The organism is Gemmatimonadaceae bacterium, from assembly GCA_037721215.1.
Classification (GTDB): Bacteria; Gemmatimonadota; Gemmatimonadetes; order Gemmatimonadales; family Gemmatimonadaceae; genus UBA4720.
Window position 1 is genome coordinate 1 of the sequence record JBBJNV010000009.1, and the last position, 57,671, is coordinate 57,671.

Here is a 57,671-nt window from a genome sequence, read left to right on the forward strand (position 1 = left end):
CAACCCCAGGTAGCTCCCGGTGCTGCACCCATGCGGCAACCATGCCCGCGGTGATGGCCGCTGCGAAAATGCTGGCAAGCTGCCCGCCGCTTATCGTCGCCGACCCAAGCCCCAGCAGCCAAGGAATATTGATCATTATGGCAAAAACGGCGTTGAGCCCAAGGCTCTGCCGGATCGATGGCCGGAAATAACCGCCATAACAACCGCAATCGGTCACCTTGCCGGATCGGACTCCCCACCAGCTAAGTGCAGACAATCCGAACGGCAGCGCCAGCGAGCTCGGCCAGACAATCGAAGTGACAGCGGCCGCCAGAAGGGCAACTCCCAAGCCGGCCTCGACCGCTGCAGTCACGGTGACGGCCAGAGGCAGAAACCTTTCCGGTAGCAACCCGGGTGACGCAAAGTGGCGGGAAAATCCGTACGGTGCTACCGCTTTGATGGATCCGGCGGCGAGGAAAGTTGCACCGCAATGCGGAGCTGTCGGACTCGCAGCAAAAAGGCTTCCTTGCGGGAAGCCTTTTCCACTCATCACCAGCGTAACGCTAATGTTCGACTTCTAAATTGGGTTTACCCGCACACCCTGCCTTGGCCTGGAGTGCCGCTTAGGCAACGCAACCCATTTGGCAGTCGGCGCCCGTCTGACATGGGCTCCCCCCAGCCCCGGGAGATCCCTGCCCGTAGGCAGAAGTAGCGGAGAGCGTAGCCACGGCAGGAATAAGGAGCGCGGCAGCACCGGTCAACGCAATCTTTCTCACAAGTTCACGTCGGGTAACATCCGGAAGGGCGGGCAGTTTCTGAGTCGTTTCATCGAGCATATCAGCCTTGCGGAGTTCTTCGACGGACAGAGTGTACAGCCCTTCGTCCTTGGCTACGGCAATCGTGCGAGCAAGCTCGCCGGTGATCCCATCCGCTGTGCGGCCTCCCTCTTCCAGCAAGTCAAGGACGCACGCAGTGGTCGTATCGAGAAGGGTGCACCCGATCACCATTCGTATCGTAAATAAGCACCTGGCCACCCAGCTTGTGTTTCAGAAGTCCAGCGCGCACACTTGGAACAACGGACATAAACGGCTTCCCTCGGGGTTTAGAAGACGACTGCATTAGTGGAATGGCAACAAAGATAGTGCTGAAAGAGCGAAACGGAATTTCGGAGATTGCCAGTGTTCGACGCAGCGACCAGCTGCGGCCCAGACAGCGGCGTCATCCGCGCGTCACGATTCGATCGAGCACGACTGGACCAGCCCAGCACTGAGACCACGTTGGAGCCCGCACAGAGGACTATCCGGGGCCAAATGGTTACGTCGGGTCGGTCGTGGCCATCGAAAGGCCATCCAGAAGTCGCACCCCTTCTGCGGCGTCGTACGGCCGCGGTAGTGCTTCCAGGGACAGGATTCACAAATGGAGTGCTGGAAAAGTAAACCCTGGACTCTGTTTGGATGAGCAAGGAGCCTAAGTTCGATGGGGGCTTGCGCCGTTACCGTTAGATTCTCAACCGATGCTTGACTTCCATAACCATCTCATGCCTGCCGTCGACGATGGCGCCGGCGACATTTCCGAGTCCCGCACGGGCTTGCAAACATTGCAAAGTCAGGGAGTTCGGGAGATCATCACGACTCCACACCTTCGCGGGTCTCTTACGCTTCGCCCGGGGGACCTTGCAGGGTTTCTTGGCATTCTCGACGAAGCGTGGGAATCACTCACCACTCTCGCGGCTGAAGAGTTTCCCGATCTGCGCGTTGAGCGGGGCGTCGAGCTCATGCTCGACGTGCCGAACCCCAAACTCGATGACGCTCGACTTCGGCTTGCCGGAACTTCCTATGTACTTGTGGAGTTTCCTGCTTTTAACGTGCCCCCTCACAGCACGCTCGCACTACGGGAGCTGCGGCAGAGCGGCTGCACGCCGATCATCGCTCATCCCGAGCGGTACTCCAATATGCCGGACAGCTACGACCTAGTGGCGGACTGGCGCGATGCGGGTGCGTTTATCCAGGTGAACTCGGGCTCGATCCTGGGCTATTATGGCCCGACGGCGAAGCGGCTCGCGTGGACACTGCTCGAAGCCGGTTATGTGGATTACCTCTCGAGCGACTACCACTCCCGGGGCAAGTGCGCGGTGGCGGAATGTGCCATGGTGATGAAGAGCAAGGGCGGCGTCGCACTCCACCGTTCACTGACCGATACCAATCCGCGGCGACTGCTCCGCGATGAAGGGCCGCTGCCAGTGCCCTCGTTCGAGTCCGGTGCTTCCCCATTCTGGAGCCGGGTGCTGCCGTGGCGCTGATCGGCAGGTAGACGATCGATGCTTTTCAATTCTTTCACGTTCCTGATCTTCTTCCCGATTGTGGCGACGATCTATTTTGTCATCCCGCATCGCCTCCGGTGGGCCTGGCTGCTTGCCGCCAGCTGCTATTTCTACATGGCGTTCATTCCCGTCTACATCCTTATTCTTTTCTTCACGATCGCGATCGATTATGTAGCCGGAATCCTGATCGAAAACGCTGAAGGAAGGCGAAGAAAATCACTGCTGGTAATGAGCATCGTCGCCAACGTCGGGGTGCTTGCCGTATTCAAGTACTTCAATTTCCTCAGTGGCAATGCGCGCGCTGTAGCGGACGTGTTCAATCTGCCGTACGACTTCGCGCTGCTCGACTTCATCCTCCCAATCGGCCTGTCGTTTCACACTTTTCAGGCGATGAGCTACACGGTGGAGGTGTATCGTGGACGGCAGCGTGCGGAGCGCCACCTGGGGATCTATTCTCTGTATGTAATGTTTTTTCCACAGCTCGTTGCGGGCCCTATCGAGCGGCCGCAGAACCTGCTCCATCAATTCTACGAAAGACACGCTTTCGATTACGATCGAGTCACCAACGGGCTCCGCCGGATGGCCTACGGCCTTTTTCTGAAAGTCGTAATCGCCGATCGCCTCGCCGGCTACGTCAATCCCGTGTACAACGACGCTGGAAGCTACAAGGGTCTGACGTTCGTGGTGGCAACGATATTTTTTGCATTCCAAATATATTGCGATTTCGCCGGCTATTCCTACATGGCGATCGGATCCGCAGAGGTGATGGGATTCCGGCTGATGCGAAACTTCAACCGGCCGTATCTTGCGCGCTCGGTCAGCGAGTTCTGGGGACGGTGGCACATCTCGCTGTCAACCTGGTTCCGCGATTACGTCTACATCCCCTTTGGCGGCAATCGCGTCTCGCGCCGGCGATGGTATCTCAACCTGCTCATCACGTTCTTTTTGAGCGGTCTGTGGCATGGCGCCAACTGGACGTTCGTGATCTGGGGCTCGCTGAATGGTGTCTATCTGGTCGCGTCACTGATTGCGATGCAGTTTCGCGAAAGCATCGCACGCGCCGCACGTGTCGCCGCGCATCCTCGCGTAAGAGCAGTGTGGGGTGTCCTGTTCACCTTCGCATTGACCTGCCTTGCCTGGGTCTTCTTTAGAGCCCCGAGTCTCGACGATGCGCTCTATATCATTCGGGCCACGATGACTTGGCCAATACCGCATGACGTGCTGCCCGATGCTTTGCGCGCCGAAGGTCTGACAAAGCCGGAGGTTCTTTACAGCGCGTTGCTCGTAGTCGGCCTGATGACGTTCGAATACATCTCTGAGCGCGTTAATTTCCCCCGGCTGTTCGCGGCGCAGCCAGGCTGGCTCAGATGGTCGGTTTATTATTGCGGGTGCATGGCGATCTGGCTTCTGGGAATCAGTTCCGAAACGGCGTTCATCTACTTCCAGTTCTGATGCGCCGGTTCCTGTCGCGCGTGATTGCGCTTGCTGCGGCCATTGTCATTTCCGGCATCCTCATCAGCCGGTACGACGCCCACGCGGCGGACGACAACTATCTCGCCGCGGTGCTGGAGAAAGACCGCCTCATCCGATCCACCCCTTCGCCGAAACTGATCCTGGTGGGCGGATCCAACCTCGCGTTCGGCATCGACAGCCGAATGCTGCAGGACTCGCTCGGGCTTCGTGTCGTCAACATGGGTCTATACGCGAAACTCGGCCTTCGATACATGCTGGCTCAGGCGCGGCCGTATATCGGGAAGGGCGACCTGGTCATTGTCGTACCGGAGTATGAACAGTTCTTTGGTGAGTTCGGCAATGGAGATTTCACGTTGAACACCGCGTTGCTTTACGCGCCGCTCGACCGGATTGGCGACTTCTCGCAATCATATTCTGTAATTGACGTCGTCCTCCGGCCGCGGGTTGAGAACACGCGACGGTCGTTTCTGAAGGGCCTCGCTCAGCTCACTGGACAGGGACAGGCGTACCAGCCGCAAGACACGAATTCATACTACAGCCGACAGGCATTCGACTCGCTCGGCGACATGGTTGCCCACCTCGGACGCTCAGGGCTGCATCCGGATTCGATCTACGTGAAAGAAATACCGCCCATGCGCGAGTTCAACGCCGAGATGGTTGACGAGCTGAACGTGGTGGCGGGCGTTGCCAGGAAGCGTGGAGCGCGCGCCTACTTCCTTTTTCCTGCGTACATCGACAGGTCGTACGAAGTCAGCCGGCCCCGCATCGACTCACTCCGCGCGCGTCTGGAAAGCGACATGCACCTTCCAATTGTCGGCAAGGCATCTGATTTCGTTTTGCCAGCGCCCTTGTTCTTCGATACGCGGTACCATCTGAACCAGGAAGGACGGCGGCTTCGCACGTTGCGCATGATCCAGCTGCTGCGCCCCTACGCTCTCCGGGAAGTCTCCGCCGTGCGTACTTCGTCTTCATGCGCCGTTGCCGCGTGCGGATGAAAATCGGGCACCAGAGTCTGGAGAAGCTTCCTTACTTCGTCGTCGGGCCGCCCCGCTTCGGTCGTACGCATCAGCGCGTCGATGCGACGGATTGTTCCCTCTGCGAGCAGCCCGTTGCGAGCGCGAAGCACCTTCGGGTGATCTGTAGGCAAGACATTCTCGGCGGTGAAGAACATTTCTTCGTAAAGCTTCTCACCAGGACGCACGCCGGTGAACTTGATCTCGATATCGGCACCCACTTCGAGTCCTGACAATCTGATGAGATCGGTGGCGATGTCGACCACCCGGATCTGTTCGCCCATGTCGAGTACGAACACCTCGCCGCCCCGCCCGAGCGCTCCGGCCTGAAGAACGAGCTGCACCGCTTCCGGGATCGTCATGAAATAACGGCGCATCTCCGAGTGCGTAACGGTCACTGGCCCGCCGGCACGGATTTGTCGCAGAAACGTCGGCACAACGGAACCGCGACTGCCGAGTACGTTGCCGAATCGCACTGAAACGAAGTTGCGGTGGTGCTTTGTGGCGGCGTGTTGTACAAGCTGTTCGGCGATTCGCTTGGTAGCGCCCATCACGCTCGTCGGCCGTACCGCCTTGTCTGTTGAGATGAGAACGAAATGCTGCACGTTGGCCTCGACGGCCGCGTCGACGACATTTCGGGTGCCAGCGACGTTGTTGGTCACGGCCTCGAGGACATTGTCCTCCATCAGCGGGACGTGTTTGTGAGCTGCTGCGTGGAATACCGCGTGTGGCTGATACTGCTGGAAGATGTAGCTGATCCGCTGACGGTCGCGTACGTCGGCTATCACCGGAATGACCTGAACGTCCGGGAAGCTGAGTGTCAGCTCCTGAAAGATGTCGAAAATCGAGTTCTCGCCATGCCCGAGCAAAATCAGCCGTGTCGGTGCAAGGCGAGCCAGCTGGCGGCAGAGCTCGCTGCCGATCGAGCCGCCGGCACCGGTGATGAGAACCGTCTCGCTGGTGGCAAGCTCCGCGACTGCGGCGAGGTCTGTTTCGACGGCATCTCTACGCAGGAGATCCTGGATCTCCACTTCTCGCAGTCCGGTGGCATTCCCCTGCCGGGAGATGATCTCCGGGAGGCTTGGCACGGTTCGCGTCGGAATACCGCACGACAGCGCGGCACGCACTACCTGCCGGATTACCGTTCCAGGAGCCGACGGCATGGCGATGATGATCTCCGCCACGCCAAAGCGCTCGACGATCTCGGGAATGTGCGCGAGCGGTCCGAAAACTGGGAGACCGGCCAGTGTATGGCCGTGCTTTGTAACATCACTGTCGACGAATCCAATCGGCTCGAGCCCAAGCTGCCGCGTCGCGAACAATTCCTTGACGACCAGCTTGCCTGCGTCGCCCGCGCCGGCGATCAAAACCCGCTTCCCGATGTCGGTCTTACGGCGACGCAGAAACCCGTGTCGCTGTATGCGCACCATCAGCCGAGGCAGCGCCACCAGCGCACCGGTGAGGAACGCATCGATGAAGACGACGGAAAATGGAACCCGCGTCGCCGTGAGATTGAAGAGCGGAAGAGCTATGAGTCCGATCAATCCGCAGGCGACTCCGGCGCCCGCTGCCGCTCCGAGGATCGGCTTCAACTCCCCTACGCTCGCGTGCCTCCAGAGCCTGCGGTACATGCCGGCGGCGAAAAAGATCGCCAGGCGCACCGGCACCGACAGGAGCAGATAGAACGTGACGAGCCGTAGGTTGTCGCTGATCCACTGCGGCTCTTCAAATCGCACCAGGAATGCGAGCAGCGTTGCGGCGATTACCGAGAACGCATCGGCGATGAAGAGGTGCCTGTTACGAAATGGCTTAAGCGTCAAAACGTTCGGTGGCCTGAGGTGGTTCAGCAAAAGTGGTCAAAACACGTTCGCCGGGTCGTGACGACTGAGCACCCGGTCCATGCGGCATCGACGTCTCAATCTACGCGCAAAAGACCCCTGCACAATACGGATGTCAAACGATGGCGCGGACTTACGTTATTCGGGCTGCTGATAATCCAATTGACTGACGGGAGCCCTGATGTGACATTTCCCATGCCTCAATCTCCCATTCAATATCTGTTCCGGCGAGCCGCAGCGGATGCCTATACCCGCGCGGAGCCTTGCCGTATCTTCAGGAATTTTCTGCATGAAAACTGCGCTGATTACAGGCGTCACTGGTCAGGACGGGGCGTATCTGGCCCGGCTGCTGCTTGCCAAGGGGTATCTGGTCCACGGGCTCAAACGGCGCGCGTCCTCGTTCAATACGCAGCGTGTAGACGGCATATACTCGGAGCCGCAGGACGTTCATTCCCGGTTTGTCATGCACTATGGCGATATGACGGACGCTACAAACCTCATCCGGATCATACAGGAGTGTCAGCCGGACGAGATCTACAATCTCGCCGCGCAGAGCCACGTTCAGGTGTCGTTCGAGACGCCGGAGTACACCGGTAATGCCGACGGGCTGGGCACACTCCGCATCCTCGAGGCAATGCGAATTCTCGGCATGCTTGGCAGCGTCCGGTTCTATCAGGCATCGACCTCCGAGCTCTATGGCAAGGTGCAGGCTGTCCCTCAGAACGAGACAACCCCGTTTTATCCCCGATCGCCTTATGCGGTCGCCAAGCTCTATGCCCACTGGATCACGGTGAACTACCGCGAGGCGTACGGCGTGCACGCATCGTCGGGAATTCTTTTCAACCACGAGTCTCCTATCCGCGGCGAGACGTTCGTCACGCGCAAGATCACGATGGCGGCCGCGCGCATCCGCGAGGGTCAGCAGGACAAGCTGTTTCTTGGAAATCTCGAAGCGCGGCGGGACTGGGGTTTCGCCGGCGATTATGTCGAAGGGATGTGGCGGATCGTGCAACACGAGACTCCCAGCGATTACGTTCTCGCGACTGGCGAAGCCCACACCGTCAGGGAATTCTGCGAGTTCGCGTTTGCACGTGCGGGCATCAATCTCGAGTTCCGCGGCGAAGGAGTGGATGAAGCAGGATTCGATGCGGCCACGGGAAAGGAGCTGGTGTCGATCGACCCGCGATATTTCCGTCCCACAGAGGTTGACCTTCTTCTCGGAGACTCTGGCAAAGCTCGCCGGGAGCTGGGCTGGGTCCCGCGCACCGGGTTTACCGAGCTCGTCGAGATGATGGTCGACGCGGATCTCGCTTCTGCCCAGTCAGGTGAGCCGTTCTCCGTCGAGTCGTCGTATGCGGCGCTTCACTCACTGTTGAAGTGATGGCGAACGCCACCCGAAACTGTTTCGTTGCCGGACATCGCGGACTTGTGGGCTCCTCCATCGTGCGTGCGCTCGTAGCTTCGGGCTATGACGCCCCGACCGTGCGCGGCAGGGAAGAGCTCGATCTCCTCGACCAGGTTGCGGTCCGCGAGTTTTTCAATGCCGAGCGTCCGGATGTCGTTTTTTTCGCCGCCGCGAAAGTAGGAGGAATCAACGCCAACAACACACAGCGTTGGGATTTCCTTTTTGAGAACCTGGTCATCGAGACCAACGTGCTCGGCGCCGCGCTGGCGACTGGTGTGGACCGGTTGGTATTTTTTGGTTCGTCCTGCATTTACCCACGGCTGGCGCCCCAGCCGATCAGTGAAGATCATCTGCTCACCGGCCCGCTGGAAGAAACGAATGAGCCATATGCGATCGCGAAGATCGCGGGGCTCAAGCTGGTCGAAGCGGCCAATGCCCAGCAGGGCAGGCGGTGGGTGTCGGTTATGCCAACCAACCTCTACGGCACCAATGACAATTTTGACCTTGACGGTTCGCATGTCCTGCCCGCTTTGATCCGGAAGTTCCACGAGGCGAAGGAAGCTGGCGATGCGGGCGAGGATGCGCGCGTGAGCTTATGGGGGCATGGCACCGCCCGGAGGGAGTTCCTGCATGTCGACGACGCAGCCGGTGCGGCCGTGGCGCTCATGGAATCCGGAGCGACAGGGTTGTTCAATGTCGGATCAGGAGATGACCTCACAATCCGGGAGCTTGCCGAGCTCGTAGGCCGCGTCGTTGGGTATGATGGCCCGGTCGATTGGGATACGACAAAGCCTGACGGAACCCCGAGAAAGCTCCTCGACTCGTCAAAAATTCGGGCTACGGGATGGGCGCCGCGGATTTCACTCGAGGACGGCCTGCGCGCCACATATGACTGGTACCGGGCCAGCCATCAAACAGCAACGCCGGGACTGGCACGTTGACCCGACCTCGCGTGACTGAATCGCTGGCGGTGGCAGGCCCTGTTGATGTGACGGGAATGCCATGGCCGCCGCCAAGCGAGATCTCGGTGATGAGCTTGTTCAACACGATCCTGCGCTACCGTTTCATGATCGCCTTGCTCACGCTCGCCTGTGGATTCTATGCGGGCTGGAAGAGCTACCGATCGCCGCGCTCATTCACCGCCGAAGCGCAGTTCATGCCCAAGGGAGGCGGCGGCCAAAGCCAGTTCTCCGGAATCGCTGCGCAGCTCGGAATCAACGTGACCGGCGGTGGCGGAGCGCAGAGCGCAGAGTTCTATATCGACCTCCTCGAGTCCCGGCCGCTGCTGGCCCTTGTCGCCGAGAAGACCTACACGATCCGCACCGACAGCGGCATCAGCACGGGAAATCTCGTCCGGATTTTCAGGATCAACGACCCTCGCCCTGCAGTGAGGCGCGCTCGCGTCATCAACGGATTGAAGGCAGCGGTAAGCGCGACAGCGTCGGTCAAGACGGGGGTCATCACCATGCGGGTTACTTCCGGCAGCCCTCAACTCGCGCTGCAGATCGCGCAGAATCTGCTCGACCAGGTAAACGTCTACAATCTCGCGCGCCGCCAGGAGCAGGCTGCGCTGGAGCGCGGGTTCGTGGAACGGAGAGTGTTGGAAGCGCAGGTGCAATTGCGGCAGGCCGAATCGGAGCTTGGCTATTTTCTCAATACAAACCGCCAGTACCACACGTCGCCGCAACTGACGCTCGAATACGGCCGCCTTCAGCGCACGATGGACATGCGGCAGTCGATTTACACGTCGCTGCTTCAGGCTTTTGAAACGGTAAGGATCGAGGAGATGCGCGATCTCCCTGTCATCACGATCGTCGAGCCGCCTGAACAGCCACTCGAGCCGAACAGGCGCGGCGGTGCGCAGAAGGCACTGCTCGGCATCTTCATCGGACTCGCTCTTGGCATTGCGCTGGCATTTCTGCGCGCGAAATTTGCCGCCAACCGCGCTGCCCAGACCGACGACTTCATGGAGTTCACAGCGCTCCGAAATGAAGCCCTTGGGGACATTACTCATCCCTGGCGCCCCGTAGCGCGCCTGTTTCGACCCAAGCTCTGAGATGACCGCCCCCGCAACGGTTGCAACGCACGACGCCCACCTCGCGTCGGGACGCCGCCCAACGGTGGTCATCGAGCCCGCCAGCGGCTGGTCAGCGCTGAACCTTCGCGAACTGTGGACCTACCGGGACCTGCTGTTCATTCTCGCTGGCCGCGATATAAAGCTGCGATACAAGCAGACTGCTCTTGGCATTACCTGGGTCATCCTGCAGCCACTTGTCGCCGCCCTCATCTTCACGATCATGTTCGGCCGGTTTGCAAAACTCCCCAGCGACGGGCATCCCTACATCGTGTTCGTGTTCTCGGGTATCGTAGCGTGGAATTATTTCGCGGCCGTGCTGCAGCGTGCTGGTAACAGTCTCATTACAGACTCGAAGCTGATAACGAAGGTCTATTTCCCGAGACTCGCGATCCCGCTCGGCAGTACTTTTTCAGCGATGATCGATCTTGCGGTATCGCTCGGTGTTCTCGGCGTGATCATGCTCGTGTATCAGGTAACTCCGACGTGGCGGCTCGTTGTACTGCCGCTCTTCATCCTTCTGGCGGCAGTGACGGCGACCGGGGTGAGTCTCTGGCTGTCAGCGCTGAACGTCCGCTACCGCGACTTCGCACATGCGATGCCGTTCATCATCCAGGTCTGGATGTTTTCCAGTCCGGTTGCCTATGCAACCACGATTGTCCCGGAGAAATGGCGGCTGTTGTACGGCCTGAATCCGGCGGTTGCGTTCGTCGAGGGCTTTCGATGGTCGGTACTCGGTTCGAGCTCGATAACGTTGCCGCTGGTGCTGGTGGCGTCTGCGCTCTCACTGCTGATCTTCACTGCCGGCGCGTTCTTCTTCCGCCGCGTTGAGCGCGGATTTGCGGACGCCGTATGAGCGACATTGCGATAAGGGTCGAGGGGCTCGCCAAATCGTACAGAATCGCACGAGCGCTCGGACGCCAGCCGTATCGGACCCTCCAGGAAGAAGTCATCGCTCTGCCGAAGAACCTCTGGAAGCGGGCGCTTGGCAGAGCAGAGACCATGGAGACGTTCTGGGCGCTCGACGACGTGTCGTTCGACGTCAATCAGGGTGAAGTAGTCGGAATCATCGGCCGCAATGGAGCAGGGAAGAGCACGTTGCTCAAGGTCCTGTCCCGTATCACGCAGCCAACGCGCGGACGCGCCGAGATCTACGGCCGGATCGGTGCGCTCCTCGAAGTCGGGACCGGATTTCATCCCGAGCTGACAGGGCGCGAGAATATCTTCCTGAGTGGCGCAATACTCGGGATGCGGAAGACGGAGATTGCCCGGCAGTTCGACGCGATCGTGGGGTTTGCAGAGGTGGATCAGTTCATCGACACTCCCATAAAGCGTTACAGCAGCGGCATGTACACCAGGCTTGCTTTCGCGGTGGCCGCGCATCTGGAGCCGGAGATACTTCTGGTGGACGAAGTGCTTGCGGTAGGGGACGCGTCATTCCAGAAAAAATGTCTTGGGAAGATGGAAGACGTCGCTGGCGAGGGCCGGACGGTGTTTTTTGTAAGCCACAACACGCAGGCCGTCCGACAGCTTTGCACGCGGGGAATTCTTATGGAACATGGACGGGTCGTGGCCGATGGTCCAACCGACGCGACGATGGCTGTCTACAACCAGCGGCTCCGTGACATGCGCGTGGATGCCGAAACGGGAGTCAACAATCCCGAGAACCGTCGCGGGTCCGGCGCGGTCAGATTCACCGGCGTATCAGTAGAGGACCTGGACGGAAACGAGCGTTACTCGTTCGAGATGGGCGACAGCATTCGGTTCAGGCTTTCCATGGCGGTCAACACGCCGATGCGCGGCCTCGCTGTCGTGGTCGCCCTGAGGTCCGGATTGTCCCGCGAACTGGTGACGTCCGCGCGTCATGTTGTGACAACGGACGCGGTACCCGCAGGCGTTGTCTCGACCGTCGTGGTCGATCTCCCGAACATCTACATCCGGCCCGGGGAGTACCCGCTCTATCTCCAGGCTACGGAGGCCATCCAGTCGGCGACGAACTATGACGTTCTTGATGACCTCACGCCGCCGCTGGTCGTTACCGGCGGCGCGAGGATGCCTTATGAAAATTTCGACCCAGCGCAGCCGTATGGCGTATTCTCCCTGCCGAGCGAGATGAGAGTCGAGCATGCTCCGTCGCCCAAGATTGCTGACGAGGTGCCGGCGAAACGTATGCGGCCCCATATAATGAGATGAAGACACCTTCCGGCTCGCATGTGCCTACCGTATCCCGTCGTCGCGGTTCGCAATCAGGAACGTTTCATCGGCCGTTGCGTGCGTTCCATTCTGAATCAGACGTATGCGCGGTCCGACTTCGAAGTGATCGTGGTGAACGATGCCAGTGCAGACCGTACGCGGTACGCGCTGGAGCTGTTCGAGGGGGGATCATTAACTCCCACGTTCGCGCAAAGGCCGTGACGGAGGGATGAGCGATTCCGCCGGATGAATTCTGGTTGCGGCGCACACGACGGTGAACCGTTTTGCGCTCGGTACGGTGCAGCTGGGCATGGCATACGGGCGCAATCGCGAGTTGCCGATGATGACCGAACAAGCGGCATTCAGAATCCTCGACGCCGCGTGGGACATCGGGTTGCGTGTGTTCGACACCGCTGAAGCGTACGGTGCGTCGGCGCCGCGTCTTCGTCGATGGATAGATCTCCGCGGTTACGCCGACCGTGCAACTGTCGTGACAAAATGCACGCTCGGCGGCGCGTCACACGGCGCGGTTGGAACGTCCGAAAGCGCCGCTGCGGCACTCGCGCGCTTCAGTGGAGTCCATGCGCTGGTTCTGCTCACACACGGTGCCGCTGGCGCCGATGACTGGACGGCTGTGAGCACAATCGCGGCCCGCCATGTCACGGGCGCCGGGCAGAGTGTTTACACGCCCGAGGAAGTCATCTCGGCGTGTCGCATGCCTGGGACCGCTCGCGTACAGGCACCGGCCAACGTTCTGGACGAACGTGCCCTCGCCGCTCGCACCGATTCGCCGACCGCGCTCGACGTACGCTCTGTCTATCTCCAGGGTGTTCTCCTCGAATCACCGGAGTCAGCCGAGCGGCGCGTGCCGGGTTCGGGTCGGATTGTAAGCGCGCTTCGATCGACAGCCGATTCGCAGAATGTCGACCTTGCGCCGCTGCTGGTCGCGAGCATGCTGCAGAAGCTCCGGCGCGGCGACAGGGTGGTGCTGGGCGTCGATGACGCATCCCAGCTCGAGGTGATTCCCGCCGCGATCGAGATAGATCATGACACGGTCAGAGATTTTGATACTGCCACCAGCCCCCTCAGGAAAGAAGCAATAGCGGAGTCGATACGCGACCCACGCGCCTGGACAGTCGGCAACGGCCGATGAAGGTCGTTGCGATTGTGCAGGCGAGAACGTTGTCGTCGCGGCTGCCGGGAAAAGTGCTGGCCTCGATCGGGCCGAAGGTGATGATCGAGCGGATGCTCGCTCAGTTGCGGGGCGCTGCCAGTATTGACGAGATCGTGATTGCAACGTCGCGTGATTCGAGTGACGATGCGCTTGCCGCGCGCGTTTCGAAGGGCGGCATCCGCGTTTTCAGGGGGGACTTGAACGATGTGCTCGGGCGGTACGTTGCAGCCAGTCAATGGGCCCAGGCTGACGTGATAGTTCGGTTGACGGGCGATTGCCCCCTTCATACTCCCGACACAGTCGATGAGGTGGTCGCCGCCTTCCTTGCCGCTGGAGTCGATTATGCGTCGAATAACGAACCCTACAGCAGGCCGGACGGTCTCGATGTCGAGGTATTCACAAATGACGTTCTCCTTCGAGCTGCACGGGAATCAATTGCCGGCCCCGATCGTGAGCACGTAACACCTTTTCTCCGCCGGAACGCTGGAGTCCGGCGTTTACACCACATACATTCCACCGGACCCTACGGAGGCGGCGCGCGCTGGACAGTCGATGACCATGCCGACCTCGAGTTCGCCAGACGGGCCTGGGAAAAGCTGGATCTCGCCGGACCTGGTCCCCACGATTACGAGACGGTTATGACGGCCACAGTCAGCGTGGCGCCGACGAACTCCGGTGCCATCAACAATTTCGGTTACTACAAGTCGCTCCACGAATCTGCTGGAAGCGGCAAGGCTCCGCCGCTGCGGCTCACTGAGAGCGAGGCATTGCTCGAAAGGAGCAGTCAGGTGATTCCGGGCGGAGCACAGACTTACTCCAAGAGCTGGCGACAGCATATCCGTGGCGTATCGCCGATTTTCCTCGAGCGCGGCGCAGGTGCGCGCGTCTGGGACGCTGACGGAAACGAGTACGTGGATCTGGTGCAGGGCCTGTTGCCCAATATTCTGGGCTATGCGCACCCCGCGGTGGACAGGGCGGCGTTCGAGCGGGCCGGGATGGGTCACAGTTTTTCGCTCCCAAACAAACTCGAGGTCGAACTAGCCGAGCGGCTCGTTGCGATCATACCGTGCGCCGAGATGGTTCGGTTTGCGAAGAATGGGTCGGATGCAACGTCGGGTGCCGTCCGCACCGCCAGGGCGTTCACCGGGCGCGATCGCGTAGCAATTTGCGGTTATCACGGGTGGCACGACTGGTATATCGGCACGACGACGAGATCGGCCGGCGTGCCCGCGGCTGTCCAGGGTCTGTCTCACACATTCCCCTACAACGATCTGGGTGCTCTCGAGACGCTGCTTGGCTCACGCCCCGGCGAGTTCGCCGCAGTTATCATGGAGCCGTTCAATTTCTTCTGGCCGGCTGACGGTTATCTGGAGGGAGTGAAGGAACTCGCGAAGAAGCATGGAGCCTTACTCATCTTTGACGAGATCTGCACCGGTTTTCATCTCGGTCTGGGCGGAGCTCAGCGGCTTTTCGGCGTGACGCCCGACCTGGCGACGTTTGGGAAGGCCATGGGGAACGGCTATGCGATAAGCTGCGTTGCCGGAAGGCGGGACATCATGGAAACGTTCAACGAAGTTTTCATGAGCTTCACCTTCGCCGGTGACGTTTCGGCGATGGCTGCCTCCAGCGCCGTGCTCGACGTTCTGGAAAGCGGCGACGCCTACCATCGCATGGATGCCGCGGCAACCGCTCTGGCCGACGGCGCGCGGGCGCTCGCCGATCTCGGTGGGGTCGGTGAGAGATTCGTTACGCAAGGTCATAACAACTGGCTGCTGCTTCGGTTCATTGACGAGTCCGGCGCCGACGACCCGGTGTTGCGCGCCCTCTGGCTGCAGGAAGTGACCCGTCGTGGCGTGCTTGTAATCTCCACGCACAACATTTCGGCCGCACTGGGCCGTGCCGAGGTCGACCACGTCCTATCGGCGTACGCGGCAGCGTTCTCTTACATCGGTAGCTTGATCGCAGCCGGGGAAAATCTCGAATCAAGTCTGGACGGTCCCGTTCCAACCCCTGCCTTCCGGGTTCGCGGGTGACGGAACTTTCGGGATCCATTGGCGCTGTCGGACGCCAGCTGCCGGTTATCGATCTCGTACGATGTGCGCGGTGTGGATTGCCGGAAACGTACGAGACCATCGAGTTCGATCCGGCTGGGGTGTGCAACATCTGCCGCCAGAAGGAATTCCGCGACGATCAGATAGACTGGGAGGCGCGCGGATCGCAGTTCGCTGCACTTGTAGAGGAATACCGCGGCAAATATGAATACGACTGCATCATTCCGTTTTCCGGCGGCAAGGATTCGACCTACACGCTTTATCACATGGTCAAGCGGTTCGGGATAAAGCCGCTGGTTGTGCAGTTCAATCACGGCTTCATGCGTCCAACGCTGCTCAAGAACAACGAGCGCACATTCCGGCAGCTGGGCGTCGAGGTGCTGACTTTCACGCCGAACTGGAAAGTCGTAAAGCGCCTGATGCTCGAAGCACTGATTCGCAAGGGTGACTTCTGCTGGCACTGTCACACGGGGATTTATTCGTACCCGATGCACGTCGCATTGAAGTACAACACTCCCCTCATCGTCTGGGGCGAACCGTCGTCGGAGTACACCGCGTATTACGACTATCGGGACGATGCCATTGAAGAGGTGGATGAAACCAGATTCAATCGCTTCATCAATCTTGGCATAACGGCAGAAGACATGGCCGGAATGATCAGCTCCGATTTCGACTTCGATCCCCGCGACCTCGCGCCATTTACCTACCCGCCGGTACGCGATCTGCGCCGGCTCAAGTACAGATCTGTCTGCCTTGGATCCTTCATCCCGTGGGATACCCGCAATCAGGCGCAGACCATCGAGAGCGAGCTGGGCTGGGAAGGGGACGAAGTCGAGAACATGCCGCCCGGGCTATACCGTTACGAAAAAATCGAATGCTATGTTCAGGGCGTTCGCGACTACATCAAGTTTCTCAAGCGCGGATACCATCGCGTCACTCAGATGACTGCGCTCGACCTTCGCAACGGGCGAATCGAGAAAGCCGACGCGGACCGGCTCGTGCGCGAATTCGAGAACCGGCGCCCCCCTTCACTCGACATTTTCCTCGAGTACCTCGGGATAAGCGAGGAAGAGTTCAACAGCATCGTTCTGAAGACCGTCGTCCCGCCGCACCAGCCTGATTTCGACGCGATAACCGCCGGTGACAAGACCTGGGATTTCGACCTCTGGTATCGCGAAAGATGAGTAACGCTTTGATCGGAATCGCGAATCTCGAAATCGGAAATCTGAGATCAGTTGCCAATGCCGTAGATTCTTTCGGCTACGATCACTGCCTCATTGATGCGCCGTCGCAGCTCCATTCGCTGAGCCACCTCGTTCTCCCCGGCGTCGGATCGTTCCACACGGCGATGCGCCAGCTCCACCTGAGTGGTATGTACGAGCCCATTCGCCAATTTGCGGACACGGGGCGGCCTCTCCTCGGTGTCTGTCTGGGCATGCAGCTTCTCGGCTCGCGCGGTATTGAAGGCGAGGAGACTACCGGGCTCGGGCTCATCCCCGGAGACGTTCGGCGGTTCGACGACGCGAGAGTCGGCTCGATTCCCCACGTCGGGTGGAACTCCGTCGACATTTGCGGCGATCACCCGCTCTTTCATGGCGTGCGAACGGGTGTCGATTTTTATTTCGTTCATTCCTATCATTTGCGGCCTGAGAACGGCGACAGCGTGCTCGGCCGGACGGAATGTGGCGAGTCCTTTGTTTCGGCGGCGGCCCGCGGCAACGTTGTCGGATTCCAGTTCCACCCCGAAAAGAGTCAGGCAAACGGCCTCCGTCTGCTCGACAATTTTTGTGGATGGGATGGGCGTTGCTGAAGAAGAGAATCATACCGGTTCAGCTGCTGCTGGATGGCAGATTGGTGAAGACACGGCAGTTTGGTGGCTATCGGGATGTAGGTGACCCCGTCTCGAGCTCGCGGGTCTACAACGCTCAGAACGCAGACGAGCTCGTCTTCCTCAACATCAATCGGCTCGCGCGGGACGTAGAGCCCCTGCTGAGACTGCTCGAGGCAGTATCGGCCGTCTCGTTCATGCCTCTTTCGCTTGGAGGCGGCATTACGGGGTTCGATGCCGCCCGGCGCCTGATTCGCCTTGGTGCGGACAAGGTGGTCCTCAACTCTGCGGCATATGGTGACGGTCATCTGGTTTCGCAGATCGCCGACTCATTCGGGTCGCAGGCCGTCGTGGTGAGTGTGGACGCGCGTTTCGATGAAACGCGAGGGGACTATGTGCTTTATTCCGATTGTGGGCGCTTTGCACAGTCAGCGGAGCTCGATCACCATCTTCAGCGGGTGACAGCTCTGGGTGCGGGCGAAATCCTCATCAATTCCATCGACCGGGATGGGACGATGACGGGATACGACGTCGTGCTGCTCAAGCGGGCTGCCGCCGCCGTACGCGTACCGGTGATCGGGTGCGGAGGGGCGGGGAATTACAACCACCTCAAGGATGCGTTTCTGGCGACCAACGTGAGCGCGCTTGCGTGTGGCAGTCTGTTCAATTTCACCGACAGCAATCCCATACGTGCGAAAGCGTTTCTCTCGAACTACGGTCTCGCCTTCAAGACCGTCTAGATGCACTCCGGACGAACCCACCGGCCAGCGACCGGAGATGATGAAGTCCCCCGGCGGGTAATCGCCGATGGCGAGCGGCTTCCTGGCGACGGCATGTATCTCCGGCTGGTGGAGCTGAGTGATTGCGGAGATGTGTACCTCAGGTGGCTGCAGGACGATGACGTAACCCGTTTTCTGGAGACGCGATGGACGGAGCAGTCCGATCAGGCGATGCGCGAGTTCGTCTGCGCAATGCGGAGCAGCCCCAGTGAGTATTTGTTTGCCATCGTGATGGTCGGCGGAGATCGTCACGTGGGGAACATCAAGGTTGGAGCGATTCACCCGGTTCACCGGCACGCGGACGTGAGCTACTTCATCGGTGAACGGGAAGAATGGGGCAAGGGCATTGCCAGCGAGGCGATACGGATTGCAACTCGTTTTGCGTTCGAGCGGGCCGGGGTGCACCGCGTTCAGGCGGTGGTGCACGACGGCAATGCGGGAAGCGCTGCGGCACTCGAGCGTGCAGGATTTGCACGAGAGGGCGTTTTTCGGCAGAAGCTCTGGATCGGGGACCGCTGGAGCGACCAGATCGCCTATGCGTTTGTGCGACCCGAAAGCATGGCCGGGATCGATTATATTCAGCCGGAGGTTTGACGGCGTGTCATTCCGTCATTGCGCACGAGCCCGAGTTCATTTGCGACCGTCTCATCGATGGCCGCGATTTCAACATGGACGAGTCACTTGTGGCGCAGTCCCGACAAGCTGTTCCAGCCCTGTGACACCGGTCAAGGTGGCGGCGGAGCAGCGGCATCCGGCAGAAAGTGCACGATTCAAGTTTGAAACCAGGGGCAGGGAATGTTGAACGGAAAAACGGTTCTGATCACCGGCGGGACGGGCTCATTCGGGCAGCGTTTCACGGATATGGTACTCAGGGAATTCAGTCCGAAGCGCCTGATCGTCTTCAGCCGCGACGAGCTCAAGCAGTTCGAGATGCACTCGAGATTCGGTGAAGATGAGTATCCCAACATCCGGTATTTTATCGGCGATGTACGCGACCGCGACCGGCTCTACCGTGCTTTCGACGGTGTGGACATCGTGGTTCATGCGGCAGCGCTCAAGCAGGTTCTGGCGGCGGAATACAATCCGATCGAAGCGGTCAAGACAAACGTGCTGGGCGCCGCCAACGTGATCGACGCTGCGATCGACCGTGGCGTGATGAAGGTGATCGCGCTTAGCACCGACAAGGCCGCAAGCCCGGTCAGCCTCTATGGAGCCACCAAGCTCTGTTCAGACAAGCTTTTTGTTGCGGCGAACAGCTATTCCGGACAGCATCGCACGCGGTTCAGCGTTGTGCGCTACGGTAATGTCCTGGGTAGCCGGGGCAGCGTAATACCGGTCTTCCAGCGACAGCAGAAAACCGGCCGGCTGTCGATTACCGATCCTCGCATGACGAGGTTCTGGATCACGCTGGAACAGGGTGTGAGGTTTGTCCTGAATTGCCTGGATCACATGTCGGGCGGTGAGATCTTCGTTCCCAAGATACCCAGCATGAAGCTCATCGACCTGGCGCGCGTCATTGGGCCTGAGTGCGAGGTTGAGGTCGTCGGGAGGCGGCCTGGAGAGAAGCTCCATGAATTGATGGTAGGCGAGGATGATGCGCACAATACAATCGAATACGACGACTTTTACGCGATACTACCGACACTGCCTATCCTGAACAGGAATGAAACTGAGATGATGAACGGCGGGCGGCCGTGTCCCGAGGGGTTTCGGTACAGCAGCGAGACCAATGACAGATGGCTAACGGCGGCCGAGCTCGAGCAGATGATCGATCAGAACGGCCCTGCCGGGCGCTGAGAGGAATGCTCCTCGTGACGGGTGCCAGCGGGTTTCTTGGCAGCAACATCGCCAGAGAAGCTATCGTCGCCGGTGTTCCGGTAAGAGGTACGTATCACCGTAATGCATTCCGCATGGACGGCTTGCAGGTGTTCGGTGTCGACCTGTCTCAGGCAGCCGAGGTCCGAGACCTCCTGACTCGTACGAAGCCAGATTGGGTCGTCAATTGCGCCGCATATACCAACGTCGACGACTGCGAAGTCAATCCCGATCGCGCGCGTTTGTTAAATGTCGGCCTGCCGCAGACGTTGGCAGCCGAATGCGCGAATGCGGGCATCCGCATGATGCATGTTTCGACAGACTCGGTCTTTGATGGCAGACGGGGAGGCTACAGCGAGGAGGATTCCCCGGCACCGCTCAACGTCTACGCGCAAACCAAGCTCGAGGGGGAGCACGCGGTAACTGCAGCGTTGTCCGGTGCCTTGGTGGTGAGGACCAATTTTATTGGCGTCTCGCCGGGAAGTGACGCCGGGCTGGCTGACTGGATCGCGGGAAAATTCGAGCGAAAGGAGCGGGTTTCGGGATTCACCGATGTCGTCTTTGCTCCGCTCCTGGCCAACGAGGTGGCCCGGATTGCACTGGAAATGATGCAGGTTGGCCTGCAGGGTCTCTATCATGTGAGTGCGCGGGATTCTGTGAGCAAGTACGAGTTCGCCTGTCGTCTCGGCGAGGCACTCGGTGCGGGCAGAGAGATGGTGGATCCGACTTCCATCGAGGCTGCCGGCCTGCGGGCGCGGCGCCCGATGAACACGTCCCTGTCACCCCGGAAGACGGAATGCGCGCTTGGCCGCCAAATGCCTGAAGTGGACGCCGCTATCGGCGCCTATGCGGAACTCCGCGCCGCGGAGACGGCGGCGGTGTCAGGCTTGTCGACCAGGGTCTGATCGATGCCGTCCCTGGAGATTGCCGGACGCGGCGTCGGAGATGCTCACCCCACCTATTTCATTGCCGATATCGCCGCCAACCACGACGGAGATCTGGCACGCTCTGTCGACCTCATCCACCTCGCGGCGGAAGCGGGCGCCGATGCTGCAAAATTTCAGCATTTTCGCGCCGAGCACATCGTGAGCCGGCTCGGCTTCGAGTCCGGACCGAAAGTGTCGCATCAGGGTGCCTGGAAAAAAACGGTGTTCGAAGTTTATCGGGCCGCGTCGGTTCCCTGGGAATGGACAGAGCACCTCAGCGCAGCGTGTGCGGACGCGGGCATCCATTTCTTCTCGTCACCTTATGATCTCGCAGCCGTGGACATGCTGGAGCCGTATGTGCCTGCATACAAGATAGGCTCGGGCGACATCACGTGGATTGAAGCCCTCGAACATATCGCAGCAAAGGGAAAACCTGTTCTTCTCGCAACCGGCGCGTCCGATATTGGCGAGGTCGAGCGTGCGGTCGGTGCAATTCTTTCGATCAACCGACGGCTGCTTTTGATGCAGTGCAATACCAATTACACGGGTAGCGCCGAAAATTACAGATTCGTCAATCTTCGGGTGTTGTCGCTGTTCAGGTCGATGTATCCCGCGCTCGTTCTCGGACTCAGCGATCATACACCGGGACACTCGGCAGTGCTGGGTGCGGTGGCGCTCGGTGCGCGTGCAATCGAGAAACATTTCACTGATGATCGCGGGCGTGAGGGTCCCGACCACCCGTTTTCGCTCGACGCCGCGGCCTGGCGTGAGATGGTCGACCGAACCCGCGAGCTTGAACAGTGTCTCGGCGACGGCCAGAAAATCGTCGAGTACAACGAACGGGATACCGTGGTCATTCAACGACGCTGCCTGCGTGCGGCGCAGGATCTTAGAGCCGGCAGCATACTTTCCGATGAAGACCTCGAAGCCCTGCGGCCTGCGCCGCCGGACGCGATATTCCCGTTCGACAGGTCTCGTGTGGTCGGACGTCCGCTGAAGCGTGATCTCGAGCGCGGCGACTACCCCAGATGGACGGATCTCGGCTGAAAGTCCTTTACGCTTCACACGGGTATACGACCCACGATTACCGTTTTCTACATTCGTTTGCTGGCGCCGGCTGGGACACTACCCATGTTCCGATGCTGGACGACCAACTGGAGGCGCGGCCGCGCCCCGATGGTGTTTTGACCGAACGGTGGACCAGACACCAACGGGCACCGGCGAGTAGCGCCGATTGGCGGCATCGACGCGACCGGTTGGCCGAAATAGTAGAGCGGACGCACCCTTCAGTCGTCATTGCCGGCCCCATCCAGTCAGTGGCTTTTATCGCCGCCCTTGCTCGCGTCAGTCCTCTGATGGCCGTTTCGTGGGGATCGGATCTTCTGGTCGACGCTGACCTGACGTCCCGCTCGCAATTCGTTACCCGGCATACGCTGGCGCGGTCTGACGCTGTGTTTGGCGACTGCCTCGCTGTCCGCGAGGCCGTGCGGCGCCATTCCTGCATTGCTGAGGGCCGCATCGTTACGTTTCCGTGGGGAATCGATCTTCGCCGGTTCAGTCCGGGTAAGTCGTCATTCGTGTTTCGGGACGAGCTTGGCTGGGAGTCGAACGAGATTTTCATCTCCACGCGAAGCTGGGAGCCGGTGTACGCGATCGAGGTGCTGGTCCATGCGTTTGCGAAGGTCGTCGGCCAGCGACCCCGGGCGCGACTGCTGCTGCTCGGCGATGGATCTCAGGAAGCATCCATCCGATCGATAGTGAACGACCTTGGGCTCGATGCTGTTGTACACGCGCCCGGAAGGGTGAATCAGGACCATCTGCCAGACTACTTCCGTCTTGCGGATGTTTATGTCAGCTCAGCGCTGAGCGACGGAACTTCGGTGTCGCTGCTCGAGGCAATGGCGTGCGGGCTGCCGGTTGTCGTCACCAATGCTTTTGGAAATCTTGAATGGGTGGAGGAGGGAGTGAACGGAGCATTGGCAACGCCGGGAAGCGTAGACGCGCTCGCGACCGCGATGCTGTCGATACCCGTCCGGCCCGCCGACAAAGCGGGCATGCGCGCTGCCAATGTAGCGAAGGCGCGCAGCCGGGCGGATTGGGACGCGAATTTTCCGGCGCTGGTAACGCTCGTTGAATCGCTGGCAGACTCCCTACGAAACGAATGATCGAAAGCACTGAAACGACGCTGTCAGACGACGAGCACCGTCGGGGGTCGATCGACTGGGCACGATTGTTTCGCCGAGCAGCACCCCTCGTCGTGAGAGAAGCGGCATGGCGTGCAATCGACAAGCTCCCGCTCATTGCTCAACGGCGTTTCAGGCACACCGGTGAGCACAGACGGTGGAAGATGCAGCAGCTCTACGAACGTGAAGCCCGTCCACGGCTGGCCGCTCCGACCGTGCTATTCTGGATTCCAGGCGGCATGCATCTGTTGCTTCATGTCGAAACCGCGATCGCGGCGGCGCTTCGGCTGAGAGGCTACAACGTTCACGCGATCATCTGCGACTCGCCCTATCGCGCCTGTGTGCGACGGGAGGCAACCGACGGAATGGCGATTGAAGACTGGCGGAGCATCTGCCCGCGGTGCATCGCTTCGAATCGGGATGTGCTGGAAGTGATGGGCATTCCATATTCCTCGGTCGGCGATTACGTAACGATGGAGGTTCGCGAGCAACTCCGCGCTCGGGCGGAACAATGCTCGGAATCCAATATTCTCGAACTGTCGCACAGAGGGTTGTTAATCGGTCGAAATGTGCTTTCAGCGGTAACGCGCTACCAGCAGGGCGCGTCTTGCTCCATTGATGAGCAGATCCTTCGCGAATACGCCTACAGTGCGTTAGTCTCGGCAGAAGCTGCGGCGCATGTCATGGACTGTTTCAAGCCGGATCGGGTGTTGATGTCACATGCGGTCTATGTCGATTGGGGGCCGGCGCTTAATGCAGCCATCAGCCGTGGCATTCCCGTCATCGGCTGGAAGGCTTCATATCTGAGTGCCCGTTTTTTTTTCAGGCATGTTACTGATCCCGAGCGCATTGACTTCCATGCGGTGAGCGACAGAAGCTGGCAGGCCAGGGCATCTACGCCCCTGACGGATGAGGAAGACGCCGACCTCCAGACATTTCTTGACCGGCGCTACCGCCAGCGTGTGAGCTTTGACATGCGTAATCTGCAGGAATACACCGGAGAGACCGATCGCTTTCGCGCCAAATACCGGCTGGAAAAAGGGAAGCCTGTCTGGGGGATAATGGCTCACATCAATTGGGACAGTGTCTCCGATTATTCACCCATGGCATATCGTTCATTCGACGAATGGATAGTCGACACTGTAGAGCAGGTAAGCCGGATACCCGAAGTTCAATGGCTGATCAAGGTGCATCCGGCGGAAGTCGATTACGATCCCCGGAACGGTGTGCAGCGTTTCGTAGAGGCGCGCTTCGCGTCCCTGGCCTCAAACGTCAGAATCATCCCGGCAGGCGAGGAGATAAGCCCGCTCGAATTTTTTGACTTGGTCGACGGAGGCGTCACAGTGTACGGGACTTCCGGGCTGGAACTTGCGCTTGCCGGAAAGCCCGTCATTCTTGCTGGCGAAGCACACTACGCGGGAAGAGGGTTTACCGAGGACGGACTGACGGTAGAGAGCTATCGCAGACTTCTTGCACGTGCGGGCACGATTGGTCGGCTTAGCCAGCGCAAGACTGCGCTGGCCCGGCGCTATGCCTACTCGCTATTCATGGAGCGGCAGGTGCCGCTGCCCTTCGTGCAGGATCCGTCGTCGCCCTGGTGGACACTTCAACACGAAAAGCGGGATCTGTTAATCGAGGGTAAAGACCCCTTCATCGATTTCATATGTGACCGTCTGATGGATGGCGAAGATTTCATCATGAACCGGCATCTCGTCGAACTCGCGGAAGCGAATACCGCAGCGTGATATCTGAAGCCCGCAGCCCTGCCTGTTATATTCAGATCACTCCGATCGACGCGAGCGCCCTGCATCAATACCAATCCGAAAGTTGAGTCTATCAGCCCCCTCTATCCCGCATGAACGACTGACCGCACGGCCCGAGAACCCGGAACTGATCCGTCTGGTGGGGCTGGACGATGCCGGAGAGCCTTTCCTGAGCGGTGATCGCGTATTGCGAGGCATTTATGCTGGCCACGCCTCCGGTGTGCGCGAAGTACTCGCTGTGTGCGAGGAAAACGACCTTTTTCGCCACGGGCTGGTAAGGACTCGCGAACTAGCCAGCGATCCGCATCCCGGCATTGGGTATGAGACAGTCCTGGAGCACGAGCGGGTTGAGTTCGTTACGTATCCTCACGAATGGCCGGCATCGATGTTTAAGGAGGCGGCCCGATTTCACGTCGACCTTTTCGAACGTCTCCAGCAGCACGGGCTCACGCTCAAGGACTGGCACCCCTGGAATGTTCTTTTCGTCGCGACGACACCGGTATTCGTCGATTTCACGTCGGTCGTTCCGATTGAAGCCCTTTCTCAGCAGACGCATCTCGCCGGCGCACGATCCCCGAGAGGATTCGCCTCGCGATGGGATTCAGCGTCGATCGCGATTTACGAGATGTACCGAGTGATGTTCGAGCCGTACTTTGGTCTCCCTCTCGTGATGATGGATCGGGGGCGCCACGGCCAGGCGAGAAAGCGGCTTTTCGAGACGACTCTGAATGCGGCGGACTCGGTAATCAGCAGGCGCGAAGCATTTGCCGACGATCGCACAGCGCGACTGGGATATGAGCTGGAGGATCGGCTGCTTCGCGCTTCGCTGATCGAGAAAGGACCAGTGAAGAAGCGCTTCTTCTCCCGCGTACGGAAAGCTATCGACAGTCGGAATGTGGCAATCACGTCGAGTCACTACAGTTCATACTATGAGGAGAAACGGGAGGCTTTCGCCGCCGAGCCAGTGCCTGAGTGGACCAATAAGCAGCGCGTGGTGCACGATGCCATCGCGCGTTTTACGCCGCGCACCTTGCTTGACCTCGGAAGCAACACGGGCTGGTTTTCGATGCTCGCCGCAAAGATGGGGTGCTCGGTGGTTGCGGTGGACCTGGATGAGGCCTGCATAGACCGGCTGTTCCATGCCGCGAAGCTCGAGGGCCTGTCGATCCTGCCGCTTGTCGCCAATCTCACTGCGCCTCTTCCGGAACTCAGGGCCAGGACCTACGCCGATGAGCCCGCGCGTTCGCTGATCGGTTCAGACGCACCACTGATTCAGTCGCCCGTGCGCAGGCTCCGCTGCGAAATGGTGCTGGCACTTGCCGTTGTCCACCACTTGGCGCTCGGCCAGGCACACAGCTTCACCAGCATCGCGTCCATTCTGGGCGATCTCGCGACACGCTACCTTTGCGTGGAGTTCGTTTCGCTCGATGACCGTATGATAACCAGCGATCCGTCGTTTTTCCCCGCGTATGCCGCGGCGCGTGAGGACTTCAGCTGGTATAAGCAGGACAACTTTATTGCTGCCCTGAAGAAGCACTTCTCGACCGTCGAAGCGCTTCCATCCTATCCCGACTCGAGAACGCTTCTTATCTGTTCCAAGTAGTGGTTGGGCAACCTGAATAAAACCGGGAGGAGATAGCCGAATGAAGGCCAGTTACGATGATGTCGAAAATTTTCTGCGTCAGGAGGTGGCTTCACTTACCGCCGCCGCGCTGGAGACCGTGAATGGCGAAACTGTGCTGGTTGGTGCCAATCGCGTGGTTGATTCGGCGGACCTGGTGATGCTGCTCCTGGCCGCCGAGGAATTTGCACGTGACAAAATGAATGTTGAGTTTGACTGGACCAGTGACAGCGCCATGTCCGAAGCGCGCAGCACCTTGCGGAATATTCGCACGCTGGCCCGCCATCTGGCCGATCTGCAGCCCGCGTAACACGGTGGTGAACGACACCGTCATCGTCACGGGAGCATCGCGTGGACTCGGACGGTTTTGCGCCGAACGCCTGCATGCTGGCGGATACCGCGTCATAGGTATCGGCCGTACGCCTGGTGTCAGCGCATCATTCGAGATGCGCCCCGCGGACGTTACGGATCCCGCTTCAGTTGCCACCGCGCTCTCAGACGTCCGCCGCGACGCGAGCGTTTATGCCCTGATAAACGCCGCCGGTATCGCGTCCATGAACCTCGTGGTCACAACTCCGGCGGCGACCGTGCGCCGCATCGTGGAGACCAATCTTCTGGGCACCATCTTTCTTTGTCAGCAGGTGGCCCCGGCCCTGATCAAGCGGGGTGGTGGGCGCATCATCAACTTCTCGACACTGGGCGTGCAGCTGGCGATCAAGGGTGAAGCGATCTATGTCGCTTCGAAAGCGGGCATCGAGGGGTTCTCGAGGGTTTTTGCCCGTGAGATGTCACCACACGGCGTTACGGTCAACGCGATTGCTCCCGGGCCGATCGACACGGCACTGATCGAGAAGGTGCCACACACCAAGATCGCTGCCGTCGTCGGGCAGCAGATCATCCAGCGCCAGGGGCAGCCGGAGGATGTATGGAACATCGTCTCGCTGTTGCTATCACCGGCCAGCTCGATGATCAGTGGCGAGACAATCCACGTCGGCGGGGCCTGATTGCAGATCATTCAAGAGCTTCGTACTCGGAATGCAGGCCGGCTCGAGCCGTTCCTCATCGGACCCACCGGCACTCTGACGTTCGACGACATCGCTGCGGCAGCCAGCTCTTCGACCATGGATACGTCGCGCATTGCCGCCGGTGATGTAGTTGCACTGGTAGGCGACTTCGATGGACCGACGATTGCGACAATGCTGCAGCTTCTCGACAGCGGGGTCATTCTCATGCCGCTCACGCCGGGCACGAGGGCGGACCACGATTATTTTTTCGATAGCGGCGGAGCCAATTGGGTCATCCGTGGGCGAACTCTCGTGCGTCGCCAGCGGTTACCCGGTTTCGATAGCTCGCTGCTCGATGGGCTCCGTGTCGCAGGCCACGCCGGAATTATCTTCTATTCGTCGGGCACCACTGGACGGCCGAAGGCGATACTTCACGACTTCGACAGATTCCTGGAGCGTTACGCCGTGTCGCGAGCGCCGCTAAGGGCGCTGAATTTCCTGCTCTTCGATCATGCGGGGGGCATCAACACCCTGCTGCATACGTTGTTCAACGGCGGTGTTGTCGTCGTTCCCACCGACCGCACACCGGAGACGATTGCTGCGGACATGGCCGCCCACGAAGTGGAGCTGTTGCCGGCCACGCCGACGTTTCTCCGGATGATGCTGCTTGCCGGGGTGTTCGAATCGACCGCGTTCCCTGCGCTTCGTGTCGTTACCTACGGCACTGAGCGAATGGATCAGGGAACTCTTGACCGCCTCTGCGAACTGCTGCCGGCGGTGGACTTTCGCCAGACGTACGGGCTCTCGGAACTCGGGGTATTCAAAGTCAGGTCCAAGGCGCGCGACAGTCTGTGGATGCAGATCGGCGGTGCGGGCATCGCAACGCGGGTAGTCAACGATGTGCTGCATATTCATTCCGACAACCGCATGCTCGGTTATCTCAACGCGCCTTCTCCGTTCGCGGATGGCTGGTATGATACGGGCGACATCGTCGAAATCAACGGTGATTACATCAGGATCGTGGGACGCGAGAATGAGGTCATCAACGTTGGCGGCCTGAAGATTCTTCCGGGTGAAATCGAGCGGGTCGCACTGCTCGATCCTGGTGTACTACGAGCCAAAGCATATGGCGTGTCGAATCCAATTACCGGTCAGCACATCGAAGTAATCTGCCAGCCGAAACCAGGTGCGAGTCTCGACCGTCGACAGTTGACGATGCATTTCCGGGCGCATCTGCAGAAGCAGCTTTGTCCGCACCGGGTGATCGTCGGGGAGGTACCCGTGAGCCACCGGTTCAAGCAGAAATGATCGTGTACTCGCGGGTTTGGAAACCCAGGCCAGGCTTCGCATGAGTGTCGCGGCAACGACGGTGGCGTTGCTGGCAGAGCTGGGCAAAGGCCCGGTGTTCGTGCACTCCGATGCTTTCCGCACTGCAAGGCTGGTTGGGCGAGCGCCCTCCCGGCCGGAGCTTCTCTCGGCGCATGTTGCAATGCTCAGAGAGATGGCTGCCGAGCGTGATCTGTGGTTGCCAACGTTCAATTACGATTTTCCGCGTACGCGGGTCTTCGACCTGTCTGTCGACGAGACGCAACTTGGCCCGATCCCTCAGCATTTTCTCACTACTGCCGCCGACTGGCGCAGTCCAATACCGATCTTTTCTGTAGCGGGCTCCGGGCACCAGCCGAGTGTCCAATGGGGCGATAACACCGATCCGTTCGGCGAGTCGTGCATATTCGCGAAGCTGGTGGAAGCCGATGGGGTGATTCTCTATTACGGCGACACGTTCAACTGCAGCACGATCGTGCATTACGCCGAACGGTCAGCGGGCGGACCTGCGTACCGCTACGACAAGCTGTTTCCCGGACGGGTGGTGATGCGCGATGGTACGAGCAGACGCGGGTCACTCTGCTATCACGTCCGGCCATTTGGCACTGGACTCGATTATGATTGGACAGGAATGCTGAAAGCGGCCCTCTCAGCGGGGGTCTGCAGGCGCGTGGAGGGGCACGACGAGCTCGTTGCCGCATCTGCGCGTGATCTATGCAGTCTCTGGGGCGGGGCCATTAAGGCCGACCCGCTCGCACTGCTGGACGCCGCCAGCCGTGGATGGGTGGCTCCCGCTCTCGATGGCCTCGGCCGCAGATTCCTCATCAGCGATTTTGAGTCACCCGAACCGCTCTGGTCCCCGGAATGACCGGCCCGTCGCTGCGGATTGCGATTCTGGCGAACAATCGCGATAGTTTCGTGCGGCCTACCGCTGAGGGCTTGCAACGCATGCTGTGCGCATCTGGTGCAGACGCGTGGGTGAGGTACGACGGTCTGCACCATCTGGGGTTACCAACCTCCGTCGATTGGTCGTCCGCGCGGTCGATTGCCGGCACCACGCTCCGGCTTTTGCCCCGTCGCCGTCAGCTCTCACGATTCGTCGACAGTATTCGCGGTTGTGACGTCGTGGTTGTCGTGGCTAACGTGCCGCTCAGTTTTTCGCGGGTTGGAATGCCGAACATCGAGTTGCTTCGCCGCCTGTTGCCGTCAATACCGATTGTCAACTACGATCTGCACTATCTGCCAACGATCGTGAAATGGGGCCGCGCCATTCTGAATGGCGAGGATGCCGGGCTCACGGATGCGGACATGCAGGGAATCGAGCGGGGCGTGTTCGGTATGGACCGATACGACTGGTATCTGATGGCTTCGACGGCGAGCGAGTTGGCGATGCCTCCGGGTCGACAGCCCTGTACGGTAATCGGAATCGACCTTGACGACGGCAGTCTTTTTCCGGACCAGGGGGGTGAGCTGAGAGCCCTCGTGGATTTCGCTGAGAACCGGAAGGATTATGCATCGTACCGACCGATGCAGCTCAGCGCGCTCGAGCGTGCCGGAATCCCGTACGAAGTTCTGAAGGGCTCATACACAGCCGCAGATATCCGTGCTATCTATCGACGGACAGGAATTTTCATGCTCGCACATCGGGAGAGCTTTGGACTTTCGATCTGCGAGTTGCAGGCGTGTGGCAGCCTTGTCTTTGCACCCCATGCAAACTGGGCTGGCGCTCACTGGATGAAGGTCGATCCCGCCTCGGCTGGGCCCGGTGTCCATTCACCCAACTTCAGGATATACGACAACGACATTGAGCGGCTGAGCGCGCAGCTCGAAGAAGTGAAGCGCACATTCAATCCCGCCAGGGTGGTGGCCACCTTCAACGAGTATCAGCCACAGCTTTTCCGCGGCGACCGCGCCGCCCTGAACGGGTTTCACGAAATGGTGAAAAGCGGGGCGATCCATGGCGGGCTGCATACCGAGCACGCATCAGTGGGCAAAGAGCAGCTCACCTCCGTGGCGCGGAGAGCGCCGGCCTCCAGGGGATGACCGTCAGCGAGGTGGATGCCGATGGACTGGAACGCGGCCGGCGCATGTACCGGTGGGCAACCGATCTCTTCCCGGTATGCAGAAGTATCACCGGCGACGGAGTGCGACAGACGCTGGCATATCTGAAGGAGATCGTGCCGGCGATGGCGGTGCACGAAGTGCCGTCAGGTACCGAGGCGTTCGACTGGACAGTGCCCGATGAGTGGAACATCAGGGCCGCATATATCGAGGATGAGAGCGGCAGGAGAGTCGTGGATTTCGCGAGAAGCAATCTGCATGTGGTGGGATACTCGGTCCCCGTCGACAACTGGATGACACTCGAAGAGCTGCAACCACACCTGCATTCGCTCCCGGAGCAACCATATGCGATCCCATACATCACCTCATACTATGTGCGCAGGTGGGGATTCTGCATGTCTCACGCAGAGCGGGAGTCGCTTGAAGCGGGGAGATATCGTGTGGTCATCGACAGCACGCTTTCGGCAGGTTCACTCACGTATGGAGAGGTGATTCTCAGGGGCCGGGAGGAAAACGAGATTTTGTTGTCGACCTACATCTGTCACCCATCCATGGCAAACAACGAGCTGTCCGGCCCCGTGGTCTGCACAGCTCTCGCCGAATGGCTTGCCTCGTTCGATGACCGGAGATTCACCTATCGGATAGTGTTCGTTCCGGAGACTATCGGATCCATTGTGTATCTGAGTCGCAACCTGGAGGCGATGCGAAGAAATACTGTCGCCGGGTTTGTAGTGACTTGTGTCGGCGACGAGCGAGCGTACACATTGTTGAGCTCGCGGCATGGCGATACCCTCGCCGACAGGGCGGCGCGGCTGGTGATGAGCGCGCACGCGCCGGACCACGTTCGCTACTCGTTTCTCGAGCGGGGGAGTGATGAACGCCAGTATTGCAGTCCGGGGGTGGATCTCCCTGTTGTATCGATCATGCGATCAGGGTACAACAGCTACAGCGAGTATCATACGTCTCTCGACGATCTCTCGCTGATCACCGCCGCCGGGCTGGCAGGCGGTTTTGACGCGCTGCGAAAGTGCATCGAGCTGCTGGAGAACAATCACACATACCGGGCAACCACTCTGTGCGAGCCCCAGCTCGGAAAACGTGGCCTGTATCCGACTCTCGGCACACGCGGCTCGGGCTTCACGGTGCGTGCGCTCACCAACGTGCTGGCGTATTCGGATGGCACCATGGACCTCGTCGACATCGCCACGCGAACCGGAATAAGCGCGCCGCAGGCGCTTGAAATTGCAGGGCAGCTCAAGAGCGCAGGACTGATCGAAGTATTGAACAAGTGATAATCCGCCTGACGTGGGATGCATGGCGTGCCGCAATAAGTCCGCTATGGGTGACTGGTCTTATCACACTTATCGTCGTTGCGGGCGCGGCATGGCTTCCACCGATCATCCGCTTCTTTGGACGAGGTGGCCAGCGGGAGACGGTGGAGTGGATTGTCTTTCTGGCGCTCGGGACTGCATTTCCCGTCGTTGCTGCAGGGTGGGCGGTATTTGGCCCTCGAATGTCAGGACAGCGCTTTCTCCGGGGAATCGACGGCGCCCTCGGCGTATTCCTGCTGGTTTGTGGCGCCGCCTTCGTCGGGACGTTTGGGCCGGCGGCGATTCTGATAAGTGTCGCGCTCACAGTGGTCACAATGATCGGCGCGGAATGGGTCAAGCCGGAACGTCCGGATCGCAACCCCGCTTCTCTGATTGTTTCGGCAGTCATGCTCGCTGCTGTATGGTCATCGGTGATCACCCTTGCGTCATGGACGCGACCCGGGGACTGGGCTGTCCAGTCTTACCTTACGCCGCTGTTACTACTCGCGCTGATCGGTTGCGCTGTGCCGGTGCTATTTGCCGGAAGCCCGAACCGGGAGGAAGTCCGTGCGGTTGCTGGTGATCGCCGTTTCACGCCATCGGTCGCTGACATCCCGGCGCTGCTGGCATTCATCATTCTCTCGTTCCGCACGGCTCCGATCGTCGAATTTTACCACTGGAGCTTCTGGGTGGGGCCGATTGAAGCATTGAGACAGGGCGGCTGGTTGCTGTGGGACGTGCCGTCTCAATACGGCTTCTTCAGCGTCCTTATTCCCGCGCTATTGCCGCTCAACGATGCGTGGCAGGCGTTGTACCTCCTCCAGGCAATTCTCTACGTTGTCGTCGCCATGGCGATCTACGGCGTTGTGAAAGGCCTTCGGCGCGGCATCGCCGGGCGTGTGCTCGCCATCGCTTTCACCGCGTCAGCACTTTTCTTTCGTCCGCGAACCTCCGCGCTGATTTTACCGGCGCAGATGACCCCCGCGGGTGGCCCGATGCGGTTTTTCTGGTGCTATGCGATACTGGCGGTGCTCGTGTGGAAATACAGGCGAGGCGACAAAGTATCGGCGCGACGATTTGCGATCGTCGGAACGCTGGTGTGGATCGCCAGTGTGGCGTGGTCCGCGGAAAGCGCCATCTATTGCACAGTTGCCTGGGTTGGGGCGTTCGGAGTATTCGCCGTGCAGCGGGCATTTGTCGCGTTGCACCGGTCAGGCGAGGCTGCTTCAGAGATGCGGGCGACGAGTGGGACATCGCGGGTCATGGCGAGATATGCCGCTGTCAGCCTGGGTTTGTTCACCGGGGGCATCCTGTCGGCGGTCGCTCTGACGAGCTTGGTCTACCAGATCTTCGAGGGTCACGCCCCCGATTGGGCGGCCTATTACGAATACGCGCTTTTGTTCAGTGGCGGGTATAGTGCGCTTCCGATAGACGGTTACGGTGCGGTGTGGTATCTGATCGTGGTCTTCGCGGCAGTATCCACCGCCGCCATTCAGTTTCTTATCCTCGACCCGCGCCATCCGCGCGTTTTCGTTGCGGTCGGCTCGCTGGGGATGATCTGGGCCATCTCGAGCTACTTCGTATCCCGCAGTCATCCGGTCAATCTTCTAAGTCTGATTCCGCTGCTGGTGTTTGCGTTCGCGATCGTCCTTCACCTCTGCCGTTCTCTATTGCAGGCGTACTGGGTTCGCCTGGTCAAGCTTGTGGCGGTGCCGCTTATCTGCTTTCCCGCCGCACTCACGTATGCGCACGGTGGATTCCCGGCCCTGCTGGGAGAACCACAGGTGCCGATGACGGCGATCTCCATGCAGGTGCCGGTCATGGAGCCTTCGCTTGCAACGCTCGCTGCTGAGGCGGGAATCGAACGATCGGATCGGGTCTTCTTCACGAGCAATGGGAAGTTTCTGTTGCCACGCTGGCCCGCAACTTTTGGTGGGCAAGCCGCCACGAGTGAGCAGGCCTGGATGCCCAAGCCCTACGAAGTGATCAGCACCCTCCCGCCAATTCGTCGCGATGCCTACGTCGAGCGGTTCTCCACCCGCATGGGAAGTGGAGGATGGCTCATCCAGCAAAAGACGGAGATAAATCCGGGGTACGAAAGCGTTGTCAGACTGATCGAGAAATCACACACGCAGGTGGAGTCATTCGAAAATGACAGCTGGATAATCAAACGGTACAGGCGATCGCTACACTCGCCCGTTGAGAGTGATCCATCTCCCTGAGCCTGCATCGAACGTCATTACCGCCGCACCGCCAAATGCATTCGCGTTCGACGCCCCTGAAAACGTGTAGGCGCCGAGGATAATCGTGCCCTGCCCGTTGTTTTTTATCCCCCGTGCGTACGCCGGGCTTCGAGCATCAGTGGCGCGAACGTCAGTCACTGAACACCGATGACAGCCTTCTCCGACGCGAATCATGTAGGTGTCGTCCAGGCGCGTTGTGGCCGATGCGTGATCGCGTGACGTCACCGCTGAAATACTAATGTCGTCACAGCGATCGAGCCGCACAACGTTGCCAGACGAGTACGATGCTGCCACTCCGGAGACCTGAGATGAGTCACAGCCATCCATCGAAATGCATCCGGTATCGTTTGCGCCACCGAGGTAATTGATAGCGGTTATCTGGGTCTGACGCGCGTTCACAACGCGGATGCCTCCAGCTCGCTTTGGGCCGGTCTGCTGAATGAAACAGCCTACGATGGATGTATACCCAACGTTCCTGTCGCCAGCTGAAACTCCCTCGATCAGAATGTTCTGGCCGACGTTTTCGCCTAGGTAACCTCCTATGACGGAGTTGATGAGATTGCTCGTGGTTCGGCCGGTAATGTGTATTCCGTGAGACCCGTTTGAGTTGATGAGGTTGTCAGTTATGCGATTTCCTCCGGCCGATACGACCAAGCCGATGCCTCCATTAGACCCGATTTCATTGCCCGAGAACCAGCCGTCACTGCTTGCCCGAACGCCCGCTTCACGATTGAACCGCACATACGATTGTCTGAGCTCGCACAGTCCCTGATTGAAGTAGATCCCGTACTTCGTAAAGCGATCAACGAGCAGATTGTAAAGGCGGGCTTTGTTACCGTGTTGCCCGTCCCAGCCGGTGGTTCCGATATTGTTGCCGTCCAGGTGGAGCATCGACAGTTCGATGCCATTGACCCCGCCTCCGGGCTGAAACATCGGCCGCGCGGATGCGGAGATGATGCGCGATGTCGCACCTGAGTCATAACTCCATCCCTGGCCGACGATTCGCAGGGTTCCTCCGTTGACCACAGGGATGCGAATCGTATCGACGAGGTAGTCGCCCGAGGGAATCTCGACCACGCCCCCGCCTGCTGCAGCCACGGCATTCAGGGCCGCCTCGATGGCACGGGTGTCGTTCGCCCGACCGTCACCGCGTGCGAGGAACGGTGTGGCCCGGACGCTGACGGTGTGCGATTGCGCATTCGCGCAACCGGCTGGTGAAAGCGCCGTGGCGGGCGGTGTGACCCCGGGTCCGCCCGCAATCAGTCCGCCGCTTGCCGCGATAAATGCCCGCCGGTCGATGGTCATTTTTTGTTCTTTGGATGAAGATAGAGAAACTTGCGGCACGGTACCGCTACTCTAAGTTTACTGACGCACGGCCGTTGCGTCACGCGCCGCAGGTCGTTGCGGCCCCGCCATTTCTCTGCTCACCGATTCCTTCATTCCTATCCGACTTGCCGATAGCCGAAGACCATCCTGTCATCTCGGTGGTAGTTCCCATCTTCAACGAGGAACTGGTCATCGACGCGCTTCATTCGCGGCTGCTGCCCGTGCTCGAAGGAATGAATGCGTCGTTCGAGGTGATCCTCGTCAACGATGGCAGCCGCGACCGATCGGCGGCAATGCTGGACGCGGTCTGCGATGAAGATCGTCGATTCAAGGCACTGCATTTCTCACGGAACTTTGGTCATCAGGCGGCTGTGACGGCAGGCCTTCACGCGGTCTCGGGCGACTGCGCGATCGTCATCGATGCGGATCTTCAGGATCCTCCCGAGCTGATCGTCGACCTCGTTTCGAAATGGCGCGAAGGATTCGAGGTCGTTTACGCGCAACGTATAGCGAGACGCAGCGAGAGCCTTGCCTTCCGCGCGACAGCTTTCCTGTTTTACCGAGGGTTCGGCGCCCTCAGTGAAGTCAAGGTTCCCCCGGATACCGGCGATTTCTGCCTGATGGACCGCCAGGTGGTCGATCTCCTGAACGCCATGCCGGAGCGCAATCGCTACATCCGCGGGCTCAGAGCGTGGCTTGGGTTTCGGCAGACGGCGGTGCAGTTTGAGCGGCCGGGCCGGTTCGCGGGAGAAACGAAGTATTCGCTGGCGCGACTCTTTGGACTCGCGACGGACGCCATCTTTTCGCTTTCGAAGGCGCCACTTCGCCTTGCCACATATTTTGGGTTCGTCGTCTCCGGAGCGAGTTTCATACTCGGGGTCACGTTCATCATCGAGCGTCTTACGACTTCGGCCGATCTGGCACGCGGCTGGGCCTCGACCATTGTCGTGGTTCTGTTCCTTGGCGGAGTGCAACTCATCTGTCTTGGTCTGATCGGCGAATTCATAGGCCGTATTTATGACGAGGTGAAACAGCGTCCGCTGTATGTCGTCGACCGGTCGACCGGCATCGCGCCACCGGATTCGTCGCCGCGGAAAGCACGATCGATCGAAGGGTGAAGCACGAAAAGGAAATTCAGCTGCCCCTGATCCGGTGACCGCTGACGCAGAGCCGGCTGACCACCCGCTTCAGAACGCCGTGAAACGGGAGAGGCGATTGGCCGATGAATCGTTCGGAACCGTCGTTGTCTGCTCCTCGGTTGCCGCTATTGTCATTGGTGCGGTTTACTGGATGAGCCGGAGCGGCTTTTCAAATCCGGTCGCGCCCGTGCTGAGGACCGTCGGCTTCAGTCTGTTCCTCATCTCGTTTCCGCACTCTGTACGGCATCTCATAGCGTTGCGGACCGGTAAGTATTCCTGGTTATCATCTTACTGCTTCCTATGGCTGGTGGCGCTCGCGTTCACTGCTGCCGCTGGGCGGATCGCTGGTGAAGGGAGTGTTAGTTCGGGTGCAGTGCTGGGTGTCGCGGGGGCGATTGCCTTCGTCCTGACCCTGATCAGCTGGTTGCAGCGTGAGTCTCCGCGAACCAGTGCCGCGATCATAGGCGGCAGCGGCGCGTTTGCGTTGTGGACATCCGGGGTGGTTTGGGGACGTATCTACAAGAATCCTCTCTTCTTCGAAAATCTCGCCGTCAGTGGTGTCGTGCATCATGACTCGCTGCCGCTGATGGCATTTGCCAGCATGCTCCGCACCTACGGCAGCGCGAGCACCGGATTAGATGGGCTCCCATATACTGCCTACCACTGGGGCTCGATGTGGCTCTTTGCTCAATGGTCGAACCTGCTCGGCGTTGACAGTCTGGATTTCTATCAGCTTGCCTTCCCAGTCATTGCAATTCCGCTCTTCTTTGGCGCTATCCTGGCTGTAGCAACCGAAATCGGCCGGCTGTCCGGGACGGCCGCGCGTGGACCATTGAGCGGCGTTCGGCCATGGCTGGTTTTACTCGTTGCAAGCGTGGGAGTGATTCCGGTTTCGGCGATGGATTCGATGGGGGTGTGGACATCGAACGTGGTCATCTCAGAGTCTTATACAGTCGCGGTACCCGTCGCGCTGCTGTTGCTGGCAACCGCGTTCGTGTTCTGGAAGACGCGCGGAAACAAGGTGACGGATTCATTTTTTGTGCTGGCAATTTTCCCGCTGGGAATTGTCGCGCTGGGATATGTCAAGATCTCGCTGATGGTACTCGGGTTTGGCCTTTCACTGTACCTTGGGTTCCGGCTGCGCCTTTACAGGCATCCTCTTTTTGCAGCGGCTGGCGTGGTGCTGGTGTTGCTCGTTTTTCTGACTTACGGTCGCGTATCGCAGCCGGCTCACAATGAAGGGTTTGCGGCGTTCGATTTCCTGAACGCGTTCGTGCCTCGCCCGTGGTGGCCGTTCTTCTTCGTGATACATCTACTGTGGTCGTGGGTTTTCGTCGTGCTCAGGCTTCGGTACGAGGGTGTTCGGACTCTTGGCGATCTTTATGCGGCAATCAGGGAACGCCGGTTGCTCGACGCCGAGTCGGTCGTGGTGATCGCGGCGGCTGGAATCGCTCCGGGACTCGCAGTCCACATCGACGGTGGGTCGGCGTTCTACTTCTCCGATGTGCAGCGCTGGCTGTCGGTAGCGTTGCTCGTTGCCGCAGCCAATGTCCTCATGCTCCCCAACAGGACCGGGACGGGCGAGCCTGGGATTCCGGCCCGGCCCGCGATACCGGCGGCCAGGGCTCAGCATTCACTGAGCCGCACTCCCGCGGTTTTTGCGCTCGTCGCGTTTATCGCCATTCCGCTGCTGATTTCCATGGGCGCGAATGCTCTGCGATGGCCCGCTCAGATGCTCCGGGATAACGCTGCGACCCGTCGCGCAGTTTACCAGTCCGACGGTGGCCCGCCATCTGCCGATGGAATCCGTGCATTGCCCCGGCTGATCGAGCCTGGAGTGTTGCAACCGGGCATCCGCAATTCGCGAAACATTCAGGTTCTCGACCAGCTGCGGGCATTGAGTCGACTGCCGCGTGACGAACGGCGAAGAACTGCCCTTTTTATTCCGCAGTCCGAGACTGCCTACTGGAGCATTCTCGCGCGACCTGGGGCTTGCACCTATGCATCATTCATTGCGCCCGCCCTTTCCGGGATGGCGATGATAGACGGAATGCCGGCATTCGGATGCAAGCTGAGTCGCTACTACGGGCTGGGGGCATATTCACCGAGGAGGCGCGCGCAAACTGCGGAGGATGAATCAGCGCCGGCTCTTTGTGCCCGCGCACGCCGGAGCCAGCTTGACCGGGTACTAATCCTCCGGTTCCAGGGTGCCGGGGTGTTGCGGTCTCAGCGTATCGACTGTCCGGCCGGCGCCGCATTGTCGGCGATCTAGTACCGGTCATCGTTCCATGTCCAGCAGACGCGCGCCGGGGAGGGGTCGTCGGGTGATAAACAGGTCGGCCTGGCGACCCTCTGCCGGCGACACCACAAAAGCGGAAACTCCTGGGCAGTCGTGAAATGATATTTGCCAAGGCCCCGGAAATTGTCCCAACCCTTTCACTGCACAATTTTTTTTTTGCGACCGCTGAAGGCGCGCGGATGCATGCGGGTGAAAACTGCCACGTACATCTCGGAGTGCATAATGGCACAACCGGACACTCGTCATTCCGACTTTGATCATGCTCTCTTTATCTATCTGCCGCGAGCTGGGATACGATATTCGCGAGGTGTCAGTGAACTGGACGCATCAGCCCGGTTCGAAAGTGGCAGTAGTTGCCGACGGTCTCCGGATGGTAGCTGATCTCGTTCGTATCCGGCAAAATGCCGCACGAGGTCTTTACAATGCCCCACGTCTCGGTGTTCACCCGGCCGATGACAGCGTGCCCAATCCGGCATTGTCTGACCCAGGCACGTCGTCGAGCGCGCGGGAGCGTATATATGTGGCTGAAACAAATGCTCCCTGGTTGCACCGGTCGAACTATATCGGCGACGGGCGCCGCCGCCCAAACGTATATTGCAGCATGATTCCCTATATCTCTGCGGCGTCGGTTCGCCTCTGCTGCGCCGGCCGATGATAGAGACGCTGAAATCGGGCGACGACCTTCTGGCTGTAATCGTGTCTCGCGATTTTCATGAGCACGGAATCCACTTCTTCACACCTAACGATCTTTCGCAGCAGCTTGCATTCATGCGACATCCGGCGGGCAAGGTGATTGACCCGCACGTGCATAATCCGGTAGCGCGAAGCGTTCAGTACACGCAGGAAGTGCTGTTTATCAAGAAGGGGCGCCTGAGGGTGGATTTTTATGACAGTTCTCAGGTGTATCTACAAAGCCGGATCCTCCATGCCGGCGACGTGATACTCCTTGCCACCGGCGGCCATGGATTCCAGGTCCTCGACGAGGTCGAAATGGTCGAGGTGAAACAGGGGCCATATGCGGGGGATCAGGACAAGACGCGGTTCGAGGGAGTAGCGGCCGACCGGGTGGAAATTCCCGGGTAAGGTTTTTCAGGCCCGCCCGCGCGGAGGCCATGCTCATGGCCCAGGCAAGGTGTATTTTCAATCGATATGACTGACGCGTTTATCCCGGTGAACGAACCGGTCCTCGACGGTAACGAGCGTAGGTATCTCAATCAGTGCATCGACACCGGATGGATCTCATCGGAGGGCCCATTCATCCGCGAATTCGAGACTCGATTCGCCGCAAGCGTTGGCCGTAAGCATGGAGTCGCGGTATGCAACGGCTCGGCGGCACTCGATGCGGCTGCAGCCGCACTTGATATCGAGACCGGCGATGAAGTCATCCTTCCGACCTTCACAATCATTTCCTGCGCCTCGGCGATCTCACGGTTAGGGGCCGTTCCGGTCGTCATCGACTGCGAGCCGGCTACGTGGAACATGAATGTTCGAGCGATCGAAAGCCGCATCACGTCTCGCACGCGCGCTATCATGGCCGTCCATATTTACGGTCTTCCGGTGGACATGAATCCGCTCCTCGACATTGCCGCCCGCCACGGGCTGTCGGTCATCGAAGATGCCGCCGAGATGATCGGGCAGACCTATCGCGGCAAGTCGTGCGGTTCCTTTGGCGACATCTCGACCTTCAGCTTCTATCCGAACAAGCACATTACCACCGGTGAAGGCGGAATGATTGTCACCGATGACGACGCGCTCGCCGAGCGATGCAGGTCGCTTCGGAATCTCGCGTTCACGTCGCAGCGACGATTTGTGCATGAGGAGCTGGGATGGAATTTCAGGATGACCAACCTGCAGGCGGCCGTTGGACTGGCTCAGCTCGAACGGCTCGATGAGTTCGTTGAGCGCAAGCGTCGCATGTTCGAACGGTATACCGATTTGTTTGCCGGCCTTGATCGCGTTCAGCTCCCCCTCGCGTCGACGGACTACGCCTGCAACGTGAACTGGGTATATGGGATGGTTCTGAACGATGACGTTCCGTTCGACGCAATTGAGGCGATGAAGCGGCTGAGCGAGATAGGCATTGGCTCCAGGCCTTTCTTCTGGCCGATGCATGAGCAACCGGTGTACCGCCGCCAGGGCTTGTTCGCCGGCGAGAGTTATCCGGTCGCCGAGCGGATCGCAAGACGGGGATTCTATATTCCCAGCGGCCTGGCGCTGACGGAAGCACAGATGAACCGCGTTGTGGCAGGTGTCAGGACCGTGCTATCGTGACCGTATTTGGCGCCTATTCCCGCTACTACGATCTGCTATATCGCGGCAAGGATTACGCGGCGGAAGCAGGCTACGTTCGTGATCTGCTTGTGAACGCCGCGCCAACGGCTCATTCGCTTCTTGAACTGGGTTGCGGCACGGGGGCGCATGCGGCCGAACTGGCTGCACTGGGATACAGTGTGACTGGTGTCGATCTGAGCGAAGGCATGCTCGAAGCCGCGCGCAATCGAAAGGCCACGCTGCCGGAACCGCTCGCGGGCCGGCTCAGCTTCGAGCCCGGCGATGCACGGACGGTTCGGCTTGAGCGGAAATTCGACGCGGTGATCAGCCTGTTTCACGTAATGAGTTACCAGACGACGAATGAAGACCTTGGCGCTGCCTTCGCAACCGTCCGGGAGCATCTGGTACCTGGGGGCGTGTTCGTTTTCGATTGCTGGTATGGACCCGCAGTGCTTGCACAACGTCCGGCCGTAGCGGTGAAAAGGCTGTCTGACGATTGCACTGAAGTAACGCGGATCGCCGAGCCGGTTATGCGCCACCTGGAGAACGTTGTCGACGTCCACTACAGCGTAATGGTCGTGGACAGGGCCTCTGGATTAACGGAAACTCTCCGCGAAACCCACCGGATGCGATATCTGTTCGCGCCCGAAATCGAACTGGCCCTCAATGCATCAGAGATGACGCTCGTAGCGTCGCGCGCGTGGATGCTCGACACCCAGCCGGGCCTGGAAAGCTGGGGGGCGTGTTTCGTTGGGCGGGGATGAAACGGATCGGCATTCTGCTGACGTCTGAAGGAGGTGGCGGTGCATTCCAGTACACGCAAGCGGTGCTCGATGCTGTCCTCGCACTGCCACGTTCCGAATTCAGCCTCGTGGCTGCTGTTACTCATGAATTCTGGTTGCAGCGGCTCGACGCGGGGGTCGAAGTTGTTCAGCTGGAGAGTACCTCGTGGAACAACGCGCTGAATCGTGTGTGGCACTACTCAAGACTGCCGGTCAGCCTCTGGCGCCGTTCGGCAAGCCGTCTCGACTCGAATGTGAGAAAACTGATTTCTGCCGCGTGCGATCTGTGGGTTTGCCCAAACCACGAACGGTACGCGTTCCGCGCCCCGGTGCCGACGCTGGGCACGGTCCACGATCTGATGCACCGCTACGAGTCCCGCTTTCCCGAGGTTGGGGACAATGGTGAGTTCGAATCACGCGAGTTTCATTTTCGGGAAACATGTCGCTGGGCGCGCGGCGTGATGGTCGATTCGGAAACAGGAGCGCGCCAACTGGTGGACTCCTATGGAATCGATTCCCGAAAAGTATATGTGCTCCCATATATTCCTCCGGGGTATATCTTCGACCGCCCGATTGCCCGCGACAACCGTGTGGGGCGCGTTATGGCACTGCCGCCAAAGTTTTTTTTCTATCCGGCCCAGTTTTACAGGCATAAGAATCACTCCGCGCTCATAACGGCTTTATCCCGCATGCTCGGTCAGTACCCGGACGTGCGGCTTGTGCTGGCAGGCGCGACGGACCGGAACGCTTACAGCGATGTGAAAGAGCAGGTCAGTGCACTGGGCATGACGGAAAACGTCACTTTCATGGGATACGTGGCGGACGAGACGATGCCGGAGCTCTACATTCGCGCGCGCGCGCTGATCATGCCCACATTCTTTGGACCCACGAATATCCCCCAGCTCGAAGCGTTCGCACTTGGCTGTCCGGTTGCAACATCCCGAATCTATGGCATCCCGGATCAGGTCGGCGATGCGGCACTGTTGTTTGATCCGGCGTCGGTAGAGGAGATACATGAAGCACTTGTGCGGCTGTGGACGGACGACGCGCTTTGCGCCGTGCTGACGGCAAGGGGGTACGCCCATGCGAAACGATGGGGAAGGCCGCAGTTTCGCGGACGGGTGCGCGAAATCATAGAGGCGTTGGTGTGACGGAATTGCCGCCGTTGCCGTTCATCTCAGTGATCATCCCGACTTTCAACCGTTCGAGAATGTTGAACGAGACAGTTGAAACCATCGTGCGTCAGTCTTATCCGGCTGAGAGCCGGGAGTTGATACTGGTCGACAACAACTCGACCGACAGCACGAGCGCAGCGATCAGGGATCTGGCAAGATTGCACCCCGGCATCACCGGCATCACTGAACGGCGGCGCGGGGCTCATTTTGCCCGCAACACCGGCGCTCTGGCATCACGCGGCACGATTCTCTACTTCACCGACGACGACATGCTTGCCGACCCTCACATGTTGATGCGTATCGTCGAGGGGTTCGTTGACGGCGCAAACGTGGCTTCCGTCACCGGCCGCGTTCTTCCCAAGTGGGATACAGAGCCTCCTCGGTGGATTCTCGAGCACTGCCGCAACGCGCTCCTCAGCCTCAACGACCTCGGCGAAAGCCTCATCGTCGCGGACGACGATCCTGGAGTCTTCAGTTGTCATCAGGCCATAACACGCGACGCTTTCATGCGCGCTGGCGGATTCAACCCGGATACCAACGCCGGGGAGTTTACCGGTGACAACGAGACCGGTCTCAACATCAAGGTGAAAAAACTTGGCTACCGGTTCGCGTACGTCCCCTTGGCGGTGACGCATCACATCATTCCCGCTTCGCGAATGACACAGCGATATGTCAACTCGCGTCTCGCCGATCAGGGATACTGCGATAGCTACACTGATTACCGGAAGCTCGTGCCCGGACGGGCGCGATTGATCCGCCGTATCGCAGCACACTCGGGTTTTGCAGCTCGCGCGCTGGTGACCGCAGTTGCCCGGCGGGCAGCGGGGAAGTCGGCCTGGCGGATCGATCTGGCACGCGCCTTCTACCACCGCAATCGGGCCAGGTACGATGTGCGGCTCATACGGCACGAAGAGTGGAGGCGGTTTGCAATGCGGGATGACTGGCTTGACACCCCGCAATCCGGCGACCGTTGAAGCTCGCGTACGTAACGACTTACGACGCGCACGACGCAAGTCAGTGGTCGGGAACTGGAGCCCGCATGGCAAAGGCCCTCGAGGGACAGGGCGTCGACGTCACGTACGTTGGCCCCCTTGCAGATCCGGCCGGTGCGCAGCTGGCCGCGCGGCGACTCTGGCATCGTTTAGCTGGAGGCAGGCGATTTCTCCGGGAGCGGCATCGACAGGTTACGCGTGGTTACGCGAGCCAGATCGAACAACAGCTCGCAGGCAGGGATATCGATATTGTTTTCTCTCCCGGCACAATTCCGATCGCTTCCTTTTCAGGCAAGGCGCCTGTGGTCTTCTGGACTGACGCGACGTTCGCACAAATGGTGGGACTCTACCCAGAGTTCGAGAACCTTGCTCCTGCCTCGATAAGAGCCGGCAACGAGCTGGAACACGCCGCGTTGACGTCATCCTCGCTCGCAATCTACGCCTCCGACTGGGCGGCGCGCTCCGCGTTGAATGACTACGGGGCAGATCCATCGAAAGTTCACGTGATTCCATTCGGCGCAAACATCGATTGTGATCGCAGTGCGGTTTCAGTTTCAGAAATTGTCAGAGCGCGCGGCCGCGATGTATGCAGACTGCTCTTCGTCGGCGTAGATTGGACCCGGAAGGGCGGAGACATTGCAATGGATCTCCTCACTACGCTTGCGGCGCGCGGGATTCCGGTAGAGCTCACAGTGGTGGGGTCAAGCCCCGTAGTCCCGGATCACCTGCATGACAAGGTTGTGGTTCGCGGCTACGTCGACAAGTCAACGACCATCGGCCGTCGGGAGCTCGACGGGCTTTTTGCGCGATCTCACTTTCTGGTCATGCCAAGCAGGGCTGAATGTTTTGGGATTGTCTTCTGCGAAGCGAGCTCGTTCGGCCTGCCGTCAATTGCATCTGATGTAGGTGGCATCCCTTCGGCAGTTTTGCACGGCCGCAGCGGGTATCTGTTCTCTCTCACCAGCCTGGTAGAGTCGGCGGCCTCGGAGATCACTGCATTGTGGAATGACCGTCAAAGGTACGAAGAGCTTTGTGCGACGACGTTTCGCGCTTTTGAGGAGCATCTGAACTGGGAGGTAGCGGGGGTCGCCTGCGTGAGCCGGCTGAATGCCCTGTTGCACACGGGAGATCGGGCCGAACTCCCGCTCGTGACGGTCATCACGGTTGTGTACAATGGCGCCCGGCACCTCGAGGAAACCATCCAGGCCGTCGCCGCGCAAACATATCCGAACATCGAGTACATCGTCGTTGATGGCGGATCGACCGATGGAACCGTTGAGATTCTGGAACGGTGCGATAACCTCATTGATCGCTGGATTAGCGAGCCTGACAGCGGGCTCTACGATGCGATGAACAAGGCGGTCGGCTTTGTCTCGGATATGTCGTCATACATCGTCTTCGCGCACGCTGATGACACACTCGCGGGTAGTGATGTGATCGAGCGCATCGTTGCACTGGGGAAGGGAGCCGACCTGATTTATGGCCGGATGCTATTCGTGGACGGCGAGACGTCGGGGGCCATGGGTCGCGCACTCGGGCTTTCTGATCTGTCGCGGGAGACACTCTGCCATCCCGCGACGTTCGTTCGTCGCCACGTATTCGATTCGGTCGGCCCGTTCGACACATCCTTCAGAATAGCGGCCGACCACGACCATATCGTCCGATGCTTCGCGCACCCGGTTTCGACGCGTTTCGCAGACGTCATCGTCACCAGGATGCGGATGAGAGGGCTCAGCGATAATCAGTTCGTGGTCTCGTGCCGGGAACGCAAGCGTGTAATTCGAAAACACTTTTCGGGCGTCGCTCGCCTGGCGGGCGTCGCGCAGGTAAATTTGTACGATATTCCACGCAACATTGCTCGTCATTTGCTCGACCGCGCCGGCCTGCTCGGCCACTGGCGAGCGTTGAAACGCCCGTAGCCGGCCCATGCTCCTCCATCTTTCGGTCATTGTCGCATCCTACAGGCGTGTGGGGCCGCTGGAGGTCTGCCTCGAAGACCTGGCGTCCCAGAAAACAGCGCGTGCTTTCGACGTTGTGCTTGTGCTTCAGGGATATCCTGACGGAGCGGTGGCCGGCCTTCGCACTCGTTTCGGGACCCGTCTTTCACTGCAAATTGCCGAATTCGCTGATGGACTCGGTACATCCCGCGCGCGTAACGCCGGGTTGGCAATGGCTCAGGGCGATGTCGTCGCATTTCTCGACGATGATGTGAGACTTCCCGCTACGTGGGTGGAGGCCATGCTCGATTTTTACGATGATCCGACAATAGGCGGCGTTGGTGGATTCGTTGATCATCCCGGTCACTACAATCCCGCGCGGAACGCGGCCTATCGTGTGCTCGGTCTCACGTCAGATCGCTACCGGATCGACTGGGGCGGGTTCAATGTCGGCCCGGCAAGCCATCCCGCAGCAGACCAGCCGGCAGCCTGGCTCAGCGGGGGCAACATGTCGTTCAGACGCGAGGCAGTCGAGGCGGTTGGGGGGTTCGATGAGGCCCTGGGTAGTTTCTGGCATGAGGACGTCGACATTGCGCACAGAGTAGCAAGGTCGGGATGGAAGATGATCTCGTCCCGGAAAATGGCGATAGAACATTATCCGAGCACCGTCAATCGTCCTCCGCTGCACACACAGATGCGGGAGCGCGAGCGATCGCGAGTGTTGTTCGTCTGGAAGGCCATTGGCGACCGACCGCTCTGGCGCGCTCGGTATGCGGCGAGGTTGCTGCTGCACGCCGCCGCAATGGGTGTGGTTGGTCTGGTGAAGAGAGACCTTCGCATTCCCGCGAATGTCGTGCGGGGTGGCTGGGAGGGTTATCGCGGGCTCGATGCAGCGCGTGGCGCCAGCGAGGCCCGCAACATCGCGGTGGGACGCAATACCGGCGGCGCGTTAAAGGGGAAAGCGCCCTGAAACCGATGATAACCATAGTCATCCCCACTCGTAACCGGATCAAGGCGTTGGAGGCAGTATGGCCTTCGTACCTGGTGCATCCGGGCGTTTCCAGGATCGTGGTTGTCGACGACGGCTCAACAGATGGTACGGAGCAGCGCGTTCGCGAGCTCGCAAATCACACCGAAGTTCCAGTGACGATTGTCCGTCACGACAATCAACGGGGTCAGCCCCATTCCCGCAGATCGGGGATCGCCGTTGCCGATACGGAATGGGTTCTTTTCGGAGAAGACGATGTGTGGCTTGCCACCGACTATTGCGCCGTGCTGTTGCGCGATGCGCGCTTACTCGACGCCTCAATCATTGCCGGACGCCTCGTGACGGCCCGGATAAGCGGCGACTTCAACGCTTCGCAGTTGCTCGACCCTCCCCCAGCCAGGCAATTTTCTGGATCGGTGTTCGATTTTGAGTTGATGGACGCCGATTTCTCTGTGACGACCGCGGCGCCGGTACCTGCGCCGTTTCTCCACTCGATAGCGCTGATACGAAGGGACGTTTTTTCGCAGGTGACTTTCGACACGTGGTACGCCGGAAACTCGTGGCGCGAGGAAACAGACTTCTATCTGGCGGCGAACGCGTGCGGCGCCAGGGCTTTCTTCTCGCCGAACACGGTCTGCTTCCATTTGCGTGGTCCAATCTCGGCGACAGGCGGGCATCGCATGAATCGTCTGTTATTCGAATATCGCGCATGGCGTAACACCCGGCATCTGGTTTCCAAGCACTGGAAGTACCTGGAACGCAGCCACGGCCTGCGGGGTTCGCCAACGAGCTGGATGCTTCGCTACTATGCGCGTCGCCAGATCGGCCAGCTCCGCCGCGTCGTTACGGACGGTATCCGATCCACGTATGATGGATAGCATCATGAACGCGCCCGCGGAGCGTTTCCCGGAATCTTCCGGGATACTTCTCGGTAGCGCGCTTTGCCTGCATCTGGCAGCGATCGTTTACCTCCCATTTGGGGAGCGTCTCGAAGCAGCGACCTGTTTCGTTGTCGGACAATTCCTGGCGGCGATGGGGCTTCTCCGGCTGTTCAACGGGCGGTGGGTGTTTCAGGACATTAGGATTTTTTTTGCGCTCTTTCTTTTTCTCTATGGCGCAACCCTGCCGCTTGCAGCGCTGTTTGGAGTTGGCGGCGAAACCGGTGGAATGGCGAATGCCGCATTCGCCTATGGAACTGCTTTTCTGGGTTTCAACCTGGTGCAGTGGTGGTATCGCGTGCCGTGGCGGGATGTCTCGGCCGGGAGCATGGCGAGGATACGCCCAACGTTTTCCAATGCCGTGGTGATGCTCATCGCATTCATTCTGATAGGCTTCTACGCACGGTCGGGCGGCGCGCAACTTGGATTGGTATTGAACCGACGGGACGGTGGCGCCTCGATTGGGACGCAGCTCTGGGTAGTCATGATGTTTCTGGTGAACGGTTTCGTGATGTATCTGATGGTTGGGTGGCCAGCGCTGACGGCAAGGGCCCGCTGGATTGTAATTGCGTCGGTAGGATCGTTTGTGCTCTTCCTGTTATCGATTGGAACCCGTCGGGACTTCCTGCCGATGTTCGTCTTTCTGGCCGGGGTCGTCGCCACGCGGCGTCGGGCTGTGATCCGCGCCGGCACGGTGGTGGTCGGGTTCGTTGCGTTCACTGCAATGACTGCAATCGGCATCTTCCGGCAGATATCGGATAACCCGGCGATTCTGGCGAGATTCAACCCGGTCGAGCTGCTCGTCACGCAGAGCGAATTTGTGTCGCCGATTCAGACGTTGATGCATTACACGATCGTCGACCGGCCGTTGCGCTGGGGACTGACCTATCTTTCGGCGCCATCGCTGTTTCTCCCGCGTGCATTCTGGCCTGAGAAGCCGGAGAGTCTGTCCCTTCAATTCATGAGGGATGCCTTCGCGTCGGTTGGTCTGATGGGTTTCGCGTATACCCCCGTAACCGAAGCGTTTCTGAATTTTGGCTGGCCGGGCCCGTTCATTGTTTTCGCGATTCTGTCGATCTTCCTGATGAAGCTCGTCCGAAACGCTGAGCTGTACCCCGGACTTTATTTTATTGTTTTTGCCTATACGCTCGACTTCAACCGCGGTGACTTCGGAGGGATCTTCTATTCCCTGGTGGTTGTCGGTACCGCATACAAACTGATGCAGCTCGTCTCACGGCTTCGCTGGGCCCCCCACGCACTTCGCCAGGTGTGGCCTGCCCCCGACAGGTCACTTCGCGCCCCCGCGTCTGGCTTGCTTGCGCGATGATTATTGCGCTCAACTTGTTGTACCTCATTCCCGGGGTGGTTGGCGGGACCGAAACGTACGCGCGGGCGCTGATCCACGCGCTTGCCGAGGAAGATACGGAAAACGAATACGTAGTTTTTCTCAACAGGGAATCGGCCGATCTCGATGTGACGCCTGGCCGGAACTTTCGCCGGGTTGTCTGTCCCTTCATCGCTCATCGGCGCGCGGTGCGCTATGCGTGGGAGCAGGCGGCGCTCCCGCTGCAGCTGATGAAGGCGAAGCCGGACCTGGTTCACAATATGGGCTACGTCGGCCCGCTTGCGGCCCGCTGTCCTCAGGTCGTAACGGTGCACGACCTGAACTATCTGGGACATCAGGGCAGGAGAACCGCCCTCGGTCGCCGGGCGTTTCAATTCTTCGTCGAGACCAGTATCTGGCGCGCGGATCGCGTGATTACCATCTCGAAGTTTTCGCGCGATGAGATTGTGCGGCACCTGCATGTCCGAACTGAAAAAATCACGGTTGTACATTCGGCTGGGCGGGAACCAGCCGATGTCCAACCGGGCGAATCGATAGAGATAAGCGAAGCCGTCCGAAGCGTAACCCGCCCATTCGTAATGGCGTTCAGCAGCCTCAGCGCCCACAAGAATATTCCGCGTCTTATTTCTGCGTTTGCCAGAATATCCGGCGAGATTCCGCATTCACTGCTGCTGGTTGGCCACCTGCCGGAGAAGGCAGAAATACGGGCGGAGATTGAGCGGGCTGGAAGCGATCGCATCCGATTCACCGGGTATCTGCCCGACGAGGACGTGAGGGCGCTGATGCACGACACCTCGCTATTCGTGTTTCCGTCGGTGTACGAGGGGTTTGGCTTGCCCGTGCTCGATGCGCAGCATGCGGGCGTTCCAGTAGCATGTTCGTCGGCCGCCGCACTGCCGGAAGTCGCGGGAGAAGGCGCACTGCTGTTCGATCCCTTTTCCGTTGACGACATGGCGAATGCTCTCAAACAGTGTCTTGTTGACATGGATCTTCGAGAGCGATTGCTCGTGCGCGGTCACGAGAACGCGCGTCGTTTCTCATGGGCACGTGCAGCACGGGAAACGCTGGATGTTTACGGCTCCGTCACGCAGTGATGGCGTCAGGCCGAACCTTTCTGTTTCTGAGCCAGACCTATGTGCCCGACCCGGCCGCCGTCGGGCAGCACATGGCAGATGCTGCCGAGGAGCTGGCGCGGCGGGGCCATCGGGTTGTGGTCTATACTGCAGACCGGGGGTACGACGACCCCTCGGTCACCTATCCGCGCCGCGAGCACTTCAATGGCGTCGATATTCGCAGAATCCCGTTTTCCTCGTTCGGAAAAAGTTCGATTGCCATCCGCCTCGCCGGCGGCGTTCTGTTCGTGATGCAGGCGGTCGCACGGTCGGTTTCGCTGCGCGGCGTGGACGCAGTCGTAGTCAGCACTTCGCCACCCGTTGCCACGCTCGGTGCAGTAGTGATGGGCGCAATTCACCGGGCTAGCCTCAAATACTGGGTGATGGACGTCAATCCCGATCAGATTGTTGCCCTGGGCATGGCAAACCCCGAGTCGTTTCCGGTGAAAATGTTCGACTGGATGAACAGGGTCGTCCTGCGACGGGCGTCGGATGTAATTGTCCTGGACCGGCTCATGGCCGAGCGAATCAATCGCAAGGTGGATGTCACCGCCAAAATCACCACTCTTCCACCGTGGCCGGCGGAAGACCCGCAGGCGTTGATTGCGCATGGGGACAATCCGTTCAGGCGCGCTCATAAACTGGCCAGTCGCACTGTCATCATGTACAGCGGGAACCACGGACCGTCCAATCCGGTGACAACGATCCTCGCCGCTGCGCGGAGACTGACGGATGAACAGCGGCTGGTCTTCGTTTTCATCGGAGGCGGCGTGGGCAAGCGCGAGATCGACGACGCTGCGCTCCCGAATGTCGTCTCGCTGCCCTACCAGCCGCAGAGCGAGCTGAGACACTCACTGTCGGCCGCGGATGTGCATGTCGTTACCGTCGGCGACGCGATCCCGGGAATCGTGCACCCCAGCAAGGTTTACGGTGCAATGGCCGTAGGCCGGCCAATTCTTCTCGTTGGACCAGACGAGAATCATGTGGCAGACATTCTTGCGAGCGCCGATGTCGGCTGGCACGTACGGCATGGGGATGTCGACGGCGCCGTACGGGTTCTCAAGGATATCGTTGCGCTTGACCCATCCCGCCTGAGCGAAATGGGGAACCGGGCCAGGGCGGAAATCGAGGCGAGTGGGGGAAAGTCGGGTGCCTGCTCCCGCCTTTGCGATGTATTGGAGCGCGGTGTTTGACTGATATTCAGGGAGCCCGGCGCAGAATCGTCGTGACCGGTGCAAACGGGTTTATTGGCCGGGATACCTGCGAGTCGCTGATGCAGGGTGGACACCGTGTGGTTGGCATGACCCGGTCAGGAGCCCCGATCCCGGTTGCGGGCATAGAAACCATATTTGCTCGCGATATCATGGACGGCGAGGCGATCCACAAAGCCATGCGCGGAGCGTCCACGGTCGTCCATCTGGCGGCCCGGGTACATGCTGCGGCGGCAGGTCCGGACGATCCCGCCTCCGAGTGCATGCGGATCAACGTGGAGGGTACGAGGCTTGTCCTCGAGTCGGCCCTTGCGGCTGGAGTTCGCGAATTCATCTTCATCAGCTCGGTCAAGGCCGTCGCTTCGGAGAGCAGCGCCATGCTGACGACGGAGACCCCGCCTCAGCCCACTGACGCATACGGCCAGAGCAAGCTCGAGGCAGAACGCCTGGTTCGTACCCTGGCTTTGCGAAACGAAATGCATGCCCCGATTCTCCGTCTTCCCCTGGTGTATGGACCGGGTATCAAGGCCAACATGCTGCGGTTGTTCAAGGCAGTCGACTACGGCATCCCGCTTCCGTTCAAACGTATTGCCAACCGCCGCAGTTTTGCGCATGTCCGAAACGTTTCGGCGGCGATTGAGGCAGTGATGCTGGCCCCGCGAGCTGCGCATGAAACTTTCTACGTGAGTGATGAGTACGACCTGTCGACTCCCGAACTCCTGCGAGCTGTTGCGACCGCCCTCGGCAAAAATGCGAGGCTTGTTCCAGTGCCTTCAGTGTTCATGCGGGGTGCGGGGCGCGTTGGGGACTTGCTCTCGCGATTCGTTCCCGCCCATCTTACAACCGAATCCATTGCGGCCTTGACAGGATCGCTATTCGTCGACACCTCGAACCTCCGGGAGATGACGGGCTTTCGTGCACCGATGACGGTTGACGAGGGAATGGCTCAGACTGCCCGGTGGTACCGCGCGCGTGCGAGAGCAGGGAACTGATGCTGGAACGCCTGGTGTTCATCGTCGCTGCGGCAATTCTGAGCTGGCTGCTTGCAAGCCGCGTTCGTCTTTACGCGCTCGACCGGCTACTGGATATCCCCAACGAACGGAGCTCGCATTCCGCGCCCACGCCGCGGGGCGGAGGGCTTGCTATCGCATTCACCGTTCTTGGTGGAATTATTCTCGCGGCAATGTGGCATTGGATAGAGTGGGAACTTGCGCTGGCGCTCGTGGGCGGCGGCGCGATGATTGCCGCCGTCGGTTGGATTGATGACCACCGCGATCTCCCTGCACTCGTGCGGTTTGCAGTGCACTTTTTATCGGCGGGATGGGCGATGTACTGGCTCGGAGGGCTGTCCGCTCTCAGTGTCGGCTCGACCCAGTTGTTGCTCGGACCCGCAGGAACGGCGCTCGGGGTAATTGGGATTGTGTGGGCCATAAACCTCTACAATTTCGTCGACGGCATCGACGGTCTCGCCGCCGGAGAAGCGATTACAACAGGTGTAATCGGCGGTCTGATTCTGCTGGTAATGGGTCACGAAGGACTGGCGATGGTATCCCTGCTCATAGCCGCAGCCAGCGCGGGATTCCTTCCTCTCAACTGGGCGCCGGCAAAACTCTTCATGGGCGACGTCGGCAGCGGCATGCTAGGCTATCTGTTTGCAGTTCTCGCCATCGCTTCAGAGAACGCCGGGGCTATCCCGCTTCTCATCTGGGTTCTGCTTCTCGGGGCATTCGTGTTTGACGCCACCGTTACGCTCTGCCGGCGGATTGCGCATGGTGAGCGCTGGTATCACGCGCACCATAGTCATGCATACCAGCGAATGGTGCAGGCCGGCCGCAGTCACGCCCAGGTCAGCTCGATGATTGTGTTGATAAACATGATTCTCGCGTTGCTTGCAATTCTGGCCTGGCTGCGGCCTACCTTTTTCCTGATCGCGATCGGCGCGGGCGCCCTGCTACTGAGCATTCTTTACCTGTCAGTCGAGCGGATCAGGCCAATGCACGCGCGCGCCAGAAGCTGATGAGCGAGAACCCCGCCGCCGTGCCGATGGCGCGTGCCCGGGTTGCCAACACGGATGGATCGCGCGAGGAAACATCGCTTCTCGCGTTTCTGAGCGTACTGCTGAAATACCGACGTACGCTCGCGCTTACATCTCTGATTGGCGCACTGATACTCGCCGTGACGTCCGTCACCGAAGCAAGCCTGTATGAGGCCCGGGCATCGTTCGTTACCCGAGCGGCCCGGTCTGTTTCGCAGGCACCGGGCCCGATGCAACAGCTCGGGTTTGCGGCTGGGACTGGGACCGATCCATCGCAGACAACGGTCTTCTACACTGAGCTGGTCAAGAGCAAGGCGATACTTGGTCCGGTCTCCCGGGCGCAGTATGTGGTCGTTACCGACAGCGGCCGTTCTCGAGGAACGCTCGCATCGTTTTACGGCTTCGGCGGCCAGAACCCTGCTGTTGGCGCGGCGCGCGTCGTCGACGAGCTGCTGAAAAACGTGGATGCAAGCCTCTATTCACGCACAGGTATCGTCATCGTGAAGGTAAAATCAATCCGGCCGGAGCTGGCGAGCCAGATTGCGTCGAACATACTTGCAGAGCTGAATGCTCACACCGTGAAGCGCCGGCGGGGTGATGCGATAGCAGAGCGGGCATTTGTTGAACAGCTGCTTGGAGAGGCACTCGCGCGCCTCAGAATTTCAGAGGAGGACATGAGTCGCTTCCGCGAAATGAACCGCGACTACGAAAACTCGGCGCAGCTTCGCATGCAGAATGACCGGCTCGCTCGCGCCGTCAGCATGCAACAGGAGATTTACACCCGGATGGCAGGAGCATACGAGCAGGCGAGGATCGAGGAAGCGCGGGACCTTTCCCCAATAACGATCGTAGAACCGCCGGAGACCCCAGTGTCACCTGAGACCGGCACCGCGGTACGCAAAACCCTGCTCGGTCTGATCACCGGCCTGCTCGTGGGAATCGTCGCCGCGTTTCTCACGGAGCGCATGAGGGAGACTCGAGCGGCGCGCACGCCCGCGCTCGCGGAACTCCGCCGGCAGCGTGCTGAAGCGCTGGCCGGCCTCGCAACCGCGGTACCCTTTGGGCGGTTGCTCGGGCGGCGCGAGAAATAATCCATAGACTCAACTAGTTGTCCGCAGTCCGAAGCAAGTCTTTTGATCCGCAATCAGTCCGCAGTTCGCACTGGCCGTTAGTACGCAGTCCGCATTGACCGTCCGTTCATCGTTCGCTACTCACGCCGACCGTCAGAAATTCTGCCTGACCACCAGAGCCAGCGTACCATTCAACCTGTCCCCCCTGAAATTACGATTTAAATTCGACGTAACGACAGCTTTTCCTGTAATGTCAAACGGTCCGACGAATCGACCCACCTCTGTGCCCAGGGAGTTCTGGACGTCAACCGGCTTGGCTATGGCTGGCCCGGTCACGTACCCCGGCGATTGAAGTTCCCGATTGGTCACCCTCGATACAAAGGCCGTAATCCGCCCTCGCTGCGTAAACCGGTCGAAGGCGAACATCTGCGCCGAGCCGCTACCCGGTCCAACGTTTGCTCCAAGCATCTGACCGCGGTTGGTGTGTCCCTGGCGAAGCGGCGCGTGCAGATAGATGGAGCCCTCTCCACGCGTGCGCGTGCCCGCCGAGGCTTCGAATGTGAAAACCTCACCGCGAATTGCGTTCATTACGACAGGTCCGAGCCAGGCCTTTCTGAATCCGATATTGGTCGTCGCCGCGTGATCGGGCTCCAAGAGAAGATCGCGGAGATCGGCGGCAAAGTCTTCGCGTCCGTACTCTCCGTAAACCTCGAAGCCACTCGCGGGCGGAGCCCATCTCAGGAATAGCGAGGCAAGCTGGTTTTCTCTCAGACTCGTGTTGTCGCCGAGCACAACAGTGTCTTCGGCCTGGAGGCGCCGCTTGAAGATATTCTGAAGCGGCAGCTTGAGGTTGCTCGCTGAGAAACCGCTTTCCTGGGTTGCCGCGTGGAAGAAGCGGGTTCCTCCGATCTCGAGGCCTCTTATGCCCCGAATCTGAGCAACGCCGACGAGCCCAGCCATAAAGCGACGCTTGCCTGGCAGCTCGAAATTCTGGAAATAATCGGGCCCTGTCACCGAAGAGTAAGGCGATTGATCGAGCGTACCGTAAACGAGACGGCCGTGGAGTGATCCGATACCGATGCTGGCAGGACGGGAAGAACCGATGAACGCGTGCGGAAACCCGCCGGCATTGTTGCCTAGCACATACGGATACACCGTAGTCGGGCCCCACCATTGGCTCGCCGTCGACAGCCCGGCACCGACTCCCCCGGCATCCACCCGGATGGTGCTCTCGCCAAGATCAATCCGGGTGTAAGGAGCGGTCCCAAACCGCTGCGGACGATCGATTCCGAATGGAAACTGTCCGTCGGCAAAGCGAAGGCGTCCGTTGAGGCCGTTGGACAGCAATGGAAACGACTGGTTCTCCGCCCGGAAAGCCACGGGTGCCAACGTCGCTGAAAATGCCCCGTAGCGTGCGGCCACCCCGGCCTGGAACGTCGTCGTCAGTCCCTTACCCGTCCACACGACCCCATCGTTCCCTCCGAAGGGGTAAGCGGAATTCACCGAAAACCCCAGCGTGGGACGTATGTAGTCCCATGTAAATCCGGTTCGTGACTGCCTGCCCAGAGAGTACCTTGCGGCCCATGGATGACGCGCGTCTGTCGACGCCAGACCGTCCACCTCCGACGGAGAGAACCCGCGTATGCTCCATGTATAGGGAGGCGACTTGCCAGCTGTCTGAATGTACCGCAGATAGCTTTCCATCTCGCTTCCGGCAAAAACTTCGCTTCGGCCCCCGGCATTGGACTGGCCATACGCAGGTGTGTTCACCAGCGCCATCGCCGCCACAAGCATGTATGCCTGCGCCGGACCTCTGCACCACGAAACGGCTCGAGTCCCGCCAGGGATAAGCAGCACCCGGGCAACGGGACAGACTTTACTCATTACTCTCACTCTTAACGGAAGGTTTGCAGGGCTCTGGCGCGAGCGCTAGCTTAACGCGTGCCGCGCCGATGCGGACAGCCAGTATAGTTACTGTCGCGCACGACGTGGAGCAAGCAATTCGCCTTGGCCCGATCCGCATCGCGCGACAATTTACCATATTTTCATCTAAAATGCGTCCAGACCTGCGCTTGCAGCGTTTTATCTTTGCCGCGTCGTTGAACGTCCTCTTGATCGGCGCGCCTGAGCGATCGGGTGCACAGGCTGCCCCGGAACCGATCGCGTTGACCCAGGGAGTCATCACCGTCAGCGGAGACTCCGTCGACAGATTGCGACTCGCTCAACTGGAAGGCCGTGCCCCGTTGGGCGGTCTCATGCTGCGATCAACGTCGTCCCTCATGGATGCCCGCCCTGCCGGTACTGCGGCGCGCGCATTCACCATCGTCTTTCCACAGTTCACCTTTATCGCCAACAGCGAGCTCCCGTTCGGTCAGAACGATGGCTCGCTCTGGGCGGGAAAGGGCGCGAACGCGCGCATCCTTGGCGGGTTCACGGCGACTCTTGGCCCCATCCGGGTTGTGGCCATCCCGGAGTTCGCTTACTCAGCCAACAACCGACTTTCGATCAATCCAATCGACGAGCGATTTGCCCAGCCACTTCCGGCCGGTCGCAGCCGGTTCTCATCGCCGTTCAATATCTATCCGTACTCAGCGGACATGCCATACCGTTTCGGCGATAAGTCAATGAGCAAGATCTCGGGCGGTCAGTCGTCGGTCACGTTCTCGGCAGGG

51 protein-coding genes (1 of these 51 running past the window's edge) are annotated in these 57,671 nt (G+C 59.7%); 46 read left to right on the forward strand and 5 right to left on the reverse strand.

The features are described from left to right. Together WKF55_06040 and WKF55_06045 are read right to left on the reverse strand one after the other, a co-directional pair. Positions 1–529 (reverse strand): MauE/DoxX family redox-associated membrane protein (locus tag WKF55_06040; protein MEJ7759136.1); only part of this gene is annotated, 529 nt, incomplete at its 3' end. A gap of 73 nt (positions 530–602) precedes the next feature. Continuing rightward, positions 603–986: a hypothetical protein gene (locus WKF55_06045; protein MEJ7759137.1), complete on the reverse strand. Its 384-nt coding sequence runs from the start codon at positions 984–986 to the stop codon at positions 603–605. A gap of 506 nt (positions 987–1,492) precedes the next feature. On the opposite strand from WKF55_06045, the gene WKF55_06050 reads away from it, so the two are divergent. The 3 genes from WKF55_06050 to WKF55_06060 are packed head-to-tail and all read left to right on the forward strand — an operon-like array spanning position 1,493 to position 4,767. After that, positions 1,493–2,278, forward strand: coding sequence for a CpsB/CapC family capsule biosynthesis tyrosine phosphatase (locus tag WKF55_06050; GenBank protein MEJ7759138.1), 786 nt, complete (start codon positions 1,493–1,495; stop codon positions 2,276–2,278). A gap of 18 nt (positions 2,279–2,296) precedes the next feature. Next, complete coding sequence (locus tag WKF55_06055; protein ID MEJ7759139.1) at positions 2,297–3,751, forward strand: MBOAT family O-acyltransferase; 1,455 nt, start codon at positions 2,297–2,299, stop codon at positions 3,749–3,751. Beyond that, on the forward strand, positions 3,751–4,767 hold the full coding sequence (locus WKF55_06060; protein MEJ7759140.1) for a hypothetical protein: 1,017 nt from the start codon (positions 3,751–3,753) through the stop codon (positions 4,765–4,767). Before WKF55_06055 ends, WKF55_06060 begins: the two co-directional genes overlap by 1 nt. Here WKF55_06060 and WKF55_06065 read toward each other — a convergent pair. Further along, positions 4,701–6,605 carry a nucleoside-diphosphate sugar epimerase/dehydratase gene (locus WKF55_06065; GenBank protein ID MEJ7759141.1) on the reverse strand — a complete coding sequence of 635 codons (1,905 nt, stop codon included), beginning with the start codon at positions 6,603–6,605 and terminating at the stop codon, positions 4,701–4,703. The two genes, WKF55_06060 and WKF55_06065, sit on opposite strands and share 67 nt — an antisense overlap. A 307-nt stretch (positions 6,606–6,912) precedes the next feature. On the opposite strand from WKF55_06065, the gene gmd reads away from it, so the two are divergent. The 25 genes from gmd (at position 6,913) to WKF55_06190 (ending at position 34,358) form a co-directional block, all read left to right on the forward strand. Further along, positions 6,913–8,004: a GDP-mannose 4,6-dehydratase gene (gene gmd, locus WKF55_06070; protein MEJ7759142.1), complete on the forward strand. Its 1,092-nt coding sequence runs from the start codon at positions 6,913–6,915 to the stop codon at positions 8,002–8,004. Further along, positions 8,004–8,969, forward strand: coding sequence for a GDP-L-fucose synthase (locus tag WKF55_06075; protein ID MEJ7759143.1), 966 nt, complete (start codon positions 8,004–8,006; stop codon positions 8,967–8,969). The genes gmd and WKF55_06075 overlap by 1 nt, the downstream gene beginning before the upstream one ends. Next, a complete protein-coding gene (locus WKF55_06080) occupies positions 8,966–10,084 on the forward strand; it encodes a Wzz/FepE/Etk N-terminal domain-containing protein (GenBank protein MEJ7759144.1) in 1,119 nt (372 codons plus the stop codon). Before WKF55_06075 ends, WKF55_06080 begins: the two co-directional genes overlap by 4 nt. Position 10,085: 1 nt before the next feature. Beyond that, positions 10,086–10,958 carry an ABC transporter permease gene (locus WKF55_06085; GenBank protein MEJ7759145.1) on the forward strand — a complete coding sequence of 291 codons (873 nt, stop codon included), beginning with the start codon at positions 10,086–10,088 and terminating at the stop codon, positions 10,956–10,958. After that, complete coding sequence (locus WKF55_06090; GenBank protein MEJ7759146.1) at positions 10,955–12,295, forward strand: ABC transporter ATP-binding protein; 1,341 nt, start codon at positions 10,955–10,957, stop codon at positions 12,293–12,295. The genes WKF55_06085 and WKF55_06090 overlap by 4 nt, the downstream gene beginning before the upstream one ends. An 18-nt stretch (positions 12,296–12,313) precedes the next feature. Next, positions 12,314–12,517, forward strand: a complete 204-nt coding sequence (locus WKF55_06095) for a glycosyltransferase family A protein (GenBank protein MEJ7759147.1) — start codon at positions 12,314–12,316, stop codon at positions 12,515–12,517. A 52-nt stretch (positions 12,518–12,569) separates the two neighbouring features. Next, a complete protein-coding gene (locus WKF55_06100; GenBank protein ID MEJ7759148.1) occupies positions 12,570–13,448 on the forward strand; it encodes an aldo/keto reductase in 879 nt (292 codons plus the stop codon). Next, positions 13,445–15,502 (forward strand): aminotransferase class III-fold pyridoxal phosphate-dependent enzyme, encoded by a 2,058-nt coding sequence (locus WKF55_06105; protein MEJ7759149.1) that lies wholly within the window; start codon positions 13,445–13,447, stop codon positions 15,500–15,502. Before WKF55_06100 ends, WKF55_06105 begins: the two co-directional genes overlap by 4 nt. Beyond that, positions 15,499–16,704 carry an N-acetyl sugar amidotransferase gene (locus tag WKF55_06110; protein ID MEJ7759150.1) on the forward strand — a complete coding sequence of 402 codons (1,206 nt, stop codon included), beginning with the start codon at positions 15,499–15,501 and terminating at the stop codon, positions 16,702–16,704. The genes WKF55_06105 and WKF55_06110 overlap by 4 nt, the downstream gene beginning before the upstream one ends. Continuing rightward, positions 16,701–17,330 carry an imidazole glycerol phosphate synthase subunit HisH gene (gene hisH, locus WKF55_06115; GenBank protein ID MEJ7759151.1) on the forward strand — a complete coding sequence of 210 codons (630 nt, stop codon included), beginning with the start codon at positions 16,701–16,703 and terminating at the stop codon, positions 17,328–17,330. The genes WKF55_06110 and hisH overlap by 4 nt, the downstream gene beginning before the upstream one ends. After that, positions 17,324–18,088: an imidazole glycerol phosphate synthase cyclase subunit gene (locus WKF55_06120; protein ID MEJ7759152.1), complete on the forward strand. Its 765-nt coding sequence runs from the start codon at positions 17,324–17,326 to the stop codon at positions 18,086–18,088. Before hisH ends, WKF55_06120 begins: the two co-directional genes overlap by 7 nt. Further along, positions 18,089–18,721, forward strand: coding sequence for a GNAT family protein (locus WKF55_06125; GenBank protein ID MEJ7759153.1), 633 nt, complete (start codon positions 18,089–18,091; stop codon positions 18,719–18,721). A 201-nt stretch (positions 18,722–18,922) separates the two neighbouring features. Next, positions 18,923–19,924 (forward strand): UDP-N-acetylglucosamine 4,6-dehydratase (inverting), encoded by a 1,002-nt coding sequence (gene pseB / locus WKF55_06130; protein ID MEJ7759154.1) that lies wholly within the window; start codon positions 18,923–18,925, stop codon positions 19,922–19,924. 5 nt (positions 19,925–19,929) lie between these two features. After that, positions 19,930–20,847 carry an SDR family oxidoreductase gene (locus WKF55_06135; protein ID MEJ7759155.1) on the forward strand — a complete coding sequence of 306 codons (918 nt, stop codon included), beginning with the start codon at positions 19,930–19,932 and terminating at the stop codon, positions 20,845–20,847. A 3-nt stretch (positions 20,848–20,850) separates the two neighbouring features. Then, positions 20,851–21,915 (forward strand): N-acetylneuraminate synthase family protein, encoded by a 1,065-nt coding sequence (locus tag WKF55_06140; GenBank protein ID MEJ7759156.1) that lies wholly within the window; start codon positions 20,851–20,853, stop codon positions 21,913–21,915. Further along, on the forward strand, positions 21,897–23,033 hold the full coding sequence (locus WKF55_06145; protein MEJ7759157.1) for a glycosyltransferase family 4 protein: 1,137 nt from the start codon (positions 21,897–21,899) through the stop codon (positions 23,031–23,033). The genes WKF55_06140 and WKF55_06145 overlap by 19 nt, the downstream gene beginning before the upstream one ends. Continuing rightward, positions 23,030–24,796 carry a hypothetical protein gene (locus WKF55_06150; GenBank protein ID MEJ7759158.1) on the forward strand — a complete coding sequence of 589 codons (1,767 nt, stop codon included), beginning with the start codon at positions 23,030–23,032 and terminating at the stop codon, positions 24,794–24,796. Before WKF55_06145 ends, WKF55_06150 begins: the two co-directional genes overlap by 4 nt. 82 nt (positions 24,797–24,878) lie before the next feature. After that, the gene (locus tag WKF55_06155) at positions 24,879–26,417 is read left to right on the forward strand and encodes a class I SAM-dependent methyltransferase (GenBank protein MEJ7759159.1); all 1,539 of its coding nucleotides are present in this window, start codon (positions 24,879–24,881) and stop codon (positions 26,415–26,417) included. A gap of 40 nt (positions 26,418–26,457) precedes the next feature. Then, positions 26,458–26,745 carry a hypothetical protein gene (locus WKF55_06160; protein ID MEJ7759160.1) on the forward strand — a complete coding sequence of 96 codons (288 nt, stop codon included), beginning with the start codon at positions 26,458–26,460 and terminating at the stop codon, positions 26,743–26,745. A gap of 7 nt (positions 26,746–26,752) precedes the next feature. Then, positions 26,753–27,439, forward strand: coding sequence for an SDR family oxidoreductase (locus WKF55_06165; protein MEJ7759161.1), 687 nt, complete (start codon positions 26,753–26,755; stop codon positions 27,437–27,439). Beyond that, positions 27,440–28,747: a fatty acid--CoA ligase family protein gene (locus WKF55_06170; GenBank protein MEJ7759162.1), complete on the forward strand. Its 1,308-nt coding sequence runs from the start codon at positions 27,440–27,442 to the stop codon at positions 28,745–28,747. 40 nt (positions 28,748–28,787) lie between these two features. Next, on the forward strand, positions 28,788–29,633 hold the full coding sequence (locus WKF55_06175) for an AAC(3) family N-acetyltransferase (GenBank protein MEJ7759163.1): 846 nt from the start codon (positions 28,788–28,790) through the stop codon (positions 29,631–29,633). Beyond that, the gene (locus tag WKF55_06180; GenBank protein ID MEJ7759164.1) at positions 29,630–30,808 is read left to right on the forward strand and encodes a hypothetical protein; all 1,179 of its coding nucleotides are present in this window, start codon (positions 29,630–29,632) and stop codon (positions 30,806–30,808) included. Before WKF55_06175 ends, WKF55_06180 begins: the two co-directional genes overlap by 4 nt. Continuing rightward, positions 30,805–32,118 carry a DUF4910 domain-containing protein gene (locus WKF55_06185; protein ID MEJ7759165.1) on the forward strand — a complete coding sequence of 438 codons (1,314 nt, stop codon included), beginning with the start codon at positions 30,805–30,807 and terminating at the stop codon, positions 32,116–32,118. The genes WKF55_06180 and WKF55_06185 overlap by 4 nt, the downstream gene beginning before the upstream one ends. Next, positions 32,115–34,358 carry a hypothetical protein gene (locus tag WKF55_06190; protein ID MEJ7759166.1) on the forward strand — a complete coding sequence of 748 codons (2,244 nt, stop codon included), beginning with the start codon at positions 32,115–32,117 and terminating at the stop codon, positions 34,356–34,358. Before WKF55_06185 ends, WKF55_06190 begins: the two co-directional genes overlap by 4 nt. Here WKF55_06190 and WKF55_06195 read toward each other — a convergent pair. Beyond that, entirely contained in the window at positions 34,323–35,684 is a 1,362-nt protein-coding gene (locus WKF55_06195; GenBank protein ID MEJ7759167.1) for a right-handed parallel beta-helix repeat-containing protein, read from the reverse strand. The genes WKF55_06190 and WKF55_06195 overlap by 36 nt on opposite strands. 146 nt (positions 35,685–35,830) lie before the next feature. On the opposite strand from WKF55_06195, the gene WKF55_06200 reads away from it, so the two are divergent. The 17 genes from WKF55_06200 (at position 35,831) to WKF55_06280 (ending at position 55,020) form a co-directional block, all read left to right on the forward strand. After that, positions 35,831–36,823, forward strand: coding sequence for a glycosyltransferase family 2 protein (locus WKF55_06200; GenBank protein ID MEJ7759168.1), 993 nt, complete (start codon positions 35,831–35,833; stop codon positions 36,821–36,823). A 34-nt stretch (positions 36,824–36,857) separates the two neighbouring features. Then, positions 36,858–39,116: a hypothetical protein gene (locus WKF55_06205; protein MEJ7759169.1), complete on the forward strand. Its 2,259-nt coding sequence runs from the start codon at positions 36,858–36,860 to the stop codon at positions 39,114–39,116. A 286-nt stretch (positions 39,117–39,402) separates the two neighbouring features. Then, positions 39,403–39,798, forward strand: coding sequence for a hypothetical protein (locus tag WKF55_06210; protein MEJ7759170.1), 396 nt, complete (start codon positions 39,403–39,405; stop codon positions 39,796–39,798). Continuing rightward, entirely contained in the window at positions 39,795–40,226 is a 432-nt protein-coding gene (locus WKF55_06215; protein ID MEJ7759171.1) for a hypothetical protein, read from the forward strand. The genes WKF55_06210 and WKF55_06215 overlap by 4 nt, the downstream gene beginning before the upstream one ends. Positions 40,227–40,292: 66 nt before the next feature. Next, positions 40,293–41,414 carry a DegT/DnrJ/EryC1/StrS aminotransferase family protein gene (locus WKF55_06220; GenBank protein ID MEJ7759172.1) on the forward strand — a complete coding sequence of 374 codons (1,122 nt, stop codon included), beginning with the start codon at positions 40,293–40,295 and terminating at the stop codon, positions 41,412–41,414. Next, positions 41,411–42,178: a class I SAM-dependent methyltransferase gene (locus WKF55_06225; GenBank protein ID MEJ7759173.1), complete on the forward strand. Its 768-nt coding sequence runs from the start codon at positions 41,411–41,413 to the stop codon at positions 42,176–42,178. The genes WKF55_06220 and WKF55_06225 overlap by 4 nt, the downstream gene beginning before the upstream one ends. Further along, positions 42,175–43,347, forward strand: coding sequence for a glycosyltransferase family 1 protein (locus WKF55_06230; GenBank protein ID MEJ7759174.1), 1,173 nt, complete (start codon positions 42,175–42,177; stop codon positions 43,345–43,347). Before WKF55_06225 ends, WKF55_06230 begins: the two co-directional genes overlap by 4 nt. Then, entirely contained in the window at positions 43,344–44,345 is a 1,002-nt protein-coding gene (locus tag WKF55_06235) for a glycosyltransferase (GenBank protein ID MEJ7759175.1), read from the forward strand. Before WKF55_06230 ends, WKF55_06235 begins: the two co-directional genes overlap by 4 nt. Next, entirely contained in the window at positions 44,342–46,282 is a 1,941-nt protein-coding gene (locus WKF55_06240; GenBank protein ID MEJ7759176.1) for a glycosyltransferase, read from the forward strand. Before WKF55_06235 ends, WKF55_06240 begins: the two co-directional genes overlap by 4 nt. Before the next feature lie 7 nt (positions 46,283–46,289). Continuing rightward, positions 46,290–47,270: a glycosyltransferase family 2 protein gene (locus tag WKF55_06245; protein MEJ7759177.1), complete on the forward strand. Its 981-nt coding sequence runs from the start codon at positions 46,290–46,292 to the stop codon at positions 47,268–47,270. A gap of 5 nt (positions 47,271–47,275) precedes the next feature. Beyond that, the gene (locus WKF55_06250) at positions 47,276–48,166 is read left to right on the forward strand and encodes a glycosyltransferase family 2 protein (GenBank protein MEJ7759178.1); all 891 of its coding nucleotides are present in this window, start codon (positions 47,276–47,278) and stop codon (positions 48,164–48,166) included. A gap of 4 nt (positions 48,167–48,170) precedes the next feature. After that, complete coding sequence (locus WKF55_06255) at positions 48,171–49,553, forward strand: hypothetical protein (protein ID MEJ7759179.1); 1,383 nt, start codon at positions 48,171–48,173, stop codon at positions 49,551–49,553. Beyond that, positions 49,550–50,665 carry a glycosyltransferase family 1 protein gene (locus tag WKF55_06260; protein MEJ7759180.1) on the forward strand — a complete coding sequence of 372 codons (1,116 nt, stop codon included), beginning with the start codon at positions 49,550–49,552 and terminating at the stop codon, positions 50,663–50,665. Before WKF55_06255 ends, WKF55_06260 begins: the two co-directional genes overlap by 4 nt. Beyond that, the gene (locus WKF55_06265; GenBank protein ID MEJ7759181.1) at positions 50,665–51,876 is read left to right on the forward strand and encodes a glycosyltransferase family 4 protein; all 1,212 of its coding nucleotides are present in this window, start codon (positions 50,665–50,667) and stop codon (positions 51,874–51,876) included. The genes WKF55_06260 and WKF55_06265 overlap by 1 nt, the downstream gene beginning before the upstream one ends. Next, positions 51,873–52,886 (forward strand): NAD-dependent epimerase/dehydratase family protein, encoded by a 1,014-nt coding sequence (locus tag WKF55_06270; protein MEJ7759182.1) that lies wholly within the window; start codon positions 51,873–51,875, stop codon positions 52,884–52,886. The genes WKF55_06265 and WKF55_06270 overlap by 4 nt, the downstream gene beginning before the upstream one ends. Then, positions 52,886–53,911, forward strand: a complete 1,026-nt coding sequence (locus WKF55_06275; protein MEJ7759183.1) for a glycosyltransferase family 4 protein — start codon at positions 52,886–52,888, stop codon at positions 53,909–53,911. Before WKF55_06270 ends, WKF55_06275 begins: the two co-directional genes overlap by 1 nt. Beyond that, positions 53,911–55,020 (forward strand): hypothetical protein, encoded by a 1,110-nt coding sequence (locus WKF55_06280; GenBank protein MEJ7759184.1) that lies wholly within the window; start codon positions 53,911–53,913, stop codon positions 55,018–55,020. Before WKF55_06275 ends, WKF55_06280 begins: the two co-directional genes overlap by 1 nt. Positions 55,021–55,152: 132 nt before the next feature. Here WKF55_06280 and WKF55_06285 read toward each other — a convergent pair whose 3' ends face one another. After that, the gene (locus tag WKF55_06285) at positions 55,153–56,883 is read right to left on the reverse strand and encodes a capsule assembly Wzi family protein (GenBank protein MEJ7759185.1); all 1,731 of its coding nucleotides are present in this window, start codon (positions 56,881–56,883) and stop codon (positions 55,153–55,155) included. 170 nt (positions 56,884–57,053) lie between these two features. On the opposite strand from WKF55_06285, the gene WKF55_06290 reads away from it, so the two are divergent. Further along, positions 57,054–57,671, forward strand: partial view of a hypothetical protein gene (locus tag WKF55_06290; protein ID MEJ7759186.1) — the start only. 1,047 nt of this gene lie beyond the right edge of the window; only the first 618 of its 1,665 coding nucleotides appear in the window; the start codon lies at positions 57,054–57,056; its stop codon lies off the right edge, out of view.

Excerpts from the sequence above, each read along its gene's own strand:
- WKF55_06125 (MEJ7759153.1), top strand. The coding sequence starts at position 18,089 with ATGCACTCCGGACGAACCCACCGGCCAGCGACCGGAGATGATGAAGTC.
- hisH (MEJ7759151.1), top strand. The coding sequence starts at position 16,701 with ATGAGTAACGCTTTGATCGGAATCGCGAATCTCGAAATCGGAAATCTG.
- gmd (MEJ7759142.1), top strand. The coding sequence starts at position 6,913 with ATGAAAACTGCGCTGATTACAGGCGTCACTGGTCAGGACGGGGCGTAT.
- WKF55_06085 (MEJ7759145.1), top strand. The coding sequence starts at position 10,086 with ATGACCGCCCCCGCAACGGTTGCAACGCACGACGCCCACCTCGCGTCG.
- WKF55_06060 (MEJ7759140.1), top strand. The coding sequence starts at position 3,751 with ATGCGCCGGTTCCTGTCGCGCGTGATTGCGCTTGCTGCGGCCATTGTC.
- WKF55_06140 (MEJ7759156.1), top strand. The coding sequence starts at position 20,851 with ATGCCGTCCCTGGAGATTGCCGGACGCGGCGTCGGAGATGCTCACCCC.
- WKF55_06095 (MEJ7759147.1), top strand. The coding sequence starts at position 12,314 with ATGTGCCTACCGTATCCCGTCGTCGCGGTTCGCAATCAGGAACGTTTC.
- WKF55_06055 (MEJ7759139.1), top strand. The coding sequence starts at position 2,297 with ATGCTTTTCAATTCTTTCACGTTCCTGATCTTCTTCCCGATTGTGGCG.
- WKF55_06045 (MEJ7759137.1), bottom strand. The coding sequence starts at position 986 with ATGGTGATCGGGTGCACCCTTCTCGATACGACCACTGCGTGCGTCCTT.
- WKF55_06150 (MEJ7759158.1), top strand. The coding sequence starts at position 23,030 with ATGATCGAAAGCACTGAAACGACGCTGTCAGACGACGAGCACCGTCGG.
- WKF55_06180 (MEJ7759164.1), top strand. The coding sequence starts at position 29,630 with ATGACCGGCCCGTCGCTGCGGATTGCGATTCTGGCGAACAATCGCGAT.
- WKF55_06255 (MEJ7759179.1), top strand. The coding sequence starts at position 48,171 with ATGAACGCGCCCGCGGAGCGTTTCCCGGAATCTTCCGGGATACTTCTC.
- WKF55_06245 (MEJ7759177.1), top strand. The coding sequence starts at position 46,290 with ATGCTCCTCCATCTTTCGGTCATTGTCGCATCCTACAGGCGTGTGGGG.
- WKF55_06280 (MEJ7759184.1), top strand. The coding sequence starts at position 53,911 with ATGAGCGAGAACCCCGCCGCCGTGCCGATGGCGCGTGCCCGGGTTGCC.
- WKF55_06050 (MEJ7759138.1), top strand. The coding sequence starts at position 1,493 with ATGCTTGACTTCCATAACCATCTCATGCCTGCCGTCGACGATGGCGCC.
- WKF55_06210 (MEJ7759170.1), top strand. The coding sequence starts at position 39,403 with ATGCTCTCTTTATCTATCTGCCGCGAGCTGGGATACGATATTCGCGAG.
- WKF55_06105 (MEJ7759149.1), top strand. The coding sequence starts at position 13,445 with ATGAAGGTCGTTGCGATTGTGCAGGCGAGAACGTTGTCGTCGCGGCTG.
- WKF55_06075 (MEJ7759143.1), top strand. The coding sequence starts at position 8,004 with ATGGCGAACGCCACCCGAAACTGTTTCGTTGCCGGACATCGCGGACTT.
- WKF55_06185 (MEJ7759165.1), top strand. The coding sequence starts at position 30,805 with ATGACCGTCAGCGAGGTGGATGCCGATGGACTGGAACGCGGCCGGCGC.
- WKF55_06175 (MEJ7759163.1), top strand. The coding sequence starts at position 28,788 with ATGAGTGTCGCGGCAACGACGGTGGCGTTGCTGGCAGAGCTGGGCAAA.
- WKF55_06285 (MEJ7759185.1), bottom strand. The coding sequence starts at position 56,883 with ATGAGTAAAGTCTGTCCCGTTGCCCGGGTGCTGCTTATCCCTGGCGGG.
- WKF55_06275 (MEJ7759183.1), top strand. The coding sequence starts at position 52,886 with ATGCTGGAACGCCTGGTGTTCATCGTCGCTGCGGCAATTCTGAGCTGG.
- WKF55_06215 (MEJ7759171.1), top strand. The coding sequence starts at position 39,795 with ATGATAGAGACGCTGAAATCGGGCGACGACCTTCTGGCTGTAATCGTG.
- WKF55_06250 (MEJ7759178.1), top strand. The coding sequence starts at position 47,276 with ATGATAACCATAGTCATCCCCACTCGTAACCGGATCAAGGCGTTGGAG.
- WKF55_06090 (MEJ7759146.1), top strand. The coding sequence starts at position 10,955 with ATGAGCGACATTGCGATAAGGGTCGAGGGGCTCGCCAAATCGTACAGA.
- WKF55_06260 (MEJ7759180.1), top strand. The coding sequence starts at position 49,550 with ATGATTATTGCGCTCAACTTGTTGTACCTCATTCCCGGGGTGGTTGGC.
- pseB (MEJ7759154.1), top strand. The coding sequence starts at position 18,923 with ATGTTGAACGGAAAAACGGTTCTGATCACCGGCGGGACGGGCTCATTC.
- WKF55_06230 (MEJ7759174.1), top strand. The coding sequence starts at position 42,175 with ATGAAACGGATCGGCATTCTGCTGACGTCTGAAGGAGGTGGCGGTGCA.
- WKF55_06145 (MEJ7759157.1), top strand. The coding sequence starts at position 21,897 with ATGGACGGATCTCGGCTGAAAGTCCTTTACGCTTCACACGGGTATACG.
- WKF55_06195 (MEJ7759167.1), bottom strand. The coding sequence starts at position 35,684 with ATGACCATCGACCGGCGGGCATTTATCGCGGCAAGCGGCGGACTGATT.
- WKF55_06135 (MEJ7759155.1), top strand. The coding sequence starts at position 19,930 with ATGCTCCTCGTGACGGGTGCCAGCGGGTTTCTTGGCAGCAACATCGCC.
- WKF55_06160 (MEJ7759160.1), top strand. The coding sequence starts at position 26,458 with ATGAAGGCCAGTTACGATGATGTCGAAAATTTTCTGCGTCAGGAGGTG.
- WKF55_06265 (MEJ7759181.1), top strand. The coding sequence starts at position 50,665 with ATGGCGTCAGGCCGAACCTTTCTGTTTCTGAGCCAGACCTATGTGCCC.
- WKF55_06220 (MEJ7759172.1), top strand. The coding sequence starts at position 40,293 with ATGACTGACGCGTTTATCCCGGTGAACGAACCGGTCCTCGACGGTAAC.